The organism is Bacillus sp. ILBB4 (genome assembly GCF_035064545.1).
Classification (GTDB): Bacteria; Bacillota; Bacilli; order Bacillales; family Bacillaceae_H; genus Priestia.
In genome coordinates this window covers 1-57,671 of the sequence record NZ_JAIQVD010000008.1, presented here as the reverse complement: position 1 = coordinate 57,671, position 57,671 = coordinate 1, and the positions used below count along the sequence as shown (strand labels likewise).

Annotated in this window: 58 protein-coding genes and 1 pseudogene (1 of these 59 running past the window's edge); 36 read left to right on the top strand and 23 right to left on the bottom strand. The window is 37.9% G+C overall.

Features of this window, described 5'->3' with window-relative positions; translation table 11 throughout:
- Positions 1-293 carry the 5' end (the start) of an NAD(P)-dependent oxidoreductase gene (locus LAV82_RS24985; protein WP_211078903.1) on the bottom strand. 328 nt of this gene lie to the left of the window's left edge, so only the first 293 of its 621 coding nucleotides appear in the window; its start codon is at positions 291-293; its stop codon lies beyond the left edge, outside the window.
- A 185-nt stretch (positions 294-478) separates the two neighbouring features.
- Here LAV82_RS24985 and LAV82_RS24980 point away from each other — a divergent pair, with 185 nt between their 5' ends.
- Positions 479-1,744, top strand: coding sequence for a hemolysin family protein (locus LAV82_RS24980; RefSeq protein ID WP_013055289.1), 1,266 nt, complete (start codon positions 479-481; stop codon positions 1,742-1,744).
- A 65-nt stretch (positions 1,745-1,809) separates the two neighbouring features.
- Here LAV82_RS24980 and LAV82_RS24975 read toward each other — a convergent pair whose 3' ends face one another.
- A complete protein-coding gene (locus tag LAV82_RS24975; protein WP_211078904.1) occupies positions 1,810-2,028 on the bottom strand; it encodes an alpha/beta-type small acid-soluble spore protein in 219 nt (72 codons plus the stop codon).
- Between the two features lie 370 nt (positions 2,029-2,398).
- Between LAV82_RS24975 and LAV82_RS24970 the strand changes: the two genes are divergently transcribed.
- On the top strand, positions 2,399-2,563 hold the full coding sequence (locus LAV82_RS24970) for a hypothetical protein (RefSeq protein WP_307872032.1): 165 nt from the start codon (positions 2,399-2,401) through the stop codon (positions 2,561-2,563).
- A gap of 24 nt (positions 2,564-2,587) precedes the next feature.
- On the opposite strand, the gene LAV82_RS24965 is transcribed toward LAV82_RS24970, so the two are convergent.
- The 7 genes from LAV82_RS24965 to LAV82_RS24935 all read right to left on the bottom strand — a co-directional run bounded on the left by LAV82_RS24965 (position 2,588) and on the right by LAV82_RS24935 (position 9,978).
- Positions 2,588-3,697 (bottom strand): ABC transporter ATP-binding protein, encoded by a 1,110-nt coding sequence (locus tag LAV82_RS24965; protein WP_499717161.1) that lies wholly within the window; start codon positions 3,695-3,697, stop codon positions 2,588-2,590.
- Between the two features lie 139 nt (positions 3,698-3,836).
- Positions 3,837-4,739, bottom strand: a complete 903-nt coding sequence (locus LAV82_RS24960; RefSeq protein ID WP_211078906.1) for a PucR family transcriptional regulator — start codon at positions 4,737-4,739, stop codon at positions 3,837-3,839.
- 29 nt (positions 4,740-4,768) lie between these two features.
- Positions 4,769-4,978 (bottom strand): YheE family protein, encoded by a 210-nt coding sequence (locus LAV82_RS24955; protein WP_013055294.1) that lies wholly within the window; start codon positions 4,976-4,978, stop codon positions 4,769-4,771.
- 66 nt (positions 4,979-5,044) lie between these two features.
- The gene (locus LAV82_RS24950; RefSeq protein WP_197227509.1) at positions 5,045-6,205 is read right to left on the bottom strand and encodes a YheC/YheD family endospore coat-associated protein; all 1,161 of its coding nucleotides are present in this window, start codon (positions 6,203-6,205) and stop codon (positions 5,045-5,047) included.
- Positions 6,202-7,551 (bottom strand): YheC/YheD family endospore coat-associated protein, encoded by a 1,350-nt coding sequence (locus tag LAV82_RS24945; protein ID WP_211078907.1) that lies wholly within the window; start codon positions 7,549-7,551, stop codon positions 6,202-6,204. Before LAV82_RS24945 ends, LAV82_RS24950 begins: the two co-directional genes overlap by 4 nt.
- Before the next feature lie 4 nt (positions 7,552-7,555).
- Positions 7,556-8,635 carry a YheC/YheD family endospore coat-associated protein gene (locus tag LAV82_RS24940; RefSeq protein ID WP_057274987.1) on the bottom strand — a complete coding sequence of 360 codons (1,080 nt, stop codon included), beginning with the start codon at positions 8,633-8,635 and terminating at the stop codon, positions 7,556-7,558.
- Positions 8,632-9,978, bottom strand: coding sequence for a YheC/YheD family endospore coat-associated protein (locus LAV82_RS24935; RefSeq protein WP_499717160.1), 1,347 nt, complete (start codon positions 9,976-9,978; stop codon positions 8,632-8,634). The genes LAV82_RS24940 and LAV82_RS24935 overlap by 4 nt, the downstream gene beginning before the upstream one ends.
- A gap of 187 nt (positions 9,979-10,165) precedes the next feature.
- Here LAV82_RS24935 and LAV82_RS24930 point away from each other — a divergent pair, with 187 nt between their 5' ends.
- From LAV82_RS24930 to hbs, 7 genes are all read left to right on the top strand, one after another.
- Positions 10,166-10,516, top strand: a complete 351-nt coding sequence (locus tag LAV82_RS24930; protein ID WP_211078909.1) for a YlbF/YmcA family competence regulator — start codon at positions 10,166-10,168, stop codon at positions 10,514-10,516.
- A gap of 179 nt (positions 10,517-10,695) precedes the next feature.
- Positions 10,696-11,574, top strand: a complete 879-nt coding sequence (locus LAV82_RS24925) for a Cof-type HAD-IIB family hydrolase (RefSeq protein WP_013055300.1) — start codon at positions 10,696-10,698, stop codon at positions 11,572-11,574.
- A gap of 150 nt (positions 11,575-11,724) precedes the next feature.
- Positions 11,725-11,883: a hypothetical protein gene (locus tag LAV82_RS24920; RefSeq protein ID WP_013055301.1), complete on the top strand. Its 159-nt coding sequence runs from the start codon at positions 11,725-11,727 to the stop codon at positions 11,881-11,883.
- A gap of 130 nt (positions 11,884-12,013) precedes the next feature.
- Positions 12,014-13,516 carry a coproporphyrinogen III oxidase gene (locus tag LAV82_RS24915; protein WP_170943847.1) on the top strand — a complete coding sequence of 501 codons (1,503 nt, stop codon included), beginning with the start codon at positions 12,014-12,016 and terminating at the stop codon, positions 13,514-13,516.
- Positions 13,517-13,631: 115 nt separating this feature from the next.
- Entirely contained in the window at positions 13,632-15,245 is a 1,614-nt protein-coding gene (locus LAV82_RS24910) for a long-chain fatty acid--CoA ligase (RefSeq protein WP_499717159.1), read from the top strand.
- Between the two features lie 5 nt (positions 15,246-15,250).
- Positions 15,251-16,054 (top strand): enoyl-CoA hydratase, encoded by an 804-nt coding sequence (locus tag LAV82_RS24905; RefSeq protein WP_013055304.1) that lies wholly within the window; start codon positions 15,251-15,253, stop codon positions 16,052-16,054.
- Between the two features lie 112 nt (positions 16,055-16,166).
- A complete protein-coding gene (gene hbs / locus LAV82_RS24900) occupies positions 16,167-16,439 on the top strand; it encodes a non-specific DNA-binding protein Hbs (protein ID WP_013055305.1) in 273 nt (90 codons plus the stop codon).
- 40 nt (positions 16,440-16,479) lie between these two features.
- Here the strand turns inward: hbs and LAV82_RS24895 are convergent, their stop codons facing one another.
- Entirely contained in the window at positions 16,480-16,665 is a 186-nt protein-coding gene (locus tag LAV82_RS24895; protein ID WP_013055306.1) for a YhzD family protein, read from the bottom strand.
- Positions 16,666-16,806: 141 nt separating this feature from the next.
- Between LAV82_RS24895 and LAV82_RS24890 the strand changes: the two genes are divergently transcribed.
- The 5 genes and pseudogenes from LAV82_RS24890 to LAV82_RS24870 all read left to right on the top strand — a co-directional run bounded on the left by LAV82_RS24890 (position 16,807) and on the right by LAV82_RS24870 (position 20,635).
- A complete protein-coding gene (locus LAV82_RS24890) occupies positions 16,807-17,706 on the top strand; it encodes an ABC transporter ATP-binding protein (protein ID WP_029320779.1) in 900 nt (299 codons plus the stop codon).
- The gene (locus LAV82_RS24885; RefSeq protein WP_013055308.1) at positions 17,699-18,952 is read left to right on the top strand and encodes an ABC transporter permease; all 1,254 of its coding nucleotides are present in this window, start codon (positions 17,699-17,701) and stop codon (positions 18,950-18,952) included. The genes LAV82_RS24890 and LAV82_RS24885 overlap by 8 nt, the downstream gene beginning before the upstream one ends.
- A 148-nt stretch (positions 18,953-19,100) precedes the next feature.
- A pseudogene (locus LAV82_RS24880) lies at positions 19,101-19,314 on the top strand (hypothetical protein).
- A gap of 131 nt (positions 19,315-19,445) precedes the next feature.
- Complete coding sequence (yhaM, locus tag LAV82_RS24875) at positions 19,446-20,387, top strand: 3'-5' exoribonuclease YhaM (RefSeq protein WP_013055309.1); 942 nt, start codon at positions 19,446-19,448, stop codon at positions 20,385-20,387.
- A gap of 65 nt (positions 20,388-20,452) precedes the next feature.
- Positions 20,453-20,635: a sporulation YhaL family protein gene (locus LAV82_RS24870; protein WP_013055310.1), complete on the top strand. Its 183-nt coding sequence runs from the start codon at positions 20,453-20,455 to the stop codon at positions 20,633-20,635.
- A 42-nt stretch (positions 20,636-20,677) separates the two neighbouring features.
- Here LAV82_RS24870 and LAV82_RS24865 read toward each other — a convergent pair whose 3' ends face one another.
- Complete coding sequence (locus LAV82_RS24865) at positions 20,678-21,601, bottom strand: peptidylprolyl isomerase (RefSeq protein WP_013055311.1); 924 nt, start codon at positions 21,599-21,601, stop codon at positions 20,678-20,680.
- A 307-nt stretch (positions 21,602-21,908) separates the two neighbouring features.
- Here LAV82_RS24865 and LAV82_RS24860 point away from each other — a divergent pair, with 307 nt between their 5' ends.
- Both LAV82_RS24860 and LAV82_RS24855 read left to right on the top strand, forming a co-directional pair.
- The gene (locus LAV82_RS24860; protein ID WP_078081447.1) at positions 21,909-21,998 is read left to right on the top strand and encodes a YjcZ family sporulation protein; all 90 of its coding nucleotides are present in this window, start codon (positions 21,909-21,911) and stop codon (positions 21,996-21,998) included.
- A gap of 36 nt (positions 21,999-22,034) precedes the next feature.
- Positions 22,035-22,130, top strand: coding sequence for a YjcZ family sporulation protein (locus LAV82_RS24855; protein WP_016762974.1), 96 nt, complete (start codon positions 22,035-22,037; stop codon positions 22,128-22,130).
- A 35-nt stretch (positions 22,131-22,165) separates the two neighbouring features.
- Here LAV82_RS24855 and LAV82_RS24850 read toward each other — a convergent pair whose 3' ends face one another.
- Positions 22,166-22,345 (bottom strand): hypothetical protein, encoded by a 180-nt coding sequence (locus LAV82_RS24850; RefSeq protein WP_013055312.1) that lies wholly within the window; start codon positions 22,343-22,345, stop codon positions 22,166-22,168.
- A 476-nt stretch (positions 22,346-22,821) separates the two neighbouring features.
- On the opposite strand from LAV82_RS24850, the gene LAV82_RS24845 reads away from it, so the two are divergent.
- Positions 22,822-23,166 carry a DUF1878 family protein gene (locus tag LAV82_RS24845; RefSeq protein WP_013055313.1) on the top strand — a complete coding sequence of 115 codons (345 nt, stop codon included), beginning with the start codon at positions 22,822-22,824 and terminating at the stop codon, positions 23,164-23,166.
- Between the two features lie 3 nt (positions 23,167-23,169).
- On the opposite strand, the gene LAV82_RS24840 is transcribed toward LAV82_RS24845, so the two are convergent.
- Both LAV82_RS24840 and LAV82_RS24835 read right to left on the bottom strand, forming a co-directional pair.
- Entirely contained in the window at positions 23,170-23,766 is a 597-nt protein-coding gene (locus tag LAV82_RS24840) for an HTH-type transcriptional regulator Hpr (protein WP_014461677.1), read from the bottom strand.
- Positions 23,767-23,879: 113 nt separating this feature from the next.
- Complete coding sequence (locus tag LAV82_RS24835) at positions 23,880-24,275, bottom strand: YtxH domain-containing protein (RefSeq protein ID WP_013055314.1); 396 nt, start codon at positions 24,273-24,275, stop codon at positions 23,880-23,882.
- Positions 24,276-24,348: 73 nt separating this feature from the next.
- On the opposite strand from LAV82_RS24835, the gene yhzF reads away from it, so the two are divergent.
- A complete protein-coding gene (gene yhzF, locus LAV82_RS24830) occupies positions 24,349-24,567 on the top strand; it encodes a membrane protein YhzF (RefSeq protein ID WP_473964686.1) in 219 nt (72 codons plus the stop codon).
- A gap of 257 nt (positions 24,568-24,824) precedes the next feature.
- Here the strand turns inward: yhzF and LAV82_RS24825 are convergent, their stop codons facing one another.
- Together LAV82_RS24825 and serC are read right to left on the bottom strand one after the other, a co-directional pair.
- Positions 24,825-25,355, bottom strand: coding sequence for a tryptophan transporter (locus tag LAV82_RS24825; RefSeq protein ID WP_029320787.1), 531 nt, complete (start codon positions 25,353-25,355; stop codon positions 24,825-24,827).
- A gap of 124 nt (positions 25,356-25,479) precedes the next feature.
- On the bottom strand, positions 25,480-26,577 hold the full coding sequence (gene serC / locus LAV82_RS24820) for a 3-phosphoserine/phosphohydroxythreonine transaminase (protein ID WP_013055316.1): 1,098 nt from the start codon (positions 26,575-26,577) through the stop codon (positions 25,480-25,482).
- Positions 26,578-26,830: 253 nt separating this feature from the next.
- On the opposite strand from serC, the gene LAV82_RS24815 reads away from it, so the two are divergent.
- From LAV82_RS24815 to LAV82_RS24805, 3 genes are all read left to right on the top strand, one after another.
- Entirely contained in the window at positions 26,831-27,385 is a 555-nt protein-coding gene (locus tag LAV82_RS24815) for a PadR family transcriptional regulator (protein ID WP_029320791.1), read from the top strand.
- 17 nt (positions 27,386-27,402) lie between these two features.
- Positions 27,403-27,846: a GNAT family N-acetyltransferase gene (locus LAV82_RS24810; RefSeq protein WP_211078914.1), complete on the top strand. Its 444-nt coding sequence runs from the start codon at positions 27,403-27,405 to the stop codon at positions 27,844-27,846.
- A gap of 303 nt (positions 27,847-28,149) precedes the next feature.
- On the top strand, positions 28,150-30,030 hold the full coding sequence (locus LAV82_RS24805; protein WP_499717158.1) for an acyltransferase family protein: 1,881 nt from the start codon (positions 28,150-28,152) through the stop codon (positions 30,028-30,030).
- Between the two features lie 102 nt (positions 30,031-30,132).
- On the opposite strand, the gene LAV82_RS24800 is transcribed toward LAV82_RS24805, so the two are convergent.
- Positions 30,133-30,567 carry an HIT family protein gene (locus LAV82_RS24800; RefSeq protein WP_014461670.1) on the bottom strand — a complete coding sequence of 145 codons (435 nt, stop codon included), beginning with the start codon at positions 30,565-30,567 and terminating at the stop codon, positions 30,133-30,135.
- Positions 30,568-31,257: 690 nt separating this feature from the next.
- Between LAV82_RS24800 and LAV82_RS24795 the strand changes: the two genes are divergently transcribed.
- Both LAV82_RS24795 and LAV82_RS24790 read left to right on the top strand, forming a co-directional pair.
- Positions 31,258-32,001, top strand: coding sequence for an ABC transporter ATP-binding protein (locus tag LAV82_RS24795; RefSeq protein WP_211078916.1), 744 nt, complete (start codon positions 31,258-31,260; stop codon positions 31,999-32,001).
- Complete coding sequence (locus tag LAV82_RS24790) at positions 31,994-33,199, top strand: ABC transporter permease (protein ID WP_029320793.1); 1,206 nt, start codon at positions 31,994-31,996, stop codon at positions 33,197-33,199. The genes LAV82_RS24795 and LAV82_RS24790 overlap by 8 nt, the downstream gene beginning before the upstream one ends.
- A 35-nt stretch (positions 33,200-33,234) precedes the next feature.
- On the opposite strand, the gene LAV82_RS24785 is transcribed toward LAV82_RS24790, so the two are convergent.
- Positions 33,235-33,954 carry an EcsC family protein gene (locus tag LAV82_RS24785; RefSeq protein ID WP_211078918.1) on the bottom strand — a complete coding sequence of 240 codons (720 nt, stop codon included), beginning with the start codon at positions 33,952-33,954 and terminating at the stop codon, positions 33,235-33,237.
- A gap of 113 nt (positions 33,955-34,067) precedes the next feature.
- Positions 34,068-35,276 (bottom strand): M20 family metallopeptidase, encoded by a 1,209-nt coding sequence (locus tag LAV82_RS24780; RefSeq protein ID WP_499717157.1) that lies wholly within the window; start codon positions 35,274-35,276, stop codon positions 34,068-34,070.
- Between the two features lie 224 nt (positions 35,277-35,500).
- Between LAV82_RS24780 and LAV82_RS24775 the strand changes: the two genes are divergently transcribed.
- Positions 35,501-36,166, top strand: a complete 666-nt coding sequence (locus LAV82_RS24775; protein ID WP_211078919.1) for a phosphatase PAP2 family protein — start codon at positions 35,501-35,503, stop codon at positions 36,164-36,166.
- A 285-nt stretch (positions 36,167-36,451) separates the two neighbouring features.
- Here the strand turns inward: LAV82_RS24775 and LAV82_RS24770 are convergent, their stop codons facing one another.
- Positions 36,452-37,840, bottom strand: coding sequence for a hypothetical protein (locus tag LAV82_RS24770; protein ID WP_053486805.1), 1,389 nt, complete (start codon positions 37,838-37,840; stop codon positions 36,452-36,454).
- A gap of 83 nt (positions 37,841-37,923) precedes the next feature.
- Positions 37,924-38,430 (bottom strand): antibiotic biosynthesis monooxygenase family protein, encoded by a 507-nt coding sequence (locus LAV82_RS24765; RefSeq protein WP_013055327.1) that lies wholly within the window; start codon positions 38,428-38,430, stop codon positions 37,924-37,926.
- 185 nt (positions 38,431-38,615) lie between these two features.
- Here LAV82_RS24765 and LAV82_RS24760 point away from each other — a divergent pair, with 185 nt between their 5' ends.
- From LAV82_RS24760 to LAV82_RS24740, 5 genes are all read left to right on the top strand, one after another.
- Positions 38,616-40,745 (top strand): transglycosylase domain-containing protein, encoded by a 2,130-nt coding sequence (locus LAV82_RS24760; protein WP_211078920.1) that lies wholly within the window; start codon positions 38,616-38,618, stop codon positions 40,743-40,745.
- Positions 40,746-40,941: 196 nt separating this feature from the next.
- On the top strand, positions 40,942-41,985 hold the full coding sequence (gene hemE, locus LAV82_RS24755; protein WP_013055329.1) for a uroporphyrinogen decarboxylase: 1,044 nt from the start codon (positions 40,942-40,944) through the stop codon (positions 41,983-41,985).
- Between the two features lie 97 nt (positions 41,986-42,082).
- Complete coding sequence (gene hemH / locus LAV82_RS24750) at positions 42,083-43,015, top strand: ferrochelatase (protein WP_263033182.1); 933 nt, start codon at positions 42,083-42,085, stop codon at positions 43,013-43,015.
- Positions 43,016-43,152: 137 nt separating this feature from the next.
- On the top strand, positions 43,153-44,574 hold the full coding sequence (gene hemY / locus LAV82_RS24745) for a protoporphyrinogen oxidase (RefSeq protein ID WP_013055331.1): 1,422 nt from the start codon (positions 43,153-43,155) through the stop codon (positions 44,572-44,574).
- Positions 44,575-44,736: 162 nt separating this feature from the next.
- Positions 44,737-45,306 (top strand): TetR/AcrR family transcriptional regulator, encoded by a 570-nt coding sequence (locus LAV82_RS24740; protein ID WP_028412542.1) that lies wholly within the window; start codon positions 44,737-44,739, stop codon positions 45,304-45,306.
- 52 nt (positions 45,307-45,358) lie between these two features.
- On the opposite strand, the gene LAV82_RS24735 is transcribed toward LAV82_RS24740, so the two are convergent.
- Positions 45,359-47,530: a peptidoglycan D,D-transpeptidase FtsI family protein gene (locus LAV82_RS24735; RefSeq protein ID WP_499717156.1), complete on the bottom strand. Its 2,172-nt coding sequence runs from the start codon at positions 47,528-47,530 to the stop codon at positions 45,359-45,361.
- 281 nt (positions 47,531-47,811) lie between these two features.
- Here LAV82_RS24735 and LAV82_RS24730 point away from each other — a divergent pair, with 281 nt between their 5' ends.
- The 3 genes from LAV82_RS24730 (at position 47,812) to LAV82_RS24720 (ending at position 52,632) form a co-directional block, all read left to right on the top strand.
- Positions 47,812-49,101, top strand: a complete 1,290-nt coding sequence (locus LAV82_RS24730; protein WP_013081692.1) for an ABC transporter substrate-binding protein — start codon at positions 47,812-47,814, stop codon at positions 49,099-49,101.
- 149 nt (positions 49,102-49,250) lie between these two features.
- Positions 49,251-51,071: a cache domain-containing sensor histidine kinase gene (locus LAV82_RS24725; protein ID WP_499717155.1), complete on the top strand. Its 1,821-nt coding sequence runs from the start codon at positions 49,251-49,253 to the stop codon at positions 51,069-51,071.
- Positions 51,049-52,632 (top strand): response regulator, encoded by a 1,584-nt coding sequence (locus LAV82_RS24720; RefSeq protein WP_499717154.1) that lies wholly within the window; start codon positions 51,049-51,051, stop codon positions 52,630-52,632. The genes LAV82_RS24725 and LAV82_RS24720 overlap by 23 nt, the downstream gene beginning before the upstream one ends.
- Before the next feature lie 38 nt (positions 52,633-52,670).
- On the opposite strand, the gene yhfH is transcribed toward LAV82_RS24720, so the two are convergent.
- Positions 52,671-52,802, bottom strand: a complete 132-nt coding sequence (gene yhfH / locus LAV82_RS24715; protein WP_013055337.1) for a protein YhfH — start codon at positions 52,800-52,802, stop codon at positions 52,671-52,673.
- A gap of 228 nt (positions 52,803-53,030) precedes the next feature.
- Between yhfH and LAV82_RS24710 the strand changes: the two genes are divergently transcribed.
- The 4 genes from LAV82_RS24710 to LAV82_RS24695 all read left to right on the top strand — a co-directional run bounded on the left by LAV82_RS24710 (position 53,031) and on the right by LAV82_RS24695 (position 57,277).
- Positions 53,031-53,762, top strand: a complete 732-nt coding sequence (locus LAV82_RS24710) for an MBL fold metallo-hydrolase (RefSeq protein WP_499717153.1) — start codon at positions 53,031-53,033, stop codon at positions 53,760-53,762.
- A gap of 15 nt (positions 53,763-53,777) precedes the next feature.
- Positions 53,778-54,767 carry a lipoate--protein ligase gene (lplA, locus tag LAV82_RS24705; RefSeq protein ID WP_013055339.1) on the top strand — a complete coding sequence of 330 codons (990 nt, stop codon included), beginning with the start codon at positions 53,778-53,780 and terminating at the stop codon, positions 54,765-54,767.
- 165 nt (positions 54,768-54,932) lie between these two features.
- Complete coding sequence (locus tag LAV82_RS24700) at positions 54,933-56,465, top strand: fatty acid--CoA ligase family protein (protein WP_499717152.1); 1,533 nt, start codon at positions 54,933-54,935, stop codon at positions 56,463-56,465.
- 35 nt (positions 56,466-56,500) lie between these two features.
- Positions 56,501-57,277: an enoyl-CoA hydratase-related protein gene (locus LAV82_RS24695; RefSeq protein ID WP_043981729.1), complete on the top strand. Its 777-nt coding sequence runs from the start codon at positions 56,501-56,503 to the stop codon at positions 57,275-57,277.
- Positions 57,278-57,671 lie beyond the last annotated feature (394 nt).

Below are 57,671 nucleotides of genomic sequence, written 5' to 3'. Positions count from 1 at the left end.
ATACGATGAACGCCGTAATACTTCATGCTGTTTATAATAAGCGGCATACTTTTTGAAATCGTCTCTGCACCATCTGTATTTAACGTGCTGACTACGATATCTTGGTGCTTGAGAGCAAAGTTGATATTTTCTTGATGAAGTACATCGCCTTGTAAGATATGTAGGTTTGGATGACTAACCTGTAGCTTAGTGCGGTCTCTAACAAGTACAGTAACGTCGTTTTCATCTTTTAGCATCATTTTTAATAAAGACTTTCCAACTCGCCCTGTAGAGCCTAATAGTAAAATTTTCATTGGCTACACCCCTCTATAAAAGATAGTATCTATTCTTTAGGATATACAATCTGTATACTTATTCATAATAAAAAGCATGCGTAGCATAAAGTAATACAAAGTTAATGAATGAAATATTCAACAACAAAAAAATTTGATATGATAAAAAGACAGAAAAATCAAAAAAATAGGAGAGTGAATGTCTTTTGGGAGACTTGCCTCTGAATCAAATGATGATATTAGTCGTTTTGCTTATGTTATCAGCTTTCTTTTCATCTGCTGAGACAGCCTTTTCAAGCGTAAATAAAATTCGTTTAAAACATTACGCTGAGAAAAAATATCGGGGAAGTAAAAAAGCGCTGCATATTGCTGAACACTTTGAGCAGACGCTATCGACAATTTTAGTAGGAAATATTGTCGTAAACATTGCTGCGTCCTCTTTGGCAGCTAAAATTGCCCTCGATATGTTTAAAGGAAACCTGGCACTTGTGATTAGTATCATCGTTATGACCATCATCATTTTGATTTTTGGTGAAGTCTTGCCAAAATCGTTAGCTAAAGAGCATGCCGAATCTTTTGCGCTGATGATTTCTTCCTTGTTATTTATTATTATTAAATTGTTAACCCCGATTTCCTTCTTATTTTTACAGGTGAAAAAAGGAACTTCTCACTTGTTAGCGTCTGCTCCTACACCAACGATTACAGAAGATGAAATTAAAGTGATGGTAGATTTAAGCGAAGAAGAAGGAACGATTAATAATATTGAAAAAGAGCTAGTTCATCGTTCACTCAATTTTAATGACATTGTGGTGGGGCAAATTTTAAAACCTAGAATAGATGTCACAGCAGTTGACGTAAATGCCGATATTGATTCGGTTTGTCAAATGTTTCTTGAAGAGAGATATTCGAGAGTGCCTGTATATGAAGATCATATTGATAATATTATTGGCATTTTATCAGAAAGAGAATTTTTAACCTGTTTAGTCCAAAGAAAAAAGATTTCTATTCGTGATTTGTTGAGACAACCTATTTTTGTAGTAGAATCCATGAAAATATCTGTTCTATTGCCAGAGCTCCAAAAAAGTAAGGTTCACATGGCAATTGTAGTTGATGAGTTTGGGGGAACGGCCGGTCTTGTGACCTTAGAGGATATATTAGAAGAAATTGTAGGAGAGATTTGGGATGAACATGATGAAGCTGTTAAGTATGTACACCGGATAGGAGAAAAGGAGTACGAATTTAACGCCGACATCCCTATTGATGAATTTTTAACCTATATAGCGGTTAGTTCTCCTGACAGTACGTGCCATACCTTAGGGGGATGGATATATGAGCAGTTTGATCATATTCCTGCTAAAGGAGACTTTTTCTCATATGAAGAGATATTGTTTACCATTAAGGAAGTAGAAAATCGACGTATTCGCAAAGTTTCCGTAAAATCATTTGCGAATAAGAATGAGGAAGCTGATTAAAAGAAACTAGAAAGCGCTCCAAGAAATCTTGGAGCGCTAAAGCCATAATATGAAATTAGTTAATATTAGTACTTGCCGCCTAGGTTTTGCTCAGCTAATTGTACTAAACGTTTTGTGATTTCGCCACCAACAGATCCGTTCGCACGAGCTGTTGCTTCTGGTCCTAAGTTTACACCAAACTCACTAGCGATTTCGAACTTCATTTGATCGATAGCAGCTTGAGCACCAGGCGCTACTAACTTGTTTGATGAATTTCTGTTTGATGCGTTTTGATAATTTGCCATGTGTATTCATCTCCTCGTTAGATAAAATAGATTGTAATGGTTGAGTTAGCTGGAGTTGAACCAGCCGAGCAGATGCATCGATTAGATCTGCTTGCCTACCGCGGCGTAACTCAATGTTTGCGAGCTGTTGTGCTCGGTTGTTACTAGTATTATGGCGAAAGGGAAAAAAACATATACATAGAAATTTATTGGTAACTTATAGAAATTTTGTGTGGAGTTTGATAAAGAGTAAGAGAGTTTTATTCCGTGCATATTATAGGTACATATTGATCAGGTAAAGCGAGGTGTGCGGATGTCGATTTGTTCCTTATGTAATGGGTTTAGTGATGTACAAATGACGTGCAAAACATGTGGAGGAGTGCTGGGAGATATGGGAAAAGTCAGCGATTATTTTGATGATTACAGTGCTTACATGGAAATCGATCAGTTAAAAGTAGAAAATGGGTATCCTGGTGATTTAGCAAATCACCAATGTATTCATCTCTTTTACTGCTCTACTTGTCACAGTGAAGAATTGAAGCAAATACAGGAATAAAAAAAGACCCCTAGGGGTCTTTTTTTATTCCTGTTCAGCACGGATGCGCTGTTCAGATTCTGCATCAAAGAAATGCGCTTTGTTCATATCTAATGCTAAGTCTAGAGACTGAAGCGGTTTAATATCTGTTCTTGAATCTACGCGTGCTACAAAATCTTGTCCGCCAAGTTTAGAATAAAGCATGGTTTCAGCTCCCATTAACTCGGATACATCGACTTTGATTGTAACTTTTGTGCCAGGTGAAGATTCAATAAAGACAGGCTCATCATGGAAATTTTCAGGACGGATGCCTAAAATAATTTGTTTGTTTAAATATCCTTGCTCGCGAAGTATTTTCATTTTACCTTCCGGAACTGCAAGAAGAGAATCGCCTACTTGAACCTTTCCGTCTTTTAACGTTCCGGTTAAGAAGTTCATAGCAGGAGAACCAATAAACCCGCCTACAAATACATTTTCAGGTTTTTCATATACTTCTTTTGGTGTACCAACCTGCTGGATAATCCCATCTTTCATAACAACTAAACGAGAAGCCATTGTCATTGCTTCGGTTTGGTCATGCGTTACGTAAATTGTCGTTGTACCCAAACGCTGGTGAAGCTTCGCAATTTCAGAGCGCATTTGCACACGTAATTTCGCGTCTAAGTTTGATAAAGGTTCGTCCATTAAGAAGACTTTAGCATCACGAACGATTGCACGACCTAGAGCTACACGCTGACGCTGTCCGCCGGATAATGCTTTTGGTTTGCGCTCTAAGTATTGCTCAAGTCCTAAAATACGAGCGGCATCTTTTACGCGGCGGTCGATTTCATCTTTTGGTAATTTACGAAGTTTTAAGCCAAAAGCCATGTTGTCATATACGCTCATATGCGGATACAATGCGTAGTTTTGGAATACCATTGCAATATCGCGATCTTTTGGAGCAACGTCATTTACACGCTTGCTGTCAATATAAAAATCACCTTTTGAAATTTCCTCTAGCCCTGCAACCATACGAAGCGTTGTCGATTTCCCGCAGCCGGAAGGCCCAACAAATACAATAAATTCTTTATCTTGAATGTGAAGGTTAAAATCTTTTACCGCCGTCACATCTTTATCATACATTTTATAAATATGTTCTAAACGTAATTCAGCCATTTCCATTTCCCCCTTGTATGTACTCTGTGAAACCGTTTTCTTAACTCTAGTGTAATTTTTTTTAATGAAATGGTAAATGGGAAACATGCACAAAAAAAAGAAAGAGTTTTCGTGCACTATTTACGAAAACCCTTTCATTTTATTTTCCATCTTGCGAATTTTTTAAAGCAAGAATGGCTAAGTAAGCAGACACAGCTCCTGTGAAGTGTTTGATATCAAGGTGTGTGCGATCAATAAACTTCTCAATTCTATACTGCAAGCTGTTGCGATGCATGTACAATTTCTTAGCAGCAAGAGATACGTTTAAATTACATTCTAAATAAACTTTAATCGTTTCTAAAAGATCCCCATCATCTTTTACTAAGTCAAGTAAATGTATCATATGATTTTGGATTGCCTCTGAAGACTCTTGCAGAACCAAATGGGGTAAAACGTCGGTAAAATGGATAACATGGTTTTGTTCGACTGTATGCTTAATTTGATAAAACCATTTCTTTTCACGCTCAAAAATTAATCGCGGTGAAGACGGAAAAAAGTGAATTTGTCCTTCAAAGAACTGAATCGAAGTTTCAAAATCATGACATAGCACCTCGATAGAATCTGATAAATTTTCAGTTAAGTCATTAGGATCATCAAAGGTTTCGATAACGATACCTGATTGTTTATCAATCCACAGCACAGTAACAGAGGTAGAATACAAGGCGTGAAGCGCATTTTCAAACTCTATTTTTTGTTCAAACAAACGTTTAATTAAAAACTGGGTGAAGCGAAAAGAATGGTGCGTATGATGAGAGTGAATGACTTTTTCAGGTGCTTCAAATAACAGGTTTGACCAATACAATTGCTCTGGCGTCAGTAAAGAAACTTTCTCATCATAAGGAGTTAAAAAAGCAGAAAGTAACGCCTGCTCTTTTTGAGATAAAGCCGTGTGTTCAATTCCAACGAAGCCTTCATCATATGAAAACCATTTGTAACGTTCAAATTGAGAAGGGATTTTAGCCTTAATCATTTTATCCCCAAATAGTGTGTGCAGCTGTTTCATCTGTGCTCGTTCCCTTCGGTGAAAGCTTACTATTCATAAACGTGAAAAAGCATAAGCTCATGAATATAATCAATTAATTGTGTTTCATCTATTTGATTAGAAAGCGCAGTTTTCCATACAATTTGTCCATCTTTTAAATAATCAGCCTCATAATAAACCCGATTCATATAAAACGAGATGTGCCAGCCCGGCATTCGATTATTTTGATACAGTGGTTTAACCTGAAAGTGTGAAACCATAAAGAAAATCTCCTTTCTCAATTAGTTATTATAAGCTTACCATGAGAAAAGGAGATGAAAAATCATTTAATCTAAAAATTTTGTTAATTTGTAAAATATGTTGCATATGTGTTTAGCACCTTGCGTTTGAATATCTGTTTCATCAAAAATCATCGGTTTTGCATTCACTTCAAACAAATAATACTGCCCTTGAGCTGACTTTGCCATATCAAGAGAAAATTCTTCAACTAGAGGGAAGGACTTTTGAAGGACTTGCCCGCACGTATTTACAAAAGACGAAAGAAAGGAAGTATCTACTTCATCTTCAAGATCTTGAAAAGGTGAAATGCTTCCGCCGTTTAAAGTATGTGTTGTAATGGATTGATAGGGACTGTGTCGAATACCGACGCCACTAATAACATATCGGCTATCTTTGTGATGCGCTAAAATACGTAAGTCATAGCGCCTGTCTTTGAATGGTTGCGTCTCAATCGCTTCTTGAATGAGATAAGCAGACCTGGGAAGGTCAATTGCTTTTAAAGAAGAAAATTCTTCTTTGCGTTTATGATCTTGGTAAATAATCGTATGCTTATGGGAAGATAATCGAAAAATTCCAGCACCTTTACTGCTGTTAATAGGCTTAAAGTAAAGGGAAGAGTGTTTTTGCAGAAGCTTAGCAATATCAATTTCTGGTGTTAAACGATAGGTTTTAGGAAGGTGAGAAGATAGTATTGGATCCTTTGAAAATAATTGATATACTTTCCATTTTGAAAAAAAAGCGGAATTAAAAAATGGGATGTGCTTGCCTTTAATTTTTTGATGTAAAGATGTCAGCTTCTTGATTTCTGATTTTCTTCCTGGATAACGATTATATATAACGTTTGGCAGCGGTAAAGTTGTTTTGATCCACTGCTTTTTTGCACCGTCAAAGCAATACCCTTCAAAGAAGTGATGAGACATTGTTTCTTCAGCGAATAAAGCAAGAAGCCCGCCTTTTTCTTGCAGGGTATGATGTAAGAGTTCTAATAAAGGGCGCTGTTTTACATTCAGTTTTTCCAAAACCGCTTTGTTCGTTAAAACTCCCACAATAGGGCCGACTTTTTCTCCTTTTAAACGAAGAAAAGCTTGAGTAGAAGAAATGTTTTGAGTAAAGGGAAGTTCAATTTCTTGAACTCCCCATGTGTAAGATGCTGAAGGGTTATGATGAAACCACTGCTGCTTTTCTTTGTGATAGTAAATTGTAATCATATGCTGATGCCTTCAGGTGTATTTAGATAGTATCCAGATAAGTAAATCGCATATTCTAGAGAAAGTTTTCTAGTTTGTTGATCTGCTTTTCGTAAGGCAGGGTGTGAAAAAATAGAGCGACCGGGCTTAGAGTTAGCTTCAAACAGCCATACATTTCCTTGATAATCCACTCCAAAATCGAATCCAAGCTCTCCAATTAATCCGTTCAACTCCTGTTCAAGCACATGACTAATTGAGATAGCGGCATCTTTTAGCTTATTTTCAATTTCTTTCTTGTAAGAAGGGTTGGTGAATATTTTGGCTGTAGCTTCAATTTCTCCGCCGTAATCAAGATGCGTAGTGATGCTGTTGGGACCGGCTACTTTAGCAGCTAAAGCAGTAAGCACCCATTGGTTATTCCCGTCTTTATTCGTATGCACGCGAAAGTCTACACAGCGCTTTTCTTTTTTGATTAATGAAATACCTTGCTGAGCAATGTAGGAAGGATTAGTAAGTAAATATTCAAATTCTGATAATAGATCCTCTAAGGTTTCTTTTTCTCGAACATGAAGACCTTTTTCTCCTTTATAAGTCAGCGTGTACAGGGAATCCTTAAAAGATAGGGTATAAATGCCCCGGCCTAAGCTTCCGTTTTTCGGTTTTAAATAAACGGTTTGATGAAGAAGCAGAAGTTTTTTTATTTGCTCACACGAAGGACTTTCAACCGTGTAAGGTAACAAATAGGCTGTCTGCTCGTTCAGTTTTAAAAGCTCATGAATTTCCCACTTGTTGAAAAAATCAGGATTAAAAAATGGAATGCCGTAATCAGTCATCATCTTTTCTTTAATGAACTTAAAAGGAGCTAACCCCTCTGTTTTTCGATTTGGCAAACGATTATATACAACGTTAGGAAGCGGGATTTTATGCTGTGTCCAGCCGCTTTCTTCATAAAAATAGCCGTTTATGGTCCCGGTTTCCCAGTTGATATGATGAGTTCCAAAAATAAAAGGCAGTCCCCCTGTTATACTTGCAGTAGAAAGAAGTTTAGCTAAGTGAAGGGAACGCTTTCCAATTGGCCGCAGCAGAGAACCAGTAAAACCAGCGGATAACACACCGATTAAAGGTCCTAAGTGAATGGTCTCATTCACAATAATAGGTTGCATCATATGGGCGAAAGGAATTTGAAGTTTTGTCATTAGCTCAGCTGAAATCTGAATTTCTTCACGTTCTGAAGATTGTATAAGGCATGGAGCTGTCATTGTTCCAAAAGCTGCTTGTTTCAAGGAGTCTTTGTAAAGAGATGCAGGAACAGAAAGATCGCAGCCTAGCTGCTCTACTATAACAAGGCGAGTGAGAGTTTTTTTCATAGCATTACTCCTTACGATACGATAGTGTGTTAGCTAAATAGACGCAGTAAGACAGGACATTTTTATACATGACTTCTTTTTGTTCAGGTGCTGTCTCCATTACTATTTTTCTTCCCGGTTTCGAATTTAAATCTAGAATCCAGATGCTGAAGTCTCTCGAGATACATAAATCAATACCTAATTCAAAAAGAGAAGGAAAGTGATTTTCCAGTACGGACGGAATCGTTTTACAAATGGTGTTGATTTCATCCATTACATATTGACGATGAACGCGAGGGATGCGAGGCAGCAAGTTCTCAAAGGGTACAATAGATGCTCCTGAACTTACATTTGTTACGATGGAGTCCCGTTCACCTTGTCTAATTCCTCTTCCAATTTCTTTCCAAGCACCATCGTTTCCTTTTTGTAATAGCAGTCTTATATCAAAAGGAGTGCGTTCATAAGGGAAAAATGAAATATGGGGCTGAGCAATATACAGTACATCACGGGTCGTTTTCGTAAACCAGTTCTTAAACTCCTGAAAAGAGGAAAATAGAATGGTGTTTACAATGTCATTTTGTTGATAAGAAGCTTCAATTTCACGTCCGCGCTGTCTTAATTTCACAATTCCTTTACCTTGTGAGCCGTTGGCAGGTTTAATCATTAGGCTATCGTTTGTTCGAAGCAGCTGAACAAGTTGCTCTACACTTTCGATTGGAGTGGTAGGAGGAATATATGAAGATAAATAGCTATCTTTTTTAATTACTTCATAGACATCTAGCTTATTGGGTAATCCATGGCCTAAAAATGTAACATCTTCCCGCTGTTTAAGCCAGTTTACAATAGGGCGAGCCTTTTTAGACAGAGAGTCTTTTCGATAAAAGCAGCGATCGTAAATAAACGAAGGAAGTAAGAAGGAATCTTCTATCCATTTCTTTTGTTGTAAATCGTAGCGGAAGCCTTCAATATTTTCGGTGTTAGGATGAATGTTAAAAGGAGTAAAACGGTATATTTCAATCGAAAACTCAGAAGCATGTTTAGCAATTTCGGTCACGTACTCCACTTCTTGCTGTGGGTGAATCGTTAAAAAGCCTAATGAAATCATCGTAAATCCTCCTTGGGAAATTGAAAATTCGTTGCATGCAGACAATAATCAAGCAGTGCTTTTGTTGATGGACGGACGGAGAGAGCGCTTGAATCGGATTGTTTGGAAGGTTTAACATTTACTTCAATAATCCAAGGCTTTCCTTCTTGGTCAATCGCTAAATCAATACCGAATTCTGCATAAAGTTCAGACGGATGAGAAAGCTGCGTGCAAATTTCAATGGCAATCTCTTTTAAAAGTGAAAGGATATGGCGCGTAGTTTTTGAATCATAGAGCTGAGTTAACACTTGCTGAGGAGGATGAATATCTCCTCCACGGGCAAGATTTGAGACGAAATTGCCGGGTTTTGATACACGTGTGACAATGGACGTGATTTTCCACGTCAAGTCGTCTTTTTTATGACAGAGAATGCGAAAATCAAAAGGGCACTGTTTGTATGTCTGCAGTGAAATTCCTTCTTGGATGAGGAATCCTTGCCTTTTTAATTGACTATAAAGCGTTTCAAATAAGTCATAAAGAGATTCATATTCTTTTTCATACGTCTGCGTAAACGTTGTATAGTCTAAAATATATTTCTCTTTTTTGGAAATTTTAAAAATGTTTTTTCCTTGGCTACCATGAACAGGCTTCAAAAAAACATCGTCATGAAGTTCCAAAGCGTCAAGAAGATCTTGACGTGAACGAAGCTGATACGTTTTTGGCAAATATGGAAGCAAGTGTACGACGTCTTTAAGCTGTTGAAAAACCGTCCATTTATTTAAGTAGCGTGCGTTAAAGAAAGGAACGTCATGTTCTTTTAAAAATGTTTTAAAGGTTTGAAAATCAGCGGTTTGCTCCGTTTTCCTGGCATGAATCCGATTGTGTACGATTCCAGGAAAGGGAACTTCTGAATAAACCCATCGATCAGCGTGATAAACATATCCTTTAGGGGATAATGACTTCACGTCGCTTAATTTGCTCACATAGCAAAAACACCCTAACTCCTTGCAAGCTTGAACAAATTCCTTACAAAATACAGAAATGGAGCCAAAGAGTTCTTCATCTTCTCGAACTTCTGTTACGATGCTAATTACGGGTCCCAACCTAAACGTGTTCTCTTCATAAATGCCTCTCAGCTGATGCGTTTCATACGGAAAGCGAAAGTCTGTAAATAGAGCTTCTGACATCATGAAACAGCATTCTCGATGCTGAAAAACGGTGGCTTTGACTTCTTTCGTGATGGAGCCTACTGTTAACGTAAACTCGTGCTTGCACTTCACACGGGAGAACAGAGCAGAACTAATGTAAATGTCGCTGCTCATATGGTTCTCTAGTGGTTTTAGAGAAATGGTAAAAGTATTCATAAACGAATCCTCTTTTTCTTTCCTTTAGTAGGCGAATGCTGATATATACTATGAGGAATTAGCCCAATCTGTGAAGAGAATTTATCGTTTTCTGAGAAAATAAAGGTCTTAAGCTGAATTTTATATAATAATTTGTTATAGTTAGGGAAGTCAAGAAATTATAGAACTTAATTAGGAGGAACTTAACGTGTCTGTAAACTTACATGATGTAGCAAATGATTTAGAAAAAGCAATTCGTCAAAGCGACGATTACACAAACCTAAAAAACTTATATGCAGCAGTAAACGCTGATCAAGGTTCAAAACAATTATTTGAGCGTTTCCGTACAATGCAAATGGAGCTGCAACAAAAGCAAATGATGGGCCAAGAAATCACTGAAGAAGAAGTTCAGCAAGCTCAACAAACAGTTGCAATCGTTCAACAAGATCAACATATCGCGAAGCTAATGGAAGCTGAGCAACGTATGAGCATGGTAATTGGTGAATTAAACAAAATTATCATGAAGCCACTTGAAGAACTTTACGGTGCGGCTGAATAAGAGATAGAGGATAGAGGAAAAGAGAAATCTTTTCCTCTTTTTTTATGCGGAAATTCCTTCTAATTGTGCAGTTCTGCTCATAAGCTTAGTAACAAGGCTACACATGCCGACTATCATGAAAAGGTCATTTATAACCGTATCCTAACGGATTAGACATCTATGAAAGAAGGGGTTCTCATATGGCTTATCGATTGCTAGCGTTGAATATTGATGGAACCATTTTAAATAGCCAAGGGCGCGTTACAAAAGAAACGAAAGACGCAATTCAATTCGTGAAAAATAAAGGGGTTTACGTTACGTTAGTAACAAACAGGCATTTTCCGTCTGCTAAAAAAATTGCTCGGTCACTTAAAGTTCATCCAGCAATGCTAATTACTCATAGCGGTGCCTTTATCGGAACATCGATAGACAAACCGATACTAGATAAGAGAATTAGCGAGGAAAAAACATTTAATCTCATTCAGCTTTTTGAAAATTTTAATTGTCATGTCCGCATTTTACATGAAAGGTTTTCAATTGGAAATCGTGTAAAGCTTCCCAATAATATTGTAGCTAAAAGCGTGTTAAAAACGGGAGAACCGCTCTTTTATCCCGTGCAGTTCGTAGATTCATTAGGAGATACGCTTCGTGATGAACCTGTTTCTACGCCAAAAATAGAAGTGTATTTTGCAGATCGTAGAGAAAAAGAATACGCCGAGCAAACAATTGCTAGTGCAGTTCCTGATATTGAATGGTTTTCGTATCCAAATGAAAATAGATGTTATATTACGCCAAAAGGAGCCACAAAAGCTGCCGGCGTTCGTTATGTAGCAAATCGTCTAGGGATACCAATGGAAGACGTAGTAGCAATTGGAAATTGCTATGATGATTTAGAAACGATTGAACATGCAGGAATGGGTGTGGCCATGGGCAATTCACCAACAGAATTAAAAATGCTTGCGGATTGGGTTACTCGTTCTAATAATGAAAATGGTGTAGCCTATATGGTGAAAGAATTATTTAGAAAGCAGCAGCGCCTTGGTTATCTTCATCAAATTGACAGCTTTCGTTTAAAATAAATAAAGGAAAAAAGTGGCTATGACAAAAGAAGTTTAGCCGAAGGAAGATCCGAACGATGAATCGAGATTCTTGATAGAGAATCCAATTCGTTCGGGTTTTTTTATTGGTAGGGTGAACGTAGGTTTCATATATGTAGGTGCTTCTAGCTGTTGATTGGAGGGCAAGGCGAAGGCTTCTGCGGGAAAAGCGCAAGCGACGAGAAGGCTCATCGGCCGCTCGCGGAAAGCAAAACCTTGCACGGAAATCAACAAAGTGTAACAAGCGGTTCAGCTCATGTGTCTCATTTGTTCGTCTTTAGATTGAATTAATGTAGTTATGGCTCAATCTCTTTTTCCGTTTGTTTCCTGTCTGCGCATTCCCTTGAACTGAGCACCTTGACCGGACATACGTAGGTTTTGTAAACTGATTACTTAGATAGAATTGATTTGAAAGGTGATTATATTGAACATTTATATAAAAGGTATAGAAGATGAGCGTTTTTTACGTCCGCTTCACCGAATTTCAGATTTGTTTTTTGAAGAAAGCAACGTCTCCTTTGAGGATGATAACGAAGCTCAGCTGAAGGTCGAAGTAGAGCTAAAAGTTCATGAAGAAATTTATGCGAAAGCAGTGCTGCATGACGCTGAAACGGACAAGGTGTTTACAGAAGAGCTTGCTAAATCGTTTACGCCGTATGAAACAGAAAAAGAAAAATTTAAGCAAATAAAAAATGTGGTGCTTCGCGTCTACTTATCTGTACTACAGGAGTATACAAGCATTGTTCAAAAATGGGGTATTTTAACTGGTATACGTCCGACGAAGCTGCTTCATATGAAACTGCAGTCAGGCAAAAGTAAAGAACAAGCGCATCGTGAGCTAAAGGAAGAATATTTAATCACCGATGACAAAATTAATTTAATGCAGCATATTGTGGATCGTCAACTAGCAGCTATTCCCGATTTACATGAGTTAAAGAACGAGGTAAGCATTTATATAGGCATTCCGTTTTGTCCGACGAAGTGTGCATACTGTACATTCCCAGCCTATGCGATTAACGGACGTCAAGGATCCGTTACGTCATTTTTAGGCGGCTTGCATTATGAGATGCGTGAAGTAGGAAAATGGCTAAAAGACAATAACGTCAAGATTACAACCGTCTATTATGGCGGAGGCACACCAACGAGCATTACCGCTGAAGAAATGGATATGCTGTATGAAGAGATGTATGAATCGTTCCCGGATGTACAAAATATCCGTGAAATTACGGTAGAAGCAGGAAGACCGGATACGATTACGGAAGAAAAGCTAGCTGTTTTGAACAAATGGAATATTGACCGGATTAGTGTAAATCCGCAGTCTTATATTCAAGAAACCTTAAAAGCTATTGGACGTCATCATACGGTTGAAGAAACTATTGATAAATTTCATCTTTCTCGAAAAATGGGGATGAATAACATTAACATGGATTTAATTATTGGTCTTCCAAATGAAGGTGTAGAAGAATTTCAGCATACGCTAGACGAATCTAAAAAATTGCTTCCTGAATCTTTAACTGTTCATACGCTATCGTTTAAACGCGCGTCTGAAATGACTCAAAATAAACGGAAATACAAAGTGGCAGATCGCTATGAAATTGGTAAAATGATGGATTTAGCGACTGAGTGGACTCAAGAACAAGGGTATGAACCTTATTATTTATATCGCCAAAAAAATATTTTAGGTAATTTAGAGAACGTTGGATATTCATTCCCTGGTCAAGAGAGCCTGTACAATATTATGATCATGGAAGAAAAGCAGACGATTATTGGTCTGGGATGCGGGGCATCCAGTAAGTTCGTGCATCCAGAAACAGGCATTATTACAAGGTTTGCGAATCCAAAAGACCCAAAATCGTACAACGATGGATTCGAGCACTACACCCAAGAGAAACTCAAGATTTTAGATGAATTGTTTAGGAAATAAAAAGGTCACTTTTTAGTGATCTTTTTTTATTTTCAGCAGGGAAATGTCGGAATCTGTTGAATATATAAAAAAGTTGTAAGCGTTTTCTTATTATGGCGATGCGAGGTGCCGCTTAATGATGAATGTACAGTTAACCGTACCATCTATGATGGAAAGAGCTGAAAAGCTGTTTGGTAAAAAAGAAGTGGTTTCTAAATCTTCAAAAGGAATTCAGCGTTTAACTTATAATCAGTTAATAAAACGGACTCGGCAGCTCTCTAGTATGCTAGAACGAATTGGAGTGAAGAGAGGAGAAAGAGTCGGAACGTTTGCATGGAATCATCATAAACATCTAGAAGCTTATTTTGCTGTGCCGGGAATAGGCGCTGTTCTTCACACAATTAATATCCGGTTAGATTCTGAGCAAATTGTATACATCATTAACCATGCACGCGATAAAGTCATTTTACTTGATGAATGCTTTTTACCTTTATTCGAAAGCATTCATCAAAAGCTTCCACATGTTGAAGCCTATATCATTATGTCAGATGAAGATAAGCTGCCAGAAACAGACTTGCCAGTTTATCATTACGAAAATTGGATTCAGCAAGGGCATGCATCGCATTCCTTTGTTCAAGATTTAAACGAAGAAGAACCAGCAGGCCTTTGTTATACCTCTGCTACTACAGGAGAGCCAAAGGGCGTTGTATATTCTCATCGAGCTATTTATCTGCACTGTATGGCGCTAGGGCTTGCTGATAGTACTGGATTATCAGAAGCAGATACCGCTATGCCTATCGTTCCAATGTTTCACGTGAACGCATGGGGAATTCCTTTTGCTGCCGTTTGGTTTGGAACAAAGCTCGTGCTGCCGGGTGCTTTTTGTACTTCAGAGACGATTGCTTCTCTGATTGAACACGAGAAAGTAACTCTGGCTGCAGCAGTACCTACCGTTTGGTTAAACTTTTTACAAGAGATAGAAAAAAGGCCTTACGCAGTCGATAGTTTGCGAGCTATTTTATGCGGCGGATCAGCGGCCCCAAAAAGCGTCATTCGAGAATTTCAGGAAAAATATCAAATTGAATTTATGCATGCATACGGAATGACGGAAACAAGCCCTGTGGTGACCGTCTCCCGTTTAAAAAGCTATCAGTACAGCGAAGACTTCGAGTATCAGCTCAACGTAAAAGCAAAGCAAGGTTTCTTAGTTCCTGGCGTTGAAATGAAAGTAATAGGTCAAAATGGAGAAATTGCTTGGGATGGAGTGGAAATGGGTGAGCTATTACTAAAGGGCCCATGGGTAGCTTCTGAATATTACAAGGATAAAAGAACAGAAGATACGTTTAAAGACGGCTGGCTGTATACCGGAGATATTGTGACGGTTGACGAAGAGGGAACGATCAAAATCGTAGACCGAACAAAAGATTTAATTAAAAGCGGAGGAGAATGGATTTCATCGGTTGATCTAGAAAACGCGCTTATTGCCCATGAAGCTGTTTTCGAAGCCTGTGTCATAGCAGTCCCTCATAAGATGTGGCAAGAGCGTCCAGTTGCTTGTGTCGTGTTAAAAGATGCATACAAAGGCATCGTTTCGTCAGAAGAGCTGCTGGAATTTTTAGCGCCGCAGTTCGCGAAATGGTGGCTTCCAGATGACATTTTATTTATGGATGAGATCCCGAAGACAACGGTAGGAAAGTTCTTAAAACGTACGCTTCGTGAACAAGTCCTCAATCATTATCAGAAAGGGTGAGTAAGATGACCGTCGAATTAAAAGTAGTAGAACTAGTTTTGCAAGAGCGTATCGCCACAATTTCGTTTAACAGGCCGGATGCGTTAAATGCATTAAACGAAGAAGTGCTAGAGCAGTTTATTCAATGTTTAAAAGTTGTCGAAGAAAGTGAAGCCGACTTTTTAATAGTAAAAGGAAACGGAAAAGTATTTTCAGCAGGCGGAGATATTAATATGATGATGTCACCTTCACAATCAGAACGTTTTGAGCAGGTAATGGATTTGATTAATGAAGCCGTGCTGACTTTATACAGCCTCCCTCAAATGACGATAAGTGTACTGCACGGTGCGGCAGCAGGGCTAGGGCTGAGCATCGCGCTTGCTTCTGATTATATTATTGCAGAAAGACACACAAAAATTGCCATGAACTTTATCGGCATTGCTCTAATTCCAGACGGAGGCGGTCACTTTTTACTAGAAAAGCGCATCGGTGCTCATCGTGCAAAACAGCTAATTTGGGAAGGAAAGACATTAAAAGCAGAGGAAGCTCATCAATTTGGCATAATTGATGAAATAAAAGAAGGAGATTTGGCGAAGCATGTAGAAGATTATCTCTCATATTGGCTAAAAAAACCTTCACGTGCTTTGAAGGAAACAAAGCGAATTTATGTGGAGACATCTGTTTCACAATTAAAGCAAGTGCTTGCGCTTGAGAAAAGAAGTCAGTTTGCTATGAGCCAAAGTTCGGATCATAAGGAAGGTGTACGTGCGTTTCTGGAAAAGCGAGCGCCTGTTTTTAATCAAAGTGAAAAAGATATTTCCGAAAATTAAGTGAACTAGTTTAAAAGCCAATATTTTTGTCTATCATATTGATAGAGCATGTTTAAAAGTTGCAAAACAGTGGTAACACAAGATAATGTAGAAACTAATGAGGTGATTGGAAATGAACAAAACAGATTTAGTAAACGCAGTGGCAACAAAATCAGAGTTAACAAAAGCAGATGCATCTAAAGCAGTTGATGCATTACTAGAAACAATTTCATCAACGCTAGGTGAAGGTGAAAAAATTCAGTTAATCGGCTTCGGTACATTTGAAGTACGCGAGCGTGCTGCTCGTACAGGCCGTAACCCTCAAACGGGTGAAGAAATGCAAATTCCAGCATCAAAAGTACCGGCATTTAAAGCTGGTAAAGAACTAAAAGAAGCTGTAAAGTAATATAAAACGCCGGAAAGCTAAAACTTTCCGGCGTTTTGTATTAACGATGAAACAATACAAGTTTTCCGCTAGAGCTAACGCATCGATGCGTTTTTTCTAAATAGGAAAGCTCTTCTAACTTCTTGGTGCCGATAGTCTTTGCTTCTGTCTCAGAAGCTGCTTCAAAACTTTCATCTATTAATTTTTCTCCAGTCTTTTCAAAAGCGGTTAATGTGTAAGTACTCATAAAATCTACTCTCCTCTTATAGTATAATTGTAAGCGTATTCAACATATTTCTCGTCCTATTCCTCTAAATCCTGCTAAGGTTTACAGATATCATTTTTTTCCATACAATAAACATAGGTTTATTTACAAAGGAGGAATTAAATGTCTCTTTCTATCCGTGAAGTTTCAAAAAGGTACGGTGAATTTACAGCTGTAAACGAGCTATCCCTGCAAATTCCAAAAGGCGAAGTGTTCGGTTTTTTAGGTGCAAACGGTGCTGGCAAAACGACGACGTTTCGAATGATTTTAGGGCTCATTGAACCAACCTCAGGTCACATCCAATGGAATGATAAATCTTTAACTTACAGTAGAAGTCATCTAGTTGGCTACCTTCCAGAAGAAAGGGGACTGTATCCGAAATTAAAAGTCAAAGATCAGCTCGTATATCTTGGACGGTTGCGCGGAATGAAAAAAGCGAACGTGCTGCAAGAAATGGAACACTGGTTGTCTCGATTTAATATTCCTCAATATGCTTCCAAAAAAGTAGAAGAGCTATCCAAAGGGAATCAGCAAAAAATTCAATTTATTGCCTCCGTTATTCATCGACCCGAGCTGCTTATTTTAGACGAACCTTTTAGCGGCTTAGATCCTGTAAACGTAGAGGTATTAAAAGAAGCGGTGCTTGATTTGAAAAAACGCGGAACGACGATTGTTTTTTCAAGTCATCGAATGGAACATGTGGAAGAACTTTGTGAATATTTATGTATTATGCATCATGGCACGCCTGTAGTGTATGGAAGGCTCCCGGAGATCAAACGTTCATTTGGAAAGAAAAACGTCATTGTACACGGAAAAGGTCCGTTTGAGAGAATTACAGAGCTTGAAGGCGTTGTAAAGGTGAAAAAAACGGTTGAAGGCATGATTGTTCAAATTCAACATGAATCCGTATCACAACTCATTTTTCAAGAACTTAAACACTTTTCATTTGTATCTAAATTCGCAGTGGAAGAGCCTTCATTAAATGATATTTTCATTGAAAAGGTAGGTGCTTCCTATGAATAAATTTTGGGTCATTGTCTTTCATACATATCTTAATAAATTAAAAACAAAATCTTTTATTATTACGACGATTATTACTGCTCTTATTCTAGTTGCTCTTACAAATATGGAGAAAATTATCGACGTTTTTAATTCAGACGATAATGGAACAAATGTGGGTGTCATCTATGACGTGGAAAGCGTATATACTTTGTTCAAACAAAATGTAAATGTCATGGATAAAGACATTCATTTAAAAGAATTTACGTCTGAGTCTAAGGCAAAACAAGCGGTAGAAAGCGGGGAGCTCGATAGCTATTTACTTTTATCTTTAAACGATAAGCAGCTGCCTCAAGCTGTGTACAAAGCTAACTCTTTGGCTGAATCAAACCTTTCTTCTACCTTAGAACAGGCGGTACAGCAAACAAAAGTGGCTATGGCTACAGTGAAAATCGGTTTAGAAGAAAAGCAAATTGATCAGCTTTACAGCCCTGTTTCATTTAAAAAGAAAGCGTTAGTTGAAAATGCCAAAACAGAACAAGAGCTAAATCAAGCAAGAGGTCTTGTGTATGTGCTGCTATTTGTTATTTATTTTGCCGTTATCATGTATGGGAGCATGATTGCGATGGAAGTAGCTACTGAAAAATCATCCCGCGTTATGGAGATCCTTGTATCGAGCGTATCACCTATTACACAAATGTTTGCTAAAATCATTGGAATTGCACTGCTCAGCTTAACGCAGCTTGCAGTGATACTGAGCGTGGGCTACACATCGTTAAAAGCCAGTGTGGAAACAAATCATAACGGTATCTTTTCTTATCTCGGATTTAATGATGTTCCGCTGACTACATTCGTGTATGCATTTGTCTTTTTCATATTGGGGTACTTCCTTTTTGCTACGCTCGCGGCTTTTTTAGGTTCTCTTGTGAGCCGTATTGAAGATGTACAGCAAATGATTACGCCTATGACCCTTGTGATTGTGGCCGCTTTTTTAATTGCTATGTTTGGACTTGGTGATCCTGAAACCACAATCATTACGGTCACATCTTTTATCCCGTTTTTTGCTCCGATGATTATGTTTTTGCGAGTAGGTATGTTAAATGTTCCTGTGTGGGAAGTGAGTGTATCGATAGGGATTTTAGTTGTGACGATTACTGCTTTAGCTATATTTGGTGCCCGTGTGTATAAAGGAGGAGTCCTTATGTATGGGCAATCTACCTCTTTTAAAGATATTAAAAAGGCGCTGCAGCTAACGAAAAAAGAAACATAAAGAAGTGAGAGGCTGAGACAAAAGTAGTTTAGTTGAAGGAAGATCCGAACGAACAACCTAGATTCTTGAGGGAGAATCCAACTCGTTCGGATTTTTTTATTGCTATGGTGACCATAGTTTTCATATATGTGGCTGCTTCTAGCTGTGTATTGGAGAGCAAGACGAAGACTCCTGCGGGAAAAGCGGAATAGGTGAGACCCCCGCAGGAGCGGAAGCGACGAGGAGGCTCAGTGCCCTCCCGCGAAAAGCGAAGTCTTGCACGGAAATCAACAGCGGTGTCTCAAGCAGTTCAGCTCCTTTATCCAATTTGTTCGTCTTTAGATTGCATTGTTTATGTTATGTCGCAATCTCATCTTGTATGAAAAAGCGTCTACCCGTGCATTCGGTGCCAAGCGATGGTAAAATGAAATGTAAAGAGCTGTAAATAAGCGGACGAAGCGATAAGAGCTTTGCTATCAAATACATAGAATGAAGTAGTAAGGAGGAAAAGATCATGACAAAAGGAATTGCTCAATACGAAGTAGGAGAGCAAGTTGATCTTTATTTTTTAATTAAATCCTCAACGAGAGGAATTGCAAGCAACGGAAAGCCATTTTTAACGGTAATCCTGCAGGATAAAACAGGTGATATTGAAGCCAAGCTGTGGGATGCTTCCCCAGATGACGAGGAAAATTATGCTGCTCAAAAGATTGTGCGAGCTGCTGGAGAAGTAATGAATTACCGCGGGCGCAACCAGCTGAAAATACGCAACATTCGTCCTGCACAGCCGCAGGACGGAGTGCGCACATCTGACTTTTTAGAAGTGGCGCCTTTATCTCAAGAAGAAATGGTCGAACATATTACAAAGAGTATATTCGAAATGAAAAATTCGAATGTCCAGCGCATTACTCGCCATTTGTTTAAAAAATATCAAACGGAATTTCTAGAATATCCGGCAGCAACTAAAAATCACCATGAGTTTGTATCGGGACTTGCCTACCATGTGGTGTCTATGCTGAAGCTGGCTGAGTCATTTTCAACCCTTTATCCAAGCTTAAACCGCGACTTGCTGTACGCTGGGGTTATTCTTCATGACCTTGGCAAAGTATTTGAACTTTCAGGTCCTGTTTCGACGATATACACAGTCGAAGGGAACCTGCTTGGCCATATTTCGATTATGGTGAATGAAATTGGAAAAGCGGCAGAAGAATTAGCGATCGAAGGAGAAGAGGTTATGCTTCTTCAGCACCTTGTATTATCGCATCACGGTAAGGAAGAGTGGGGAAGTCCGAAAAAGCCGTTAATTAAAGAGGCTGAGATGCTTCATTTGATTGACAATGTAGACGCTAAAATGAATATGCTGGACCGAGCATTAACAAAAGTGAAGCCCGGTGAGTTTACAGAGCGTATTTTTGCACTTGATAATCGCTCATTTTATAAACCAACGATTGATTAAAAAGGTATAAGTCTTTCTTCCTTCGCATATAGTGGTTGTAAATAACTGTGATGGGGGATCAATATATGGTGACACTACCAATTTGGATTTATTTAGTTGTAGCAGGCATTTTCTTTAGTGGATTTATGGCGATTCGTGCTGCACAACATGATAAGCAAGTGGATGATTCGTTTATTGAAAAAGAGGGACAAGTCTTCATCGAAAGAATGCAAGTGGAAAAAGAAAGACGCAACAGCGATTCCATCTGATTATATAAAAGAGCCTGTCACATGAGTGACAGGCTCTTAGCATTACTGCTGAGGAGTTTCTACGCCAGATTGACTATCTGTCGCACCTTCTTCGAAAATTGGTTTTACATTTTTGTCTTTCACTTCTACTTTTGCTTTATCAAGCTCTTTTTGAATCTTCTTGTTTGCTTCTGCTTGATCTACTTTTGAACGTTTGATTTGCTGCTCAAGTTCGGGTTTCTTTTTCTCAAACGATTCTACTTTCTTTTTATCGACTAGTTTAATGATATGGTAGCCGTACTCTGTTTTGATTGGTTTACTTACTTCACCTTTTTTCAGCTTGTAAGCCGCTTCTTCAAATTCTTTAACCATTTGGCCTTCACCGAAGTAGCCTAAATCCCCGCCGTTAGCGGCAGACTGCTGATCCGTTGAATATTCTTTTGCCAGACTAGCAAAGTCCTCGCCTTTTTTGATTTTCGCTTCCACTTCGTTTGCTGTTTTCTCGTCTTTTACTAAAATATGACTTGCGCGAATTTGAGGTTTTTGAGCTTTATACTCATCATAGGCTTTTTTCAGTTCTTTGTCCGATACTTTAATGCCTGCTGTAGCAGCTTTTTCACGGAGAATATCAACTTTCAGCATATCTTTGACTTCTTTTTCGCCTTTTTGCTTAATAACTGAATCCACCTGATCACCGTATTGTTCTCTTAGAATGTTCAGCTGCTGATCAAGCTCTTTATCCGTTACTTTATATTTTTTACTCAATACTTTTTCTTCGGTAACGCTTCGTACGAGTGTATTAAATTGGTCTTGTCCGATTGTATCTTTCATTTGCTTATACAAATCACCTTGAGTGATATTGCCTGCTTTTGTTTCTACAATTACTTTTGAAGAATCGTTTGCATTTGAAGCATCATTTCCCCCACTGCATGCTGATAAAGCAACGAGACTGGCTGCCGTTGTTAGTGCAACTAAGCTTTTTTTCATACGTAAACACTCCTACTCATCATTTTTACTTATGTAGCTTGACTCAAGATTTACTATATCACATTTCCTGATGTTAGCAAATGAAGTTAAAACCACGTAAATTTACATTTATTTTCCACTAAGCATGGAGTGATTATACGCTTATGATAGCTTTTTTATAAAGCGTTTTCAAAATGGTGGACAAACTCACAGAGTAATCTCCAAACGAGAAGCAAGAGAAATAAATTATGGAGTTTGGGCTAAAAGCCTAGACGTTTTTTGAGCTGATGCATAAGATGCAGTATTAGTAAACAAAGGGGGTGCTCAAATGAGCGGATGCGGACATGGAGGCGGTTTTGCACTATTAGTTGTACTGTTTATCTTATTAGTCATTGTTGGTTGTGCATGTTACCACTAGGAAACAGATGAATATAAAAGGAAAGGGGCGATAGATATGGGTTCTTACGGATGCGGATACGGCAGTGGATTTGCGTTATTAGTCGTATTATTCATCTTATTAGTTATCATCGGAGCTAGCTGTTTTTGCTAAGCCTATAAAAAAGCGGTGAGACATCTCACCGTTTTTTATGTAAATGATACTTCAATATAAGATGAAACTAATAAAATGGTAATTAATACATTAATCGTACGAAAAACTTTAGGCTGTTTTTCAGCTGGAATTTCTTTTTGAATACACAATGTATTTGTTAGTGCATTGATGTAGAATAAAATGAATAGTGCAAATACAATAAAGAATATGTACATAAAAATCCCCCTAACAAAATCAGTGTGACGAAGACAAAAAGTCTTATAGTCATTTATATAGTACAGCTTTGTATGAATTTACAAATATCTATATTAACATTACCAAAAAAGCGGTAAAATAGATAGTTATATATACAGTTGAGCAAAGAATTTCAAAAGGTATTTACACAGAAATGCGGTTTTTATTTTATAAAGGGTAGTTAAGAAGTTGAGAAATAGGTTTTAAACGAAATAGCAAAGTGAATGGATAAGAAATGAGTAACAATTAGCCATTGTGCAAAAGGATTGTTAAAAAGGACAGAGGGATTTATATTAATATATGCAGTGAGTACATAATCAGTATATGAAAATCTTTATAAGGTGCTACTCAAACAGGAAATGTGAATGACGAAGAAAGAATTATTTGGAAGAACATGAATGAATCATGTACAATATGGAGTAGAGGTATATGAACGTTGAAGGAGTAGGGGAAGCGGATGGAAACTTTAGAATCTCGAGTATCACGTTTAGAATATTACATAAAACTGTTATCTGGGACATCTGAACAAGAAGCTAAACCATTTATTGATTTAGTGGTAAGAAATCAGCTTACAAAGAAGGAAGTAGAGGAAATTTTAATTCTGTGTGAAGATACAAAAAACGAATATATTGAGCAAAAAGCGGAAGGTCTAACAGACTTTGTTCCGCTTCTTACACAATTTGTTGGCATGCTGAATTATAAATTAAATCCTAGAGAGACGGTCGAATCGCTTCGTTATCAACCTTCTTATCAAGATGTGATGAATGAATTTTTTGAAATTATTCAATGGATAAGGGACTAACCATTAAGAGTTTGAAATAGTCTCCTGGTGGTTCTCTTTATCTTTCTTGACAAGCTTGCCATCTTCTTCAGTGAATTCTTCTTCGATATGATGGAAAGATCGCTCGAAGATATCCATAAAATCTTCACCGTAAATTTTGCGGATGACGGTCATTAGTTCCATAAACTCAGGGAATTTGCCGTACAAGTCGCGCAAAGGAAGTGCGCCGCTGAACACTGAATTATTAGAAGGTTCGTAATGTTCCATTAAATCTAATAAAATAGCCTCGCCTTTATCTGTCAGCTGAATGTACGTATTTCGCTTGTCGCTTTCTTTTTTAGAAAACTCAAGTAAACCTCGTTCTTCTAGTTTTTTGGAGAAGTTAAATGCAGTAGAAACATGCATAACTCCAAACTTGGCAATTTCGGAAATGGAAGCCCCGTTTAAATGATATGAAATCCATAAAATATGATGCTCGTTAATATTAAGGTCATAAGGCTTAATCCATTGCTGCCAATCCTTCTCTACGGTTTTCCAAAGGGCTTTACTTAATTGGGCAATGCGTTGGCTAAATAGAAGTGCTTCTTTCAAACTGTAATCTTGATCACTAGTCTTTTTCATCTTCTCCCACCTACTTAGTCTCTTTTTTTATTTATCTTCTATTATGCCAATAAAATAAAAAATTATAAAGATGTAAATTTACAAAATTTTAAAAAATTAAAAAAGAAGGCGTTCTAACCTTCTTTTTTGTCAATTTTTTCATTGGGATTTTTAGTTGTCTGTACATGTTCCTCTAGGTTTGACAAAGAATTTTGGATTTCTTTCAAATGATGCTGAAGGGATTCCTTATGAGGGACAATTTCTTCTTTAAACTGACCAAGGGTAGTAGAAAGGTCACTTGCGATATTTTTCACTATAGTATTTCCTTCTCTGGCGGTCATTTGTACTTGTTGAGAAACAGCTTTTATTTTTGTTGAGAGCTCTTGTTGTGAAGCGTTAACTCGGTCTTTTCGAGAGCTGACACGCTGTTTAAGTTCTCGTCCTGAATATGGAGTAACAAGAAGCGTTGTAATAGCGGCTACGGTGCTTCCGATTGCTGCTCCAGCTGCTAGTTTTTTCATTCTGCTCATTATTTATTTCCTCCTATATAGTAAAGTAATTGCTAACACTTCCTTCTGACATAATCATAAAAAAATGGCATAGATTTATACAAAAGAAGGAGGTTATCAACATGGGGTAGCTTTATTCATTCTTTTGATGATTAGCCTGAGTTTTTTTCTGGCTGCCTTTAAATGGTTTAGCCTTACGACTAGAACGGCATCATATCCACCTAAACATGTGCTGAAACAAAAGTCTCTTACATGTGCGACAGTGGCTTTTGCGAGTTTTTTATTGGCGCTTATACTTTATTATGTAACCTAGGATGGGGAACTTAAACCTTTATTACATAGTAAGTCTTCATACCTATTGTATGAGCTGCAAATGAAATTTAAGTGAAAAGCATCCTGTACCATTTCTTTTTAAACAAAAAGTTAAGAGTCGAACTTTAGGCTGTCTCTAAAAGATCAGCAACATCCTATAAATGAACCGTTTTATCTAAAGGTCCGCCACGCTTTGGCGGGCCTTAGCTTTTGGTGTAAAAAAAGAGCCTGATTCTTAATTAAATCAGGCTCTTGACGTTACGATAATTTTGCTTTGATGCTTGTGCGTTTTAGAACGGATTGAACAATTGGATAAATAACGACCATAACGATTGTATTTACTACTGTTGCAGGTAATACAACCGCAGCAACAAGCGCCATGACGCTGTTTCCGCCCGGTAAGCCGACGATTAGCGCGGCAGCTGACAAGAATACGGTTCCTGATACGAGTGTGCCAACAGCTGTTAAAGCAGCGGCAACTGGTGTTTTAATGCCTGTTGCTTTTTTCACAAGCATAAATAATGCAAAGAAAACAAATGCTGTAATTGGTTTATCAACTAAGTTTGCAATTTGTCCGCCAGGAAAGCTTGTTGTTAAAGCAGAAATAGCTGCTGTTGTTAGGGCAACTAACCCAACATTTTTTACGCTAGGAAACAACAGGATTGCCAAAAACATCATTGTTAACATCATATCTGGCTTCATTCCAAATAAAATAGGAGGTACCACCGTGTGGAGAACCGCTCCAATTCCGACTAATAACGCTAAAGAAACTAAAACTTTTGTATTCATTTCTCATCTCTCCTCTTCTAAGCTAAGCTCGAAATATACCAATAGTGCGTCTATGCCCATTGCATATATTTACATACTGATTATAACATATTTATGTGAAAAAAGAATCAGCTGATTCTGCCAATTATACGTTTGCCTGTGCAAATTCATCCATAAAGACGGCAAGAGCTTCACACGCTTCAAGCGGTACAGCATTGTAAATAGAAGCGCGGCATCCGCCGATTGAACGGTGTCCAGCTAATCCTACGAAGCCTTTTTCTTTTGCTTGCTGTAAAAACGCAGTCGTTAACTCATCGGTTGGTAAAGTAAACGTTACGTTCATAATTGATCGGCTTTCCTCTGTAGCGTGAGGGGTATAGAAACCATTTGAACGTTCCATGCTTGTATAGAGTAACTTAGCTTTTTTATGATTTTGGGCTTCAATTGCTTTAACGCCGCCTTGTTCTTTAATCCAATCTAAAACAAGTGAAAGCATATAAATGCCAAACGTTGGAGGAGTGTTGTAAAGAGAGTTGCTCTTTACGTGTGTCTCATAATTCAGCATTGTTGGTAAACCTTCAGGAATACGTTTAAGCAATTCTTTCTTCAAAATGACAACCGTGACACCAGATGGTCCGAGGTTTTTCTGAGCACCAGCATAAATGAGTGAGAACTTAGATACATCAATTTGACGGCAAAGAATGTCGCTTGACATGTCGGCAATTAAGTCTACTCCTTCAATAGAAGGATAGTCAGCCCATTGTGTACCAAAAATGGTATTGTTGGACGTGATATGCAAGTACCCAATCTCTTCTTTTGGAAGCTTTACATCATCTAAAGCTGGAATAGAGCGGTAGTTCTCTTCTTTAGTAGAAGCAACCACTGCTGTTTTTCCAAGTTTCTTTGCTTCTTTTAATGCTTTTTCTGACCATGATCCAGTTAGTACATATGCACCGACTTGATCGGGAGCTAAGAAGTTCATTGGAATCATAGAGAATTGCAGGCTTGCTCCGCCCTGCAGGAATAAAATTTCATGTGTATCTGGAATATTAAGCAATTCCGTGAGTGTTTCTTTAGCATGTGTTAATACATCTTCAAACTCTTTGCTGCGATGTGATAATTCCATCACAGACATACCCGTATTTTTAAAATTAACTAGCTCCTCTTGAGCAAGTTGTAAGACAGGTAGGGGAAGCGCAGACGGACCTGCATTAAAATTATAAGCTCTGTTTAACGTAATCACATTAATTCCTCCTCAAATTAGTTCGAACACTCATCATACAAAATGGCTAATGACTGATGTCAGAAAGAATATCATTATACTATCATGAAAACCATTGATTGTGGAGGTAACTTTTCAAAAATTTAAATTAATCTGTAAAGAGAAAATAATAGAAAAAAGATAAATAAAAAGTATACGCAAACATGTTTTGGCAAACATGTAAATGAAATGTTTATATGCTATACTGATGGAAGAAATAATGTGGAGGAACAGAATGAGAGTATTAAAATATGCAATATTAGGGCTCTTAGATCAGAAGGAGCTCAGCGGGTATGACATTACCAGACTTTTTAAAGAAGAGGTCGGTAATTTTTGGAGTGCTAAGCACAGCCAGATTTATCCCGAGTTAAAGCGATTAACAGAAGAGGAATTTATTCGCTATGAAACCGTGATTCAAGGCAAGAAATTAGAAAAAAAGATGTATTCGATAACGGAAGAAGGAAGGGCCGAGTTAAGCAAGTGGCTCACTACAATTGATCCTATTCCTGAAACAACTAAAGATGAATTTATGTTAAAAGCTTATTTTGCTTCATCCATGTCAATAGAAGAGTTAAAGCAACAAATAGATAATCAACTATCAAGCAGGAAAGTGAAGCTAACTTTTTTAAAGAAACGAATGGATGATCTTTTGGAACAAGTTAATCATCACATTACCGTTTCGTCTCCTCAATTTGGTCATTATTTGGTGCTATCTCGCGCTCAAGACCGGGAGACAAGCTATATCAATTGGCTTGAACGTACGCTGAATTTAATTGAAAAAGAACAATAAGAAAAGGTGAGCGGATCATGACTTGGTGCATAAAATCATTTCAAGAGCTGACAAACGATGAGCTTTATGAAATTCTACAGGTTCGCACCGCTATTTTTGTTGTCGAACAGAAGTGTGCTTACTTAGAAGTAGATGGAAAAGACAAACTTGCTTATCACTTGTTCAAAAAAGAGAATGAGAAAATTATCGCATACCTTAGAGTTTTACCAAAAGGAATTAGCTATCGGGAGGCTTCTCTGGGGCGCATTATTGTGAAACAAGTACAGCGCGGTACAGGTCTCGGAAGAGAGCTAGTAGCAAGAGGAATTGATTTTTTAGAGAATGAGTTGCACGAGAAGACAATTAAAATTCAAGCTCAAAGCAGACTTCAAACATTTTATGAATCGTTTGGTTTTAGACCTATTTCCGATATTTATTCAGATGAAGGGCTTCCCCACGTAGATATGCTAAAGACACCTTAGAAACTTCACCAATTGTGTGAAGTTTTTCTATTTCTGAAACGGGTAAGGTGAAAGAAAGATGTTAGGCTTTAGTACTGCGCAGATAGAATCGATATGACTACTACTAAATTAGTAATTTATGAATAAGATAGATAATGAATTTGTTTCTTTTTGCTTATTCTTTGATTTTAAGTAAGTGATATATTGAAGAAAGTAATAATATTGTATATAATGATTTTTGTAACAAAAATGTAACAATTACGTAATATTCTTAATACTGATTGGGAAATAAATTTGTTGTACATATTGCTTGGAGGCATTTTTATGAGTGCAAAGGAAAAGAAAAATAGGTATATATATAGTTTGGATGGACTTCGAGCTTTCGCTGTTATGTCTGTCATTGCATATCACTTAGGATTTGGATGGGCATCTGGAGGATTTCTAGGAGTTGACGTTTTCTTTGTATTATCAGGGTATTTAATTACCTCGATTTTACTGGTGCAATCTTGGGAAAATCCTTTGAAAAATTTGAAGCATTTTTGGATCAGCCGAACGAGAAGACTTCTTCCGGCTGTGTATGTGATGGTAGTATTAACTGCAGCTTGGGTTATTTTATTTAACCGGCCATTGTTAACAACGCTACGAGGCGATGCATTATCGTCTATTTTTTATATGAGTAACTGGTGGTTTATTTTTCATAAAGTTTCATATTTTGATAGTTTTGGGTCACCGTCACCATTAAAGAACTTATGGTCACTTGCTATTGAAGAGCAGTTTTATATTGTGTGGCCACTTGTTTTATTGTTGGGTTTAAAATTTATCAAAAAGAGAGGAATTCTTTCTCTATTCATTTTAGCTGGAGTAATGGCCTCAGCTATTCTAATGTCTTTTTTATATGAGCCAGGAGGAGATCCTAGCCGCATTTATTATGGAACCGATACTCGGCTGTTTGCCCTTTTAATCGGCTGTTTACTTGCATTTGTCTGGCCGATGTATCGTTTGTCATCAAAAAATCTTCCAGCCGTAGGCAAGCAAGTATTAAACGCGGTAAGTATAGTGAGTTTCTTTATATTTATTCTCTGCGTATGGAGCGTTGATGAGTATACTCATGCATCTTTTCTTTATCAAGGTGGAATGCTGCTGATTTGTTTAAACGCTGCTGTACTGGTTGCAACGATTAGTCATCCTAGTAGTTTTTTAGGAAAAGCTCTGTCGTTTAAACCGCTTCGCTGGCTTGGTACTAGATCATACGGTATCTATTTGTGGCATTATCCGGTTATTGTTCTTACAACACCTGTATCCGAGATTGGCCGCCCGGTCTATTGGCATGCGCTGTTACAAGTAGGCCTTACATTTATCATTGCTGAACTTTCTTACCGTTACATCGAAGTGCCTATCCGCACACGCGGCTTTCGCTATTATTTCCGGCACTACCATCCGAGAGAGCTTTTTAAATGGCGTAATCTTTCTCGTTCGAGACAAGTGGTTTTGGGCAGTCTCATTTTCTTTTTGGCGCTGTTTACAGCGGATATGACAAGCTTTGCTATTAGTACGCAGCAAAAGGATGAAACGACAGCAAAAGAGACAGAGGTTAAAATTCAAACGAATCATAAAGAAAATGCTTCAACTTCTGTCAAAGACAAGAATAAAGCGGATGATAAAAAAGCAGAGAACGCGGAAGAAAAATCTGATGCCAAAGAAAAACAGCAGCCGAATTCTTACAGAGATGTTCTTGCGATTGGAGACTCGGTCATGCTGGATATTGCTCAAAATCTTAAAGAGATGCCGCTTAGTATTACGATTGACGGAAAAGTAGGAAGGCAGCTCAATGAAGCACTGCAGCTAACTCCTAGCTATCAAGCATTTAATAATCCGAACAGCGCAGTGATTATTGAGTTAGGAACAAACGGCTATTTTACAAATGAAGAACTTGAACAACTGGTAAAAGCTTTTTCACACGCGGACGTTTACTTAGTGAATACGCGCGTTCCTCGTTCGTGGGAAAGCACGGTGAACAAGAACTTGAAAGCTGCCTCTGAAAAGTTTGGTCACGTCACGCTCGTAGATTGGTACTCAGAGGCTTCTAAGCACCCTGAATACTTTACATCAGATGGTGTCCACTTGGTACCTGAAGGATCAAGAGCATTAACAAAATTGATTGAAGAACGTATGAATTTAGAAGTTAAGGCGGAAAGTCGTTCATAATAAGTGAAAAGCCGTACGATGTTTTATATCACAAACTGATTAAACATGTGTCAAATGAATAGATAAAACAAAAAAAGCTTACATGTGTAAGCTTTTTTTGTTTCAAGAAAGGCGAGAAGAAATATTGCCAGCGATTTCTTGAAGTTTTTCAGGCGTGTATTCGCTTGTATGCTCTTTCCATACAGCACCGAATCCATCCCCTTCCCCATAGCGAGGAATAATGTGCATATGATAATGAAACACGGATTGACCAGCTTTTTCACCATTATTATTTAAGATGTTTAAGCCGATTGGGCTGTATGTTTCTTTAATTGCATTTGCGATTTGAGGAACCACTTCAAACAAATTGCGCGCAATTTCCGGCGTTAGTTCGTGAATGTCTTTTTTATGTACCTTTGGAATCACCAGCGTATGACCTTTTGTTACTTGACTAATGTCTAAAAAAGCTAATACATGTTCATTTTCAAATACTTTTGCACCTGGGATTTCACCGCGAATAATTTTGCAAAAAATACAGTTTTCATCATGTGTGCTCATTATGTTCACCTTCCGTTACCAATATAAATGTATGGGTATACATGTACGTTTATTTTACCACAAAGTAGAAATGCAATCAGCTGGCAAGAAATAGCTACTGGCATTTTATACACAAAAACGGGATGCAAACGATTATGCATCCCGTCATGTGAAGAAGGAAAAAGTAGCTTTTAATGCAGCATATGATCTTTAAGGAACACCTCATTTACGTAATTGCATTGCCTAATGAAACAGTAACTTGAAAAAGTATATTCTCTTTAACAAACACCTCATTTAAGCATTGAGCTAAAAAATATACAATGTGAACGAAATCGTTCTTGGTCTTTGACAAACACCTCATTTACACAGTAATAAATGAACATTATTGTCTACCCATTATATATATTCTTACTACGTTCATGACTACCATCCCCTTATGAATCAAACATACATCGATTTACAATAAGGTTTTCTGAAATATGCCTGCTGTAGACACCTCATCCCAAATGTAAGAAGCTTTGTAATGATTAGTTGTAATCAATAACTTGTTTTCCTTCTTCCCTATATAGAATGTCCTGATATTTCGATTATATTCTGGAAAAATTAACCGAAAAAAATTGAAAACAATGTGAGGAAGAAAAAGATTTGGTACAATAGAGCAAATAGCGCTTGCGCTTGAAGACAAAAAAGAACAAATAAAAGGAGATCGTGATGGGTTCTTTATTGCAAATTAACAACATTACAGGGGGATATACAAAAACTCCCGTCTTAAAAGATGTATCGTTTGATGTAAATGCAGGTGAATTAGTCGGGTTAATCGGGTTAAACGGGGCCGGCAAAAGTACAACGATTAAACATGTCATTGGATTAATGGAAGCAAAAAAAGGAAGTGTATCCATTAATAATAAAACCTTTCAACAAGACCCAACAGGTTATCGAAGTCAGTTTACGTTTATTCCAGAAACTCCTGTGCTATACGATGAATTAACATTAAAAGAACATTTAGATATGACAGCTATGGCTTATGGACTTGAGCCTCAAACATATGAAGCCCGTCTGCAGCCGCTTTTAAAAGAATTTCGTTTAGACCGGAAGTTAAAATGGTTCCCTGCGCATTTTTCAAAAGGAATGAAGCAGAAGGTTATGATAATGTGCGCTTTTTTGGTGCAGCCGTCTCTTTATATTATTGATGAACCTTTTTTAGGTTTAGATCCGCTTGGTATTCAATCTTTACTTGATTTGATGACGGATATGAAAAAGCAAGGTGCAGGCATTTTAATGTCCACACACATTTTGGCGACCGCGGAACGCTACTGCGATAAATTTGTTATTTTACATAACGGAGAAGTAAGAGCGCAAGGAACGCTTAAAGACCTTCAAGAAGAATTTCAGATGCGCAATGCTACTCTTGATGAAATTTATATTGAATTAACAAAGGAAGAAGGCTATGAGTAAGATTGATGCATTATGGAAGCAACGGTTTCAGCAGTATTTAGTGGATGTAAGGAGATATACAAAATATATCTTAAATGACCACATTAAATTAGTGTTAATTTTTGCGATTGGCGGTTTGGCCTACTATTATCAACAGTGGTTGAGTACATTAACACCTGCGTTTCCTTCGGCTGTAGTGATTGCGATACTTATGGGATTGATTTTAACCATGGGTCAAATTCAAACGTTTTTAAAACGACCTGATTTAGTCTTTTTACTTCCTTTGGAGACGAAGCTGCAGCCTTATTTTAAAAAATCTTTTTGGTTTACCTTTACGATTCAGCTTTATATTTTATTATTTGCAACTGGTGCAGCAGCACCTCTTCACGTAAAGGTAATGCATGATTCTTACTCAAACGTTTTTGTGTTTTTTCTGCTATTACTCATCTTGAAAGTTGTAAACTTAGGCATGTCTTGGTGGGCTGTATGGTTTGAAGAAAAGTGGGCGAAGTGGACAGATTATATCGTCAGGTTTTTCTTGAACGCAGTTTTTACGTACTTCTTATTTTCGCATGCATACGTATTGTTTACAGGAGTCGTAGCGGTGATTATGATTGCGCTAGCCATTTATTATCGCTCCCTTACAAAAAGAAAGCCGATCAAATGGGAAAAGCTAATTGACTTAGAAGAAAAGCGCATGGGCTATTTTTATCGATTAGCTAATTTATTTACGGACGTTCCTCAGGTGAAAGAGCGAATCAAACGCCGTAGATATTTAGATTGGCTATTAGCACGTATTCCATTTCGTCAAAGTGCCACTTACCATTACTTGTACACTAGAACATTTTTGCGATCAGGAGATTATTTAAGTTTGCTCGTTCGCTTAACTGTCATTGGCGGATTTTTAATTGTAGCTGCTCCGTTTCAATACGGCAATATAGTGGTTGTTTTATTTGTTGTATACATGACGGGTTTTCAATTACTCCCGCTTTGGAAGCAGCACAAACAGATTTTATGGCTTTCTCTTTATCCGGTTGAAGCTAAAGAACGGAAAAAGGCATTTTTGGACGTATGGAAAAAAGCGCTGTATGTACAAATTCTTGTGCTCGCCATAGCGGTGGCTTTTTCTAATATAGTTGCTGCACTGCTTTCCGTGGCAGCAGGTGTTATATTTATTCACTTATTTGTAAATGCATATGTAAATAAAAAATTAACGTAAAAAAGCTCCGAATGGAGCTTTTTTACGTTTTTAGACTACTTTGGAGACGAAGATAATATACGGAAGCGATAGACGTTCATTGCTACTTTTGTGAGATGGTCAAGAAGCTGATAATTAGCATATGCACCTATAACAGCTCCAATTCCAGGCATAAGCTGAAACATTTTTACAACATCAATGTAATCGCGGTATTCTTGTTGAAAAGCTTTCCAATCAAGCTCAAGAAGTTCCTCTTTTTTTTCTTCCCAGTTTTCTACTACTTCGAGCAGCTTCGTTCTATGGTCGTCGCTGCAAAAGGCAAGATGAAAAATATACAGCATATAAATGCGTTCTTCTTTTTCTTTTACATCAAAACCATACGTAGCGGCAATGTCAAATAAGCACTTCATTTTTATGGAAAGAAGCAGCGGGAAATCTGCTGCACCTAAAAGGATACCGCCTGCACCAGTACCAGCTCCTTCTACAGCAGCAGTTTTTTTGTACTTAGGTATGAGCTCCAAAATTCTTTTCTCTTTTTCTTCAAACGAAAGACCGCTGACATCTCTTTTTTTAGTGGTGAAATCGGACCCAACAAGCGTAGTTTCCACCATTTTTTTTATGCTTTCAGTCATAATCTTATGGACTTTAGCAGGGATTTTTTCATTTAGTTTAAGCTGTAAAGATTTTGCGGTCCGTTGAAATTTAGAAGGTCGTTTCAACATGCTGAATTTCCAATGTTCAGCTTCTTGTAACACTTTTTCTTCATACGTATTCAAAAAAATCACCTCATTTCAGTCGATATAAATACTACGTTTTAAGTGAGAAAAAGGTTCCTAAACTAAAACAACAAGCACTCGTCTGCTTATCCGTACGAATGCTTGCTGAATGATTAATTCGCTTTTATTACGTTTTTAGAAGGAGCTTGTTCTCTTAAATACTCAACAGCAGCCGTACCAAGCGTTTTAGCTGCGATAAGCATTGCTTTTTCGTTAAAATCAAATTTAGGATGATGATGAGGATACGGAGCATCTACACCTTCTGGCTGAGCTCCTGTAAAAAAGAACGTTCCTTTAATATGCTGCAAATAATAAGAGAAATCTTCCCCAGTCATGTGAGGCTCCGTTTCTTCGACTGTATGAACTTCATCGATTTGAGAAGCAACAGAAGCAAGAAAGGCCGTTTCTTCCGGATGGTTGACGACGGAAGGATAGCCGCGAGTATAACTCAGTTCATAAGAAGCATCAGCTGTTAAGCATGTACCTTGGACAATTCGTTTGATTTCTTTTTCGACATCATTTCGCACATCTTCATTAAATGTTCTTACCGTTCCAATTAGTCGAGCAGAATCAGCAATAATATTAAATGCATTTTCCGCTACAAAAGAACCTATGCTCACAACCGCTGAATCAATTGGGTTTACACGTCTACTTACAATTTGCTGTAAATTAACAACAAGCTGAGAGGCGATGACGATTGAATCTTTTGTTTTGTGGGGCTGTGCACCGTGTCCACCTGCTCCTTTGATCGTAATTTCAAAGCGATCAGCAGCAGCCATAATAGGACCCGTTCGATATTGAACAACACCAGTCGGAGTTAATGACCATAAATGTGTTCCAAATATCGCGTCCACACCGTCTAAGCATCCGTCTTCAATCATGGACTTGGCGCCTCCGGGAGCGTACTCTTCGGCGTGCTGATGAATGAAGACGATTTTACCATGGAGAGAATCTCTTATTTCAAAAAGCGCTTTAGCAAGGACTAAAAGAGTAGCCGTATGACCATCGTGACCACACGCATGCATCACACCCGGAACAGTTGATTGATATGGTACATCTTTTTCATCTTGAATAGGAAGGGCATCAAAGTCGGCTCTCAAAGCTACAGTAGGACCAGGGTTTCCTCCTTTAATGCTTGCTACAATACCATTTCCTCCTACATTTGCTCGGTAAGAAATACCGATTTTGTCATAAAAAGATCGAATGTAGGCAGCGGTTTGAAATTCTTTAAAAGACGGTTCTGGATACTGATGCAGATATCGGCGGATTTGAACCATTTCATCAAATTTTTCTTCAAGTAAAGTATGTAGCTTGGAATTCACGTGACCATATCCTTTCTGTATAAGTTGAATAAAGTTTTGAATTTTTTGACATTTTAATCATTATATCATTATCTATTAAAAAGAAAAGAATGTAAGCGTTATTATTGAAAAAAGTAATTGAATCATGAAATATTTTATATACATAATAGATACATAAGGTGAGGAATAGGGATAAAGAATGAGTTTTTTACCAATTTTCTCATGAGATAATAGGAGGTAACGATATGGTAGATTCACAAACTGTATCCCTGTACAAAAAATTGATGTGGATGTTTGGGGTTGCAGGTCTTGTTTTTTTAGGAGTGTTGTTTGTTGTGTCGACAAATTCTTTTCAAGGAGACCACTGGCTTGTTTCAGCTATAGATGACAGCACTATTCTTCAGTCATCGTCATCTGTTTTTCATGGCTTGTCTTTTTTAGCTTCAAAAGTGATGATTATGGTTCTTTTAGCTGTACTTCTCGTTTTTTTATTTTTCAAAAAGGACTATATCGGTATGATATCAGCATTTTTACTTATTTTAAGCGGTGATATTATTAATAAAGCAGTTAAAGATGCGGTAGAACGAGGACGTCCTCTTCAAGGCATCGAAGGCTACAGTTTTCCAAGCAGCCATGCGATGATGGGAATTCTTATCTACGGTCTGATTGTCTTTTTTCTCACAAAGTATATGAACAGTCAAAAGGTAGCCAAGCGGTATCAGCTTGCAATTACTTTAATCGTTTTATTAATAGGTGTGAGCCGTATTCTATTAAGAGAACATTTTTTAACAGATGTCTTAGCTGGCTACAGCTTAGGGATTATGTGGCTTATTGTAGGCATTTTCTTCTATATGCTTGTTTATGCGTATGTAAGGCCTTCAGCGGAAAAAGAGTTTCCAAAAGGCATGTAAAAAATATATACATATGGAGTCTGGAAAAAAGTAGTATAGCCGAAGTGAAAAACGAACCACTAATCAAACTGTTCGATTAGTGGTTCGTTTCTTTTTGTTATAGTGAACATAGATTTTATCTGTTTCGTTGCTTCTAGCAGTTGATTGGAGGGCAAGGCGAAGACTCTCGCGGAAAGAGAAGCCTTGAACGGAAATCAACTGCGGTCGAGCAAGCTGTCCAGATTATATATCCAGCTTGTTCGTCTTTGGATGGAATTCATTTCGTTATGTCCCAGCCCCTTTTGTTTAAACTAAGAACATCGCGACAATTGTTGTAACGACCAATCCAATCGCTACAGGTTTTAAATTACGTCTGGCGAGTTCAAACGGACTGACTCCGCAAATTGCAGCAGCTGGAATCAATGCCCATGGAATCAACGTGCCTCCCCCAACCCAAATCGCAGCAATTTGCCCTAAAGCAGTTAGGGTGGCAGCGCCCGATCCTAAAGCAGATGCAAATAAATGAGAGACAGAGCCTACAAGTGAAATGCCTGAAAAGCCTGAACCGTCTAATCCGGTAATAGCTCCTAGAGCAGTTATCGTTACAGTAGCAACCTGTGCGGTTAACGGCACAGTGGAAGCAAGCGCAACGCCTAGATCATTTACAAGTCCATGTGATCCTTTCGGAAGAAAGTCACCAATGATTGTTGTGAATCCAGCATCTCCTAAATAGAAAAAAGCTGCAATGGGAATAACGGGACCGAATACTTTAAAACCAAACTGCAAGCCTTCAATCAAGTAGGAAGTTGTTTGTTCGAGACCTTTTCCTTTGTGAGCAATAAGTGAAACTACCACTAAAATAAACAGGGCTGTGCCGCCAACGAGAGCAGTCGCATCTCCTCCCTGCAAATGAAGGGCGAACATTGCCCATACGTCTATAGCAAAGAAAAGGGGAACTATAATGGCTAAAGCCCGGCGTACTGAAGAAGAAAGAGGTGTGGATTGGACAGAAGAACTGTTTGTTAACATTGTCGGTTGAACGTGAATTCTATTGTGCTTCATATCTTGTTTTAAAAAGTAAAAAGCAGAGAGTGTCGTAACAACTCCCATCACAATGACCAGAGGGACGCTTGCTTGAACCACCTCGTGAACTGGAAGACCTGCTGCGTCAGCTGTTATCTTAGGAGCAGCTTGAATAACAAAGTCTCCTGAAAGCGCAACGCCGTGGCCGAATAAATTCATCGCTACAGCTACGCCTATAGCTGGAAGCCCTACGCGGATGGCCACTGGTAAAAGCACGGCTCCAAGTAAAGCAACGGCTGGAGAAGGCCAGAAAAAATAGGAGATGGTCATCATAACTAATCCAATAACCCAATAGGCAAGAGCAGGCGTTTTAATGAGGCGAGCAAAAGGTGAAATCATCGATTCATTTATTCCTGTAGCCATTAAGACTTTACTCATGGATACAATGATTGAAATAATTAAAATGGTAGGAAGCAGTTCTGTAATGGCATAAATGAAGCTGGAAAAAACAGCGCTGACGGAGTGGCTTAACGAAGAGGTAGCTGTTAAGGAAAGCAAAAAAATCCCGAGTATACAAAGGATACTCGTATCTCGCCGCATAATCATAAAGCCGATAATGAAGGCGATAAAAAGGACATACATCCAATGAAGAGCTCCAAGCTCTATGCCCATAAAAATTCCTCCCAATAGGTGATGTAGTATACAATATGACGTTTGTGCCTATTGTGATACTCGCCTACTAGGAGGATGTTTGCTTATTTAACTACGTGGTATGAGGTCACATAAGAAGGGCGAGAGAAAATCGATGGCTGTTGATCCACGCCTTCTGACGTACCGCGTTTTTTGTGTGCTTCATTATAGGCTTTTGAAGACTGCCAATCGCTAAATGAACTTTCATCTTTCCATCCTGTAAAGATAATGTATGTGTCATTTTGCAGTGGACGAAGCACACGAATAGCTGAGAAGCCTGCTTCATTTTCAATTAAACGAGCTCGTTGGCTAAATCGCTGTTCAAACAAAGGACGGCCTTCATCTGTAACTGAAATATTATTTAGTACAGCAAATCCGCTATCTGCAAGATCTCCAGAAGCATCTAATACTTCATAAGCATGTCCTTCTTTAAAAATTGTATCTCCATCTGTTTCGTGGACTAGTGCAAATTGATCGTCATCTTTGTGAAGCAGTAACAAACGTTCACTCGGATGTTCGTCGATCAACTTCTGAAGGTAAGGGCCTGTTCCGTAAGTAATAAAGATCTTCATGGATTATACTTCCTTTCTAATTGGGAATTGCATACAATTTACAATTGTAAATCATACTAAAATTATAAAATTTTACACACAAAAATTCAAAAATTGTGAACTTCTAATGAAGATGGTAAAGTAAAACATTGATGAAGTTGTTTTCCATATTATCAAAAGTTTAGCGAAAGAAAAGGGGTGGCACGATGTACAAAAAAGGCTTATACGCAATTGCTGCCTTAGTTGGAATTTTTCTATTAGGATTGATTGGATATATTATCATCTTGTTTCTTGGAAACTATGTAATTGATGAGAAAAAGATCGTCATGGACTCGGCTACGAGGTTAGTGGACGAAAATGGAGACGAATTAACAAAGCTCTATGTGAAAAATCGAGACTTGGTTTCAATTGATAAGATTCCAAAGCATGTGCAACAAGCATTTATTTCAATTGAAGACGTTCGTTTTTATGAACACCACGGAATCGATTTTAAATCTATTGGCCGAGCATTATACCGAGATATATTGGCTGGAGGAAGTGTTGAAGGAGGAAGTACTTTAACACAGCAGCTGGCTAAAAATGTGTTTTTATCTAATGATAAAACGCTGCTTAGAAAAACAAAAGAAGTAGTGGTGGCTATTAACTTGGAGCAACGTTACAGTAAGCAAAAACTGCTTGAAATGTATTTGAACCAAATATACTTTGGACACGGAGCCTATGGAATCCAAGCTGCATCCAAGCTTTACTTCAATAAAGATGTCTCCGAATTAACGGTAGAAGAAGGTGCACTGCTTGCTGCACTGCCAAAAGCACCGAATTCTTATTCTCCTATTTTACATCCAGAAAAAAGTATAGAACGTAGAAATGTTGTGTTAAATGCCATGCAAAAAGCAGGTTATTTATCAGCTGAAAAAAATGTCCGTTTGCAAGGAAGAACGCTGGGGTTAAACGTAAAGGAACAGGCTAAAAACCCAGCATATTTAACCTATATCGATATGGTTATTCAAGAAGCAGAGAAGAAATACAGCATTTCGAGCAATGAGCTTCTGCGCGGCGGTTATACGGTCAAAGTACCGATGAGTACAAAAGTACAAGAAGCCGCCTACGAGCTGATGAAAGAAAATCGTTATTTTCCAGGTACAGATAACAGTGCCCAAGGTGCTTTTGTATTAGTCGATAACAAAAGCGGAGGAGTTTTATCTGTTATGGGAGGACGAGATTATGTACAAAAATCGCTCAATCGCCTAAATGTCAAAAGACAGCCAGGTTCTACGATGAAACCTATTGCAGTATATGGCCCTGCGTTAGAAGAAGGTCAATTCAAGCCTTATTCTTTGCTGCAAGACAAGCTTACAAGCTACGGGGGATACACACCTAAAAATGTAGACGGCCAATATGCTAAAAAGGTAACGATGTACGATGCCCTAAAAGATTCTAAAAACGCAGCTGCTGTCTGGACATTGAATCAGCTAGGAGTTGAAACAAGTAAGCAGTACCTCACAAAGCTAGGAATTCCTTTAGAAGATAAAGGGCTTGCGATTGCTCTTGGAGGATTAAAGGAAGGAATTACACCGCTTCAATTAGCAGGAGCGTACCGGGCATTTGCTGAAAACGGAGAAAACATCCAACCGTACTTTATTCAAGAAATAAAAGATCAAGACGGAAAAGTAATTGCAAAAGCTGTTCCCGACATTCACAAAGCATTTTCAAAACAAACGGCTTGGTATATGACAAAAATGCTTCAAGGAGTTGTTAAAGAAGGAACGGCAAAAAAAGGAGAGTTTAAAGGAGAGTTAGCAGGAAAAACAGGGTCTACTTCGTATACGAATGTTAAAGGAGCCACAAGGGATGCTTGGTTCGTTGGATATACGCCAGATGTTGTAGGAAGCGTGTGGATGGGATATGATTCTACAAATGACCAGCATTATTTAACAAAAGGAAGTTCTTATCCGACTCTATTATTTAAAGACATTCTCACAAGAGCGGGTTACGACGAAGCTGCATTTCAAAAGCCAGCAGGCGTTAAAGATTTGCCAAAACCAATACGCTTAGAGCAAGTTAAAGACTTAAAACAAGAATTAACATTCCATCCATTTGGTTTGCTAACGGTCAATTTAACGTGGACACCTTCACCTGATAAAAGAGCTGTTTATTATGTTTATGAGAAAAAAGGAGATAAAGCCGAAGTAATTGGCAAAGTGAAGGGAAAAGGAGCATTTGAAAAGGAGCGTGTGAATCTGCTCGACAGTCCTACTTATTATGTCGTTCCTTACAATTCCCAAACAAAACAAAAAGGAAAAAAATCCAACGAAGTAACACCTGCTCTTTTTCAATAAAAAAAGGAAGAGTAGGGCGAATTTTTGACATTTTTAGCAGGTGGCTATACAAGTCGTAAAGAAATGGGTATAGTGACAAGTAGAGAATATAACGTGAAACTTTAATCAGTAGAGGAACCGGTATGTTCCTTTGCTGATTATTGTCTGTCTAATCGAAGAAAATACGGATGGAAGACAATCGAGAAAGGTGGAAATTATGAGTCAAGGAACGTTTAACGATACTTTTTTAAAAGCCTGTAGAGGGGAAAAAACGGATCATGTTCCGGTTTGGTATATGCGCCAAGCAGGGCGTTCACAGCCGGAATACCGAAAGCTAAAAGAGAAGTACTCTTTATTTGAAATCACTCATCAGCCGGAGCTTGGGGCATATGTAACACGCCTGCCCGTTGAACAGTACGGAGTGGATGCAGCTATTTTATATAAAGATATAATGTCACCGCTTCCTTCAATTGGAGTGGATGTTGAAATCAAGTCAGGGATTGGTCCCGTAATTTCTAATCCAATTCAATCTTTAAGCGATGTAGAAAAACTAGGAGAAATTACGCCGGAAGAAGATGTTCCATATGTATTAGATACCATTAAGCTGTTAACAACAGAACAGTTAAACGTACCTCTAATTGGCTTTGCGGGTGCTCCTTTTACAGTGGCAAGCTATATGATTGAAGGAGGACCTTCAAAAAATTACAATAAAACAAAAGCATTTATGTATACGGAACCTAAAGCATGGTTTGCACTAATGGATAAGTTAGCAGATATGACGATTACATATGTAAAAGCGCAAATTGACGCTGGGGCAAAAGCCATTCAAATCTTTGATTCATGGGTAGGTGCTTTAAATGTAGCGGATTATCGTTACTTTATAAAACCTGTTATGGAGCGAATTTTCACCTCTTTACGTGAAAAAAATGTACCGCTCATTATGTTTGGAGTAGGGGCAAGTCATTTGGCAAAAGAATGGCATGATCTGCCGCTGGATGTAGTGGGATTAGATTGGAGAACACAGCTGGATGAAGCACGTGCATTAGGCTTAACAAAAACACTGCAAGGAAACTTAGATCCTGCTATTTTGTTAGCTCCATGGGAAGTTATTGAAGAACGTGTAACAGAAATATTAGATAAAGGGATGGCCAGTCCTGGTTACATCTTTAACTTGGGGCACGGCGTTTTTCCACAGGTTCAGCCGGAAACGTTGAAGCGTTTAACAACCTTTATTCATGAATATTCTGCGAATAGACAATAAATTGTCAAATAATTTGGAGCGCTAAACTTTGAATTTTTCTTTTTATTCATGGCAAAATGAAGACAAGTATTGAATCTAACAAAGAGGTGTCGAACACATGAGTAAAAAAGTAATGGGATTACTTGTAATGGCATATGGAACGCCATATAAAGAAGAAGATATTGAACGTTACTATACACATATCCGCCGCGGACGTAAACCTTCACCGGAAGCCTTAGAAGATTTACAAAACCGCTACGAAGCAATCGGGGGCATTTCACCTCTTGCAAAAATTACGCAACAGCAAATGGAAAGTCTGGAAAAGCGCTTGAATGAAGTGCAGGATGAAATTGAATTTAAAGCGTATCTTGGCTTAAAACATATTGAACCGTTTGTTGAAGATGCAGTAGAAGCCATGCATAAAGACGGAATTAAAGAAGCGGTCAGCATTGTGCTTGCACCTCATTTTTCAACGTTTAGCGTAAAATCCTATAATGGGCGCGCCAAAGAAACGGCTGAAAAATTAGGAGGACCAATCATTCATTCAGTAGAAAGCTGGTACAGTGAGCCAAAGTTCATTCAGTACTGGGCTACACGTGTTAAACAAACGTTTGATTTAATAGACAAAGAGAAACGCCAAAAAGCCGTGTTGATTGTTTCTGCGCATAGCTTGCCGGAAAAAATTATTGCAGCAGGAGATCCATATCCAAATCAGCTTCAAGAAACAGCGGATTTAATTGCACAAGCAGCTGGTATTGAACATTACGAAATTGGCTGGCAAAGTGCTGGAAATACGCCTGAGCCATGGATAGGTCCTGATGTCCAAGATTTAACAAGAGAATTGCATGAAGAAAAAGGTTATACATCGTTCGTGTATACTCCGGTTGGATTTATCGCAGACCACTTAGAAGTTCTTTATGATAACGACTATGAATGTAAAGTGGTGACGGATGAAATTGGGGCTGATTATTACCGCCCTGAAATGCCCAATGCACAGCCTGAATTTATCGATGGATTAGCTACAGTTGTGTTAAAACAGATTGCCCGTTAAGTCAGTATAGATTCTTTGTACATTGAATAGGGACGAAAAGTAACTTATAATCAATATAAAGAAAAGTAAGAAGCGAGCTATGGATTTCCATAATCGCTTCTCTTTATATTGAATTTTACAGAAAAGGCGATGATAACATGACGGATAGACGAAAAAAGGTTGTCATCATCGGTGGAGGAATAACAGGTCTTTCAGCTGCCTATTATTTGCAAAAAAAAATAAAGGATCATCAGCTGCCAATTGATCTTCAACTAATAGAAGCAACGCATCGGCTTGGTGGAAAAATTCAAACAGTCAAACGAGACGGGTATTTATTTGAAAAAGGTCCTGATTCATTTTTAGCGCGTAAGCTAGCTGCTACAAAACTGGCAAAAGAAGTAGGGTTAGGTAGGGAGCTAGTCGGAAATGAAAAGGGAAAATCCTATATTCTAGTAAAAGATACACCGCATGCGCTGCCTGATGGTGCTGTAATGGGGATACCAACCAAGTTATCTCCTTTTATCACAACAGGGTTATTTTCACCTGTTGGCAAGCTGCGCGCAGCAGCTGATTTTTTTATACCGAAGACAAAAAATCAGGATGACCGTTCGCTAGGCGTATTTTTTAGAAGACGGTTTGGTGATGAAGTTGTTGAAAATTTAATTGAGCCTCTATTATCAGGAATTTACGCAGGAGACGTTGATCGTTTGAGTTTAAGATCAACATTTCCACAGTTTTTGCATGCTGAACATAAGTACAGAAGCTTAATTGTTGGAATGAAAAAGCTAAAAGAAATTCACCCACAGCACGGCGATGATTCGGAGTTTAAAAAAAATAGTGTCTTTTTAACATTAAAAGAAGGTCTTCAATCGCTAGTAGATGGGGTAGAAAAAGCAATAGATCCTGATATTATTACAAAAGGAATAAAAGTAGAGAAAATTTATAAAGAAGATACCACATATGAATTATCGTTAAATAGCGGGAAAGTCATAAAAGCAGACAGCGTTATTGTAACTTCTCCTCATGCAGCTGCTCAGTCTATGCTTTCGGAATATAAAATATTCGAGCCGTTGAAGCATATGCCTTCCACTTCAGTAGCTACTGTTGTGATAGCCTTTGCACAAGAAGCGCTGCAAGACAATCTAGATGCAATGAACATCGCCGTTTCAAGAAATAGCGATTACACGATTACGGCGTGCACATGGCTAAATAAAAAGTGGCCGCATGCGGTTCCGGAAGGAAAAGTGCTGCTGAGATGTTTAGTTGGACGAACCGGGGATGAAGCTGTGGTGGATCAGCCTGACGATGAAATTTTCAAAATTGTCCTGGAGGATTTGAAGAAGCTCATCACCATTTCTGCTGAGCCTGAATTTTACGCGGTAACGAGATGGAAGCAGTCAATGCCTCAATATACGGTCGGACATCACGATATGCTAGATACGATGAACGAACAGCTTGAAAAAGAGCTGGCCGGTCTTTATGTAGCGGGAAGCTCATACGAAGGCCTGGGTATACCAGAATGTGTAGAGCAAGGAGAAGATGTAGCTAAAAAAGCAGTTAAATATGTGCAGCAACTGTAGAAGTGGAGCGGTGAATCAATGCTCCGCTTTTTTGTCTACTACCTGTAGAGAAAGGTTATACTAAGAGAAGAGATTGTGGTTGAAAAGCAAAAGAAACTTATGCTATAGTAAAACCGTACTTGTTGACTAAAATATTCATTTGGTCAGAAAGAAGGGGATAACATGGCTATAGACCGAAAGCAATCAGTTGTTGATGCAGCGTCAAAATCATTTGCGCTGTTTGGATATAAAGCAACGACTATGGAGCAAGTGGCGAAGCTTGCAAATGTCGGAAAAGGAACGATTTATACTTTTTTTAAAAACAAAGAAGAGTTATTCGATGAAATTGTTACACGAATGATTCGAGAAATGACAGATGCAGCCGAAACTGTCATTGACAGCAGCCGTCCTTTTTTTGAAAATGCCCAAGCAGCTATTTTTAGAATCTTAGAGTTCCGCACGGAGCATCAGCTCATGCTAAAGCTCGTGCAAGAACAGCAGTTAGGCACTACAGCAGTACAGGAAGTGCTGGTGCGAGTAGAAGAAGAGATTTTGACTTATATAAAAAATAAAATTGAAATTGCGATTTCTAAAAAAGAAATCAAACCGTGCAACCCGGAGCTCACAGCTTTTTTATTATTTAAAATGTACATTGCACTTGTCTATGATTGGGAAAAACGGCATGAGCCGCTTTCAGAAGAAAAAATTGCTGAATTAATTGAACTATACTTTTTACGCGGTCTGTCTCAGTGAGATGGGCTTTTTTTATAGAAAAAACAAAAAAGGTCTCATGACGAGACCTTTTTTATTGTTCATTATCATCTTTTTTTACGCCGTTTAATTCTGTATTTCCTGTTTTTACATCTTCTTCTTTTTGTTCTACTTCTTTTTCGCCTTCTTTTTTAAGATCGAAGTAAGCTTTTATCACGTCACCGGTAACAGTTTTACTTAACGTGTTAGATGTACCGGCTACATAAGCAGAAGGAATAACAACCGCTACTGCTACTTCCGGGTTATCATAAGGCGCGTATGAAACGAATGTAGAGTTACGAACGCTTACGCCTTTATTAAAGGTTTCCGCGGTACCAGACTTACCAGCAATATTATACTGACGGTATTTTCCTGTATTAAGTAAACGCCCTGTACCATGTGACCCTGTAACTACTTGGCGAAATCCTTGTTTGACAAGGTTAATTTCTGATTGGCCCATCGTAATACGGTTTAACACTTCTGGTTCAACAGAACTTTGAATACTTCCTTTTAGTTCGCTATCAAGCTCAGGTTCGCGGATTTCTTTTACTAAGTGTGGCTTCATGCGATATCCACCGTTAGCAATCGTTGAGATGTACTGAACAAGCTGAAGCGGTGTGTACGTATCATACTGTCCAATACCAAAATCCAGCGCTTTACCTGGTTCATTTGTGACGCTGTTACGAATACCCGTTGATTCGTTTTCTAAGTCGATGCCCGTTGAAATTCCAAGCCCGAACTGGCTATAGTATGAGCGCAGCTTATTAAAGATAGACGGTGGAATGTTAAGTTTACCGCCAGGACGGTACGTTTCACCAGCCATGCTCATAACCGTACGGTACATGAATACGTTTGATGATTGTTCTAAAGCATTTTGAATCCCGGTTGCTCCAATTGGGTGAGACGATTTTTTAATTGTTCCTCCAGCAAACTTCAGCGGCGCATCGTAAAAAACCGTACCAGGCTGAATAGCACCTGAATCAAGTCCTGCTAGAACTGTGGCTCCTTTAACTGCGGAACCCACTTCATAAGAAGTGGTCATGTTACCAAGAGCAAAGTCTTGTACTTTACGTGCTCCGGTTTGCTTATCGGTAACAAGCTGTTTTCCGCCCATCGCTAAAATGTCTCCCGTGTGAGGGTCCATCATAATAGCAAACGCGCGATCCATTAATCGCGAACCAGCAGCACCGGATGTCACAGCTTTTGTTAAAACATCTTCGACTTGTTTTTGAAGTTCCATATCAATTGTTAAAATTAAGTCACTGCCCCGCTGACCTTCTGTAACGGTCTCTTGACTCACTAAGTTGCCCGAGCGGTCCGTTACGTTTTGCACGCGAGCTTTTTGACCGCGAAGAACGTCTTCGTACTGCTTTTCTAAATAACTTTTTCCTACTCGGTCATTTCGGCTGTAGCCGTGGGACAAGTAGTACTGTAAGTTTTCGCTTGGTAACCCTTCGTCTGCCGATGTGATTTTACCAAGCAGCGTGCTAAGTAAGTCATCGTATGTATACATACGGTCCCAGTAAGTTGTCGTATCGACGCCAGGCAAGTCACTCAGCTGCTCACTAATAACGGCAAGCTCTTTATCAGTTAAGCCGCTTTTAATAATTTGAGCAGTTAACGCATACCCGCCTTCCATCTTGCTTTTAATGGCAATCACTTCAAGGTCGTCTTTCACCGATAAAAGTTCATTTTTAGTGATGCGCTTCAGCTGAAGAGGATACAAATCATCTTCAGAAAGTTGACCTTCTTTTACTTTTTGCTTATCTGCTGCGGTAATTTTTTTCGCTGCTGCTTTTGGATGAGTTGCAATCCAATAATCTTTTAAGTCGCGTTCTGTTAGCTTAATCGTATTTTTATCTTTCTTTTTATCCGATTTGCCAAACACGTCTGTTGTAACAGGAACATCAATAAGAGTGGCAAGCTTTTTAGCTACTTTTAGCTTGTCTTCTTGAGTGACGCCTTTCAAACGCGTGTACGTGACAGCGTTCAACGGTTTATTATCCACGATAACGCGGTCATAGCGGTCTAGCATCTTTCCGCGAGGAACCGGTGAATCTACCGTTTCATCTTCTGTTTTTTCAACTTCTCGTTTATAGTTCTCTCCGTACACAATCTGTACGAAGCCTAATCGTAAAATGAGTGCAGAAAAAAGCAGGAAAACCACAATAAACAGCCAGTTAATTCGAAATGAGACATGTGTTTTTTTGCGCTTTTTAGTTTTCATGTAAACCCCTTCACTTTGTTTATACAAGTTAAAAAAATTCATAAATTTTCTTATGAATCTATCACTCTACATATTAACATAATTTTGTCTATAAATGTTATTAGGTGGAATAAAACAGACAAAAAATTTATAGAAATTTTTGCGGAAGAAGAGAGACCTGTCGAAGGGTGCTGAAGGGGGGTGTTCAATATTTTCCACTCGGTTGTTCAATATTGTTACCTGTTCAAATGTCCTAGAATCGGTAAAATAAAGAGAGATAGATATCAAGGGGGGCAAAACGAATGAAAATGAAAAGGCTTTCAATAATGTCTGGCGTGCTAGCAACATCACTTTTATTTGCAACAGCATGTTCAAACTCAGGTACGGATTCAAAAGCAAGTAAATCAACAGGCTCAGGTGATCAAGTTGTTATTGATATGTTCCAGTTCAAAGTGGAAATTGCAGATCAGCTGAAAGAATTAACGGATGAATATACAAAAGAACATCCAAACGTAAAGTTTAACATCCAAACAGTCGGCGGAGGCGCGGACTATGGTGCAGCATTAAAAGCACAGTTTGCCTCTGGAAATGAACCTGATATCTTTAACAATGGAGGGTTCCAAGAAGCGCAAACGTGGAAGGATAAATTAGAAGATTTATCTGATCAGCCGTGGGTAGATAATCTGTATGATATCGCCAAAGAACCGATGACAATGGACGGGAAAATTTATGGTCAGCCGCTAAACTTAGAAGGTTATGGTTTTATTTATAATAAAGATTTATTTGAAAAAGCAGGCATTAAAGAATTACCTAAAACGCTGTCAGAATTAGAAGCAGCTTCTAAAAAGCTTAAAGCAAAAGGCATTACGCCATTTTCTAATGGATACGGCGAGTGGTGGGTGCTAGGCAACCACTTATTTAATATTCCAATGGCACAGCAAGACGATCCAGATGCGTTTATTAAAGGTCTAAACGAAGGAAAAGCAAAATTTGAAGGCAATGAAACGTTTAAGCAATTTATGAATCTGTTCGATTTAACGTTAAAGTATGGAAATAAAAATCCACTAACGACAGACTACAATACACAAGTTACTCAATTTGCTTCTGGGGAAACAGCAATGATGCAACAAGGTAACTGGACGGTAAATATGATTACGAAAATCAATCCGGACATGAAAATGGGCTTTATTCCAATGCCAATCAGCAACGATGCAAAGAAAAATGATAAACTAGCAATCGGAGTTCCAAATAACTGGGTAGTGAACAAAAATGCGCCAGATGCAGATAAAAAAGCAGCGAAGGAATTCTTAAATTGGATGGTTTCTTCTAAAGAGGGTCAAAAATTCTTAGTTGAAAAGTTCAAGTTCATTCCAGCGTTCAAAAACATCGATGGAAAAGGAATCGATTCTTTATCTGATGATATCTTAAAATACTCTGAAGAAGGTAAAACATTATCTTGGAACTGGTTTAAGTATCCGGAAGGAACGGTTCAAGAAGTCGGCGCAGCAATGCAGTCTTACGCAGGCAAGCAAATGACAGAAGAAGAGTTTATGAAGAAATTAGATACAATTTGGGCAAAAATGAAAAAATAACCAAAAAGTCCGCGTGGAAAACGCGGACTTTTTGGTGTGAAAAAATAGCTGGTTAGATTCATAGTTATGAAAAAATAATAGTTAATTGAAAGCGCTTTTAATGTATAATAATAGTCATAATGTATGACATTAGTCAAAGGAGGTTATTTGTGAAAGGCTGGAGCATACGCAAGAAATTAATTTTGTTTTTCTTATTCGCAACGGTTATTCCATTTTTAATTTCGACGATTTTTACGTATCAATACACAAAAGAAACGGTTAAGAACCGATTTATTTCTACCAACTATCAAGTTATTAAAAATGGAAGCAATGATTTGAGCGATTACTTAAATGAAATTGCTAATATTACAAAAAGGCTTTACGGCTACCACCCATTTATTAAAGTGTTAGATGAAGGTGTATCAAGTGACTTAGGAGCCAATCAACTGGAAATATCACGAACTCTTCTTTATTTATATAATACTCGTCCAGAGATTGAACAACTTCATCTTTACATTGAAAACGGGCATGACTCATATACAGCTTATAATTCGAAAGTGAGCAGCAGAGGGAAGTACGATGATATTTACACTCAGCCTTACTATTCTTATTTAAATAAAAATCATAAATTTCTTGTGATTGAGCCTACCCATGAAATTTATAGCTACAATAATTTATCAACGTTAATTGATTCACTGCCGAATCAAGTTATTAGCTTTCATCAGCGGATTGATGAGATTCCATCAGACAAGTTGTTAGCTTATCTATCTTTAGACATTAATATGACACAAATTCAATCTATATCGCAGCGTCTATATAGTGAAGAGTCAGAAGATTTTTATTTAATGAACAATAAAGGGAAGGTTTTGTATTCCTCTGATTCAAAGGTTATTGGAAAAAATGAAAACTACGCGTGGGTGAAGGCGCTCACTTCCCAAAAAGACCATAGCATGGAATGGGAGGATAAAAGCTTCTCAGGCGTATTAATGTATGAAAAGCTTAAACAGCCCTTTGAGGACTTGTACATTGTGAAACGAATTCCTTACAGTGTTTTATATGAGGATGCAAGAAAGACAGCACTTATGAATGTATTAATTGGCCTGCCATTTCTGTGTATGCTCGTTATCGCTACGCTTTTTATATCAGTACGTTTTACACAGCCGATTAACGTATTGATTCGCAATATGAAAGAAGTGGAAAAAGGATCATTTGAGGTGCGGTTTAAATCGCTTGGAAACGATGAATTTGGTGTTTTAGGAAGGCATTTTACCTCTATGGTAGAAACAATTAATGACTTGATTGAACGTAAATTTCGATTGGAATTAGAAAATAAATCAACGCAGCTAAAAGTGCTGCAGTCACAAATTAATCCGCATTTTTTATACAACGCATTTCAATCGATTGGAACTCTTGCTCTTAAGCATAAAGCAGTTGAAGTATATTCTTTATTAACCTCACTTTCGCACATTATGCGTTACAGCATGAATATGAAAGAGGATATCGTTAGCTTAAAGCAAGAAGTCGATCACGTAAAAGCTTTTTTAAGTCTGCAAAAGCAGCGGTTTGGTTCAAAGTTTGAGTATGAGTTAAATATTGAAAAAGAGGCAGAGCTTATGCGAATACCGAAAATGATTTTGCAGCCTCTTGTTGAGAATTCTTTTAAGCATGGATTCGAAACCCGCACAGGAAGCGGAAAGCTGTTGATTTCAGCGGGTTTGAACGGCGAAGAACTGATTCTAACTGTTTCTGATAACGGAAAAGGGATAGGAGAGCAAGAGTTGAATCAATTAAAAACGAGACTTCAGCAATCGTATAATCAAACAGATGAGCATATTGGGTTGCAAAACATTTATGAACGACTTCGCATCTACTATGGAGATCATGCTTCAATGCAAATTAGCAGTCAAGAAAATCACGATTTTACCGTTGTCATAAAGCTAACAACAATTGAAGAAAAGAGGGATAGTGATGAAAGTATTAATCGTGGATGATGAAGAGCATGTAAGAGAAGGAATAAAGCTGCTTGGACAGTGGGAAGAGCATGAAATTACAGATGTGATAGAAGCTGATAGCGGTGAGCAAGCGATTGCGCTTATCGAGGATCATGGACCGGAAATCATTTTTACTGATATGAAGATGCCTAATGTCGATGGAATTGCTTTGTTGGAGTGGATTAAAGAGAATTCACCTTCTAGCAAAACGATTGTGGTAACAGGGTATGATGACTACCACTATATGCGTAAAGCTATTCATTTTGGAAGCACGGATTACATTCTAAAGCCAGTGGATCCTTCGATTTTAAACGATACGCTTGTACGAGCTGTAACTCAATGGAAGAAAGAAGAAGAGTCCAGAAAAGTCCATAATAGCAGCTATCGTTTAATCAATGAAATGAAGCCGATTTATCGAGATCGAAAACTGACGCAGTTAATGAACAATTATTTGCTAAATCAATCAATCTATGAAGAGTTTGGTTTCCATCTGACTAGAGAATATGAAGTGGGGATTGTACGTGTAGATGAATCCATCATTCGTTCTTTTGGCGGTGACCGGGATTTAGCCTATTTTTCAATTTTAAATGTAATCAATGAAATGCTGATGGCAGAAGAAAATGGGGTAGCCTTCCGTTATTTATCAAATAAGTGGGAAATTATCATTATATTTTGGAATGATTTTGAACGCATAACCTCTTTACTGACGACTTTACATACAGCCATTCGCCGTACGCTAGACGTGAGCTGTCGGATTGCAAGAGGGTGCAAAGTTTCTTCTATTGATCAGCTAATGAAATCCTATGAAGATGCGAAAAACTCGCTTTTATTAAGCAATGTTCTTGATCGAAATAAAGTGAAGGTCTACGGCGAGCAAGACGTTTTAGCAAGTGCTTTATTAATAAATATGATGGATTATAACAGTAAAATTGAAGAAGCGCTGCAAGTCGGGAAGTTTGAAGCCTTTTTGCCGGTATTCAACGAAATTATCACAGCTTTTGAAGCACAAAATTATCTCTCATTAAAGCAAATTCTGCATTTTGAGCAGGAATATCAGCTGTTAAGCCAGCATTGGTTAAAAAGATATCACATTCCTTATACGATAAATAACGGTCCTGAATATGTTCTTTCTTTTTTCTATAACCAAGATGGGCAGTTTCAGCTAGCAAAGTATGTAGAGAGAAAGAAGCGTGAAGTAAAGCGCTTTTTAAAAGTAGTAAAAAGGTATAGCAAGAAAAACAATCGCGACGTTATTTATGAAATCGAACAATATTTGCAGCAAAATTTTCATCGAGATGTGAAGCTTCAAGAAATATCGGAACGTTTCTATCTAAGCCGTGAATACATTTCGAGGAAGTTTAAGCAAGAATTTCAAGAAAACATTTCAGATTATATGGTGAAAGTCAGAATGAATAAAGCCAAATCACTTTTACTAAATGAAGAACTAAAAATCTATGAAATTGCGAATATGATTGGATATCATGATGATAAATACTTTCGAAAAGTGTTTAAAAAAGTAGAAGGCATTACGCCAAACGAGTATCGCAGTTTGACCGTATAAAAAAAGCTGAAACTGTTATAAAACAGTTTCAGCTTTTTTTATTTCATGATATCTAGACAGTGATCACATTTGTTTCCGTAGCATTCATGCTGTTCCTCAATGTCGTTTCCGCATTCTACGCACTTTTTATTAGGTAATCTTTTGAAAAACTCAGTCATTTTTTCTAACATTTTAAATCCCCTCCGTTGTTTTTGTTACTAACATTGTATTATAACAGATGATAAAATGTCAATTATGTTTTATAACAATTTAGCCTATTTTGCTATTCTAAGTGGTTATTTGTTATATAACAATGGGTTATTTCGATAAAATGGCCGAAACGAGTGCCTTTCAGTTAGTTTTCAAAAAAAAGTAGGGTATACTGAACGTAATAAAAATAGTACGAAAGGGTGATTAAAATGAAAGTAACTGTTATTGGTTTTTGGGGAGGATATCCGGCTGTTTCAGAAGCTACTTCTAGCTATTTAGTGGAGCACAATGGATTTCAGCTGCTTGTTGATTGTGGAAGCGGTGCATTGGCTCAGCTGCAAAAATATGCAAAGCCAGAAGAAATAGATGCTATGATTTTATCTCATTATCATCATGATCACGTGGCTGATGTCGGAGTATTTCAATATGCACGCCTCATTCAGACTCATCTAGGAAACGCTCTTAAGGAACTTTCTATTTATGGACATACATATGATCAGGAAAGCTTCAACAAACTTACTCATAAAGGAATTACTAAAGGGGTAGAGTATGATCCGAGTCAAAAACTTGAAGTTGGGCCTTTTACCATCGAATTTATGAAAACGAAGCATCCAGTCGTTTGTTATGCCATGAGAATAAGCGCCGGCAATCAAACTGTCGTGTACACAGCGGACTCTAGTTATTTAGAAGAGTTTGTTTCCTTCTCAGAAGAAGCAGATCTTCTTATTTGTGAATGTAATTTTTATGCCAATCAAGATGGAAGAGGCGCTGGACACATGACAAGTACAGAAGCCGGTACACTTGCTTCAAAAGCAAGTGTCAAACACCTCATGCTTACTCACCTTCCGCACTATGGAGAACATCAACAGCTAGTAGAGGAAGCCGCTGCTCGCTATAGAGGTACGCTTACGTTAGCTGAATCAGGATATGTATGGGAATAATAAGGAGGAAAATGAATGTTATTTATTGATAATCAAAAAAATTATGATCCCCGAATTAACTTAGCAATTGAAGAGTATGCACTTAAGCATCTAGACATTAATGAGACATATCTGCTGTTTTATATTAATGAACCTTCTATTATTATTGGGAAAAACCAGAACACCATTGAGGAGATTAATACAAAATATGTTGAAGATCAGCAAATTCATGTAGTGAGACGTCTGTCTGGAGGCGGGGCCGTTTATCATGATAAAGGAAATTTAAACTTCAGCTTTATTACGAAAGACGATGGAAATAGCTTTCATAATTTTAAAAAGTTTACTGAGCCGGTCGTGGAAGCGTTAAAGAAATTAGGAGTTAATGCCGAGCTAAGCGGACGAAATGATTTAATGGCTGAAGGACGGAAAATTTCTGGAAATGCTCAGTTTTCAACGAAAGGGAGAATGTTCAGCCATGGAACTCTTCTTTTTGATTCAGAGATTGAAAACGTCGTATCAGCGTTAAAAGTAAAAAAAGATAAAATTGAATCCAAAGGCATTAAGTCTATTCGAAATAGAGTAGCAAATATCAGCGAATTTTTAGAACAGAAAGTAACGGTGGAAGAGTTTAGAGAAATGCTGCTTCGATATATCTTTGACGGAGAAGAAAATATAACAGAATATAAACTAACGGAAAAAGATTGGGAAACGATTCATCAAATTTCTAAAGAGCGCTATCAGTCATGGGATTGGAACTATGGGAAATCACCTAAATTTAACTTACAGCACTCTCACCGCTTTCCTGTGGGACAAATCGACGTTCGTTTAGAAGTGAATAAAGGAAAAATCGATGCTTGCACCATTTACGGAGATTTCTTTGGAGTGGGGGATGTCCAGGAAGTACAGGAAAAATTAACAGGTGTTCGTTATGAAAAAGCTTCTATTGAACAAGCCTTAGAAGACATCGATATTCCACATTATTTTGGTAATATTACAAAAGAAGAGTTTGTTGAATTAATCTATTAAGAAAAAAGTCTGCTACATCAGGCTTTTTTTCTTTTTAAACAGATGAGTCTTGTCAACAGAACAGCAGTAACATTATAATAGAATAGAAGAAGTAAGAATTTTTACATTATTACGACTTAATAATGAATGGTTGTTCATTCATTATTAAAAGGAGGAAGTTATGAGATGAATTTGTCAGCACAGCTTCATAAAACAGCTGAGCAATTTCCACAAAAATCGGCATATGTTTTTATGGACCAGGAAACATCTTATGCAAATCTTGATGCATCGGTATCTAAGTTTGCTGATGGTCTGAAGCAATTAGGTGTAAAAAAAGGAGATCATATCGCTTTGATTGTCGGCAACTCGCCTCATTTTGTTATTGGATTGTACGGTGCTCTTCGAGTAGGAGCTACTGTTATACCCATTAATCCTATTTACACAGCGGATGAAATTAGCTACATGCTTCAGGATGGAGATGTAAAAGCAGTTATTGCGATTGATTTACTTCTCCCTATTTTAAAGAAAATCATTGGACACACTCCATTTTTGGAACATGTTATCTTATGTGAAACGACAAATACAGTAGAAAATATACCTTCTTATTTTCACACGTTTTCGCAAGTTATAAACAGAGGAGAAGCTACATATGATTTTCTAGAGTTAAAAGAAGAAGATGTGGCTATCATTCTGTATACGTCAGGAACGACTGGAAAACCAAAAGGAGCTATGCTTACACATAAGAATATTTATTCAAATGCTCAAGACGTAGCAGATTATTTAAGTATAAATGGGAATGACCGAGTCGTAGCTGCTTTGCCGATGTTTCACGTATTTTGTTTAACTGTTTCATTGAATGCGCCTTTAATGAATGGAGGAACGATATTAATTGAACCAAAATTCAGTCCATCTTCTATATTTGAAGTAATTCAAAATCGACAAGCGACTATTTTTGCCGGCGTTCCCACAATGTATAATTTCTTACTTCAGCATGACAAAGGGAAAAAAGAGCACTTTCACACGGTAAGGCTTTGTATATCAGGCGGGGCATCAATGCCGGTGGCACTTCTAACCAATTTTGAACGTAAGTTTGGGGTAATGGTAGCAGAAGGGTATGGATTATCTGAGGCTTCTCCTGTGACGTGTTTCAATCCGATTGACCGAGAGAGAAAAGCCGGTTCTATAGGCACATCTATTATGAATGTTGAAAATAAAGTGGTAAACGAACTAGGAGAAGAAGTAGAAGTAGGACAAGTCGGCGAACTTATCGTCAAAGGCCCTAACGTGATGAAAGGTTATTACAAGCTTCCAGAAGACACGGAATATGCTCTCCGAGATGATTGGCTGTATACAGGTGACTTAGCAAGAATGGATAAGGAAGGTTATTTTTATATCGTTGACCGTAAAAAAGATTTAATTATTGTAGGAGGATATAATGTTTATCCTCGCGAAGTAGAAGAAGTGCTATATGCGCATCGGGATATTGTAGAAGTGGCTGTTATCGGAGTCCCTGATCCTTCTTTAGGTGAATGTGTGAAGTGTTACGTGGTTTGCAATAATCAAGAGATAACGGAAGAGAAGCTTATTGCCTACTGCAAAGAGCACCTTGCTAAATATAAAGTGCCAAGTGAAATTGAATTTTTAAAAGAACTTCCTAAAAATACAACGGGAAAAATTTTACGTCGTGCATTGAAGCAGCAAGTATCTCAGGAACAATAAAATGAAAGCGATTCCAAGTTGGAGGTGGTAAAAGGATGTCATCTATTTCTTATGAAATGAAGGGACATGTCGCCCATGTGATACTGAACCGTCCGGAAGCGATGAATGCTTTTAATTACGATATGCTTAAAGAATTGGAAGAAGTAATTGAAGGAATTCGTATTCAAAAAGATATTCGAGTTGTGACGTTTAAAGGAGCAGGTGAAAAGTCTTTTAGTGTAGGGGCCGATTTAAAAGAACGTAAAACTCTCTCTGATCAAGAAGTAAAGCGCAATATTTACAAAATAGGAGAAGTGTTTTCGAAGATAGAGCAGCTTCCGCAGCCAACGATAGCAATCATCAATGGATATGCATTTGGAGGAGGAATGGAGCTGGCTTTAGCATGTGATTTCCGGATTGCTTCAACCGAAGCGCTTATGGGTTTAACGGAAACAAGCTTAGCGATTATACCAGGCGCAGGAGGAACACAGCGTCTCCCTCGATTAGTGGGGGAAGCAAAAGCAATGGAACTCATTTTAACAGCTCAGCGTCTCTCAGCATCAGAAGCGAAAGAATGTGGTCTAGTAACGAAGGTGGCTCCCGGATATGAAATAGAAGAAACAATAGATATTTTTATCTCTCTTTTATTGAAAAATGGGCCAATTGCACTTCAGCAAGCAAAATTTGCTATTAAAGAAGGAATGAAGGCCGATTTGCAGACTGGTTTGCAAATTGAACGAAAAGCATATGAGTTAACGATTCCGACAGAAGATCGTCTCGAGGCGCTTCAAGCATTTGCTGAGAAGAGAAGACCTAGTTTTAAAGGGAAATAAGAAAGGGCTGTCTAATGGACAGCTCTTTTTTAGTTTCTTCTATAAGAATAATAAAAAAGAATATGTAAAAGCGCAGGAACAAAGAAGGCAAAGTTACAGCTGGCTTTTGTCTATAATATTTACTATAATACGTTGCAGTAGTCGTTGTTCAAATCTATAAATAATAGTTTTTAATTTTTTCTTTAAAAACCGTTGACTTTAGTTGAAATATATTTTATTATTATAAAGCGTCGTTGAGACATACCGTTAACAACGAAGCTGAAAAAAGAATTTTTAAAAGTTGTTGACATTACGTTGATAACTTGATAAGATGATAAAGTCGCTTAAGAGCGGCGGTTGAACTTTGAAAACTGAACAAAGCGACAAACGTCAACGTTAAATTTTATTTTTTAAT

Bases quoted from the DNA above. Each gene is read 5' to 3' on its own strand.
- LAV82_RS24975 (WP_211078904.1), bottom strand. From the start codon at position 2,028: ATGGCAAATTATCAAAACGCATCAAACAGAAATTCATCAAACAAGTTA.
- LAV82_RS24970 (WP_307872032.1), top strand. From the start codon at position 2,399: ATGGGAAAAGTCAGCGATTATTTTGATGATTACAGTGCTTACATGGAA.
- LAV82_RS24965 (WP_499717161.1), bottom strand. From the start codon at position 3,697: ATGGCTGAATTACGTTTAGAACATATTTATAAAATGTATGATAAAGAT.
- LAV82_RS24960 (WP_211078906.1), bottom strand. From the start codon at position 4,739: ATGAAACAGCTGCACACACTATTTGGGGATAAAATGATTAAGGCTAAA.
- LAV82_RS24955 (WP_013055294.1), bottom strand. From the start codon at position 4,978: ATGGTTTCACACTTTCAGGTTAAACCACTGTATCAAAATAATCGAATG.
- LAV82_RS24950 (WP_197227509.1), bottom strand. From the start codon at position 6,205: ATGATTACAATTTACTATCACAAAGAAAAGCAGCAGTGGTTTCATCAT.
- LAV82_RS24945 (WP_211078907.1), bottom strand. From the start codon at position 7,551: ATGAAAAAAACTCTCACTCGCCTTGTTATAGTAGAGCAGCTAGGCTGC.
- LAV82_RS24940 (WP_057274987.1), bottom strand. From the start codon at position 8,635: ATGATTTCATTAGGCTTTTTAACGATTCACCCACAGCAAGAAGTGGAG.
- LAV82_RS24935 (WP_499717160.1), bottom strand. From the start codon at position 9,978: ATGAATACTTTTACCATTTCTCTAAAACCACTAGAGAACCATATGAGC.
- LAV82_RS24925 (WP_013055300.1), top strand. From the start codon at position 10,696: ATGGCTTATCGATTGCTAGCGTTGAATATTGATGGAACCATTTTAAAT.
- LAV82_RS24910 (WP_499717159.1), top strand. From the start codon at position 13,632: ATGATGAATGTACAGTTAACCGTACCATCTATGATGGAAAGAGCTGAA.
- LAV82_RS24905 (WP_013055304.1), top strand. From the start codon at position 15,251: ATGACCGTCGAATTAAAAGTAGTAGAACTAGTTTTGCAAGAGCGTATC.
- hbs (WP_013055305.1), top strand. From the start codon at position 16,167: ATGAACAAAACAGATTTAGTAAACGCAGTGGCAACAAAATCAGAGTTA.
- LAV82_RS24895 (WP_013055306.1), bottom strand. From the start codon at position 16,665: ATGAGTACTTACACATTAACCGCTTTTGAAAAGACTGGAGAAAAATTA.
- LAV82_RS24890 (WP_029320779.1), top strand. From the start codon at position 16,807: ATGTCTCTTTCTATCCGTGAAGTTTCAAAAAGGTACGGTGAATTTACA.
- LAV82_RS24885 (WP_013055308.1), top strand. From the start codon at position 17,699: ATGAATAAATTTTGGGTCATTGTCTTTCATACATATCTTAATAAATTA.
- yhaM (WP_013055309.1), top strand. From the start codon at position 19,446: ATGACAAAAGGAATTGCTCAATACGAAGTAGGAGAGCAAGTTGATCTT.
- LAV82_RS24870 (WP_013055310.1), top strand. From the start codon at position 20,453: ATGGTGACACTACCAATTTGGATTTATTTAGTTGTAGCAGGCATTTTC.
- LAV82_RS24865 (WP_013055311.1), bottom strand. From the start codon at position 21,601: ATGAAAAAAAGCTTAGTTGCACTAACAACGGCAGCCAGTCTCGTTGCT.
- LAV82_RS24860 (WP_078081447.1), top strand. From the start codon at position 21,909: ATGAGCGGATGCGGACATGGAGGCGGTTTTGCACTATTAGTTGTACTG.
- LAV82_RS24855 (WP_016762974.1), top strand. From the start codon at position 22,035: ATGGGTTCTTACGGATGCGGATACGGCAGTGGATTTGCGTTATTAGTC.
- LAV82_RS24850 (WP_013055312.1), bottom strand. From the start codon at position 22,345: ATGTACATATTCTTTATTGTATTTGCACTATTCATTTTATTCTACATC.
- LAV82_RS24845 (WP_013055313.1), top strand. From the start codon at position 22,822: ATGGAAACTTTAGAATCTCGAGTATCACGTTTAGAATATTACATAAAA.
- LAV82_RS24840 (WP_014461677.1), bottom strand. From the start codon at position 23,766: ATGAAAAAGACTAGTGATCAAGATTACAGTTTGAAAGAAGCACTTCTA.
- LAV82_RS24835 (WP_013055314.1), bottom strand. From the start codon at position 24,275: ATGAGCAGAATGAAAAAACTAGCAGCTGGAGCAGCAATCGGAAGCACC.
- LAV82_RS24825 (WP_029320787.1), bottom strand. From the start codon at position 25,355: ATGAATACAAAAGTTTTAGTTTCTTTAGCGTTATTAGTCGGAATTGGA.
- LAV82_RS24815 (WP_029320791.1), top strand. From the start codon at position 26,831: ATGAGAGTATTAAAATATGCAATATTAGGGCTCTTAGATCAGAAGGAG.
- LAV82_RS24810 (WP_211078914.1), top strand. From the start codon at position 27,403: ATGACTTGGTGCATAAAATCATTTCAAGAGCTGACAAACGATGAGCTT.
- LAV82_RS24805 (WP_499717158.1), top strand. From the start codon at position 28,150: ATGAGTGCAAAGGAAAAGAAAAATAGGTATATATATAGTTTGGATGGA.
- LAV82_RS24800 (WP_014461670.1), bottom strand. From the start codon at position 30,567: ATGAGCACACATGATGAAAACTGTATTTTTTGCAAAATTATTCGCGGT.
- LAV82_RS24795 (WP_211078916.1), top strand. From the start codon at position 31,258: ATGGGTTCTTTATTGCAAATTAACAACATTACAGGGGGATATACAAAA.
- LAV82_RS24790 (WP_029320793.1), top strand. From the start codon at position 31,994: ATGAGTAAGATTGATGCATTATGGAAGCAACGGTTTCAGCAGTATTTA.
- LAV82_RS24775 (WP_211078919.1), top strand. From the start codon at position 35,501: ATGGTAGATTCACAAACTGTATCCCTGTACAAAAAATTGATGTGGATG.
- LAV82_RS24770 (WP_053486805.1), bottom strand. From the start codon at position 37,840: ATGGGCATAGAGCTTGGAGCTCTTCATTGGATGTATGTCCTTTTTATC.
- LAV82_RS24765 (WP_013055327.1), bottom strand. From the start codon at position 38,430: ATGAAGATCTTTATTACTTACGGAACAGGCCCTTACCTTCAGAAGTTG.
- LAV82_RS24760 (WP_211078920.1), top strand. From the start codon at position 38,616: ATGTACAAAAAAGGCTTATACGCAATTGCTGCCTTAGTTGGAATTTTT.
- hemE (WP_013055329.1), top strand. From the start codon at position 40,942: ATGAGTCAAGGAACGTTTAACGATACTTTTTTAAAAGCCTGTAGAGGG.
- hemH (WP_263033182.1), top strand. From the start codon at position 42,083: ATGAGTAAAAAAGTAATGGGATTACTTGTAATGGCATATGGAACGCCA.
- hemY (WP_013055331.1), top strand. From the start codon at position 43,153: ATGACGGATAGACGAAAAAAGGTTGTCATCATCGGTGGAGGAATAACA.
- LAV82_RS24740 (WP_028412542.1), top strand. From the start codon at position 44,737: ATGGCTATAGACCGAAAGCAATCAGTTGTTGATGCAGCGTCAAAATCA.
- LAV82_RS24735 (WP_499717156.1), bottom strand. From the start codon at position 47,530: ATGAAAACTAAAAAGCGCAAAAAAACACATGTCTCATTTCGAATTAAC.
- LAV82_RS24730 (WP_013081692.1), top strand. From the start codon at position 47,812: ATGAAAATGAAAAGGCTTTCAATAATGTCTGGCGTGCTAGCAACATCA.
- LAV82_RS24720 (WP_499717154.1), top strand. From the start codon at position 51,049: ATGAAAGTATTAATCGTGGATGATGAAGAGCATGTAAGAGAAGGAATA.
- yhfH (WP_013055337.1), bottom strand. From the start codon at position 52,802: ATGTTAGAAAAAATGACTGAGTTTTTCAAAAGATTACCTAATAAAAAG.
- LAV82_RS24710 (WP_499717153.1), top strand. From the start codon at position 53,031: ATGAAAGTAACTGTTATTGGTTTTTGGGGAGGATATCCGGCTGTTTCA.
- lplA (WP_013055339.1), top strand. From the start codon at position 53,778: ATGTTATTTATTGATAATCAAAAAAATTATGATCCCCGAATTAACTTA.
- LAV82_RS24700 (WP_499717152.1), top strand. From the start codon at position 54,933: ATGAATTTGTCAGCACAGCTTCATAAAACAGCTGAGCAATTTCCACAA.
- LAV82_RS24695 (WP_043981729.1), top strand. From the start codon at position 56,501: ATGTCATCTATTTCTTATGAAATGAAGGGACATGTCGCCCATGTGATA.